This is a genomic window from Jezberella sp. (genome assembly GCF_964834465.1).
Genome location: NZ_CBAZRM010000004.1, coordinates 1 through 57,023 on the forward strand (window position 1 = coordinate 1; position 57,023 = coordinate 57,023).

General features: G+C 52.6%; 58 protein-coding genes and 1 other RNA gene (1 of these 59 running past the window's edge). 45 read left to right on the forward strand and 14 right to left on the reverse strand.

Annotation, left to right across the window (positions count from 1 at the left end):
• Positions 1–120 (forward strand): integrase core domain-containing protein (locus AC1W8Y_RS03710; RefSeq protein ID WP_482013326.1); only part of this gene is annotated, 120 nt, incomplete at its 5' end.
• A 125-nt stretch (positions 121–245) separates the two neighbouring features.
• On the opposite strand, the gene ssrA is transcribed toward AC1W8Y_RS03710, so the two are convergent.
• The 4 genes from ssrA to ompA form a co-directional block, all read right to left on the reverse strand.
• Positions 246–608: a transfer-messenger RNA gene (ssrA, locus tag AC1W8Y_RS03715) on the reverse strand.
• A 58-nt stretch (positions 609–666) separates the two neighbouring features.
• A complete protein-coding gene (locus AC1W8Y_RS03720) occupies positions 667–1,335 on the reverse strand; it encodes an HAD family hydrolase (RefSeq protein ID WP_482013127.1) in 669 nt (222 codons plus the stop codon).
• Positions 1,332–2,078, reverse strand: a complete 747-nt coding sequence (ubiG, locus tag AC1W8Y_RS03725; protein ID WP_482013128.1) for a bifunctional 2-polyprenyl-6-hydroxyphenol methylase/3-demethylubiquinol 3-O-methyltransferase UbiG — start codon at positions 2,076–2,078, stop codon at positions 1,332–1,334. The genes AC1W8Y_RS03720 and ubiG overlap by 4 nt, the downstream gene beginning before the upstream one ends.
• A gap of 217 nt (positions 2,079–2,295) precedes the next feature.
• Positions 2,296–2,880, reverse strand: a complete 585-nt coding sequence (ompA, locus tag AC1W8Y_RS03730; RefSeq protein ID WP_482013129.1) for an outer membrane protein OmpA — start codon at positions 2,878–2,880, stop codon at positions 2,296–2,298.
• A gap of 517 nt (positions 2,881–3,397) precedes the next feature.
• Between ompA and gyrA the strand changes: the two genes are divergently transcribed.
• From gyrA to cysM, 15 genes are all read left to right on the forward strand, one after another.
• A complete protein-coding gene (gyrA, locus tag AC1W8Y_RS03735; RefSeq protein WP_482013130.1) occupies positions 3,398–6,109 on the forward strand; it encodes a DNA gyrase subunit A in 2,712 nt (903 codons plus the stop codon).
• Positions 6,110–6,115: 6 nt separating this feature from the next.
• Positions 6,116–7,246, forward strand: a complete 1,131-nt coding sequence (serC, locus tag AC1W8Y_RS03740; RefSeq protein ID WP_482013131.1) for a 3-phosphoserine/phosphohydroxythreonine transaminase — start codon at positions 6,116–6,118, stop codon at positions 7,244–7,246.
• Entirely contained in the window at positions 7,239–8,324 is a 1,086-nt protein-coding gene (gene pheA, locus AC1W8Y_RS03745) for a prephenate dehydratase (protein ID WP_482013327.1), read from the forward strand. The genes serC and pheA overlap by 8 nt, the downstream gene beginning before the upstream one ends.
• A 50-nt stretch (positions 8,325–8,374) precedes the next feature.
• The gene (gene hisC, locus AC1W8Y_RS03750) at positions 8,375–9,505 is read left to right on the forward strand and encodes a histidinol-phosphate transaminase (RefSeq protein ID WP_482013132.1); all 1,131 of its coding nucleotides are present in this window, start codon (positions 8,375–8,377) and stop codon (positions 9,503–9,505) included.
• Entirely contained in the window at positions 9,502–10,404 is a 903-nt protein-coding gene (locus AC1W8Y_RS03755; protein WP_482013133.1) for a prephenate dehydrogenase, read from the forward strand. Before hisC ends, AC1W8Y_RS03755 begins: the two co-directional genes overlap by 4 nt.
• The gene (gene aroA / locus AC1W8Y_RS03760) at positions 10,401–11,726 is read left to right on the forward strand and encodes a 3-phosphoshikimate 1-carboxyvinyltransferase (RefSeq protein ID WP_482013134.1); all 1,326 of its coding nucleotides are present in this window, start codon (positions 10,401–10,403) and stop codon (positions 11,724–11,726) included. Before AC1W8Y_RS03755 ends, aroA begins: the two co-directional genes overlap by 4 nt.
• On the forward strand, positions 11,723–12,376 hold the full coding sequence (gene cmk / locus AC1W8Y_RS03765; protein WP_482013135.1) for a (d)CMP kinase: 654 nt from the start codon (positions 11,723–11,725) through the stop codon (positions 12,374–12,376). The genes aroA and cmk overlap by 4 nt, the downstream gene beginning before the upstream one ends.
• A gap of 88 nt (positions 12,377–12,464) precedes the next feature.
• Complete coding sequence (gene rpsA, locus AC1W8Y_RS03770) at positions 12,465–14,177, forward strand: 30S ribosomal protein S1 (RefSeq protein ID WP_106226619.1); 1,713 nt, start codon at positions 12,465–12,467, stop codon at positions 14,175–14,177.
• 5 nt (positions 14,178–14,182) lie between these two features.
• Positions 14,183–14,551 carry an integration host factor subunit beta gene (locus tag AC1W8Y_RS03775; protein ID WP_482013136.1) on the forward strand — a complete coding sequence of 123 codons (369 nt, stop codon included), beginning with the start codon at positions 14,183–14,185 and terminating at the stop codon, positions 14,549–14,551.
• A 138-nt stretch (positions 14,552–14,689) separates the two neighbouring features.
• Entirely contained in the window at positions 14,690–15,007 is a 318-nt protein-coding gene (locus tag AC1W8Y_RS03780) for a LapA family protein (protein WP_482013137.1), read from the forward strand.
• 26 nt (positions 15,008–15,033) lie between these two features.
• Positions 15,034–16,308, forward strand: a complete 1,275-nt coding sequence (gene lapB, locus AC1W8Y_RS03785) for a lipopolysaccharide assembly protein LapB (protein WP_482013138.1) — start codon at positions 15,034–15,036, stop codon at positions 16,306–16,308.
• A complete protein-coding gene (gene rfaE1 / locus AC1W8Y_RS03790) occupies positions 16,305–17,240 on the forward strand; it encodes a D-glycero-beta-D-manno-heptose-7-phosphate kinase (RefSeq protein ID WP_482013139.1) in 936 nt (311 codons plus the stop codon). Before lapB ends, rfaE1 begins: the two co-directional genes overlap by 4 nt.
• Entirely contained in the window at positions 17,231–18,238 is a 1,008-nt protein-coding gene (gene rfaD / locus AC1W8Y_RS03795; protein ID WP_482013140.1) for an ADP-glyceromanno-heptose 6-epimerase, read from the forward strand. The genes rfaE1 and rfaD overlap by 10 nt, the downstream gene beginning before the upstream one ends.
• Before the next feature lie 128 nt (positions 18,239–18,366).
• Complete coding sequence (locus AC1W8Y_RS03800; RefSeq protein WP_482013141.1) at positions 18,367–18,861, forward strand: ComEA family DNA-binding protein; 495 nt, start codon at positions 18,367–18,369, stop codon at positions 18,859–18,861.
• Between the two features lie 73 nt (positions 18,862–18,934).
• Positions 18,935–19,861 carry a cysteine synthase CysM gene (gene cysM / locus AC1W8Y_RS03805; RefSeq protein ID WP_482013142.1) on the forward strand — a complete coding sequence of 309 codons (927 nt, stop codon included), beginning with the start codon at positions 18,935–18,937 and terminating at the stop codon, positions 19,859–19,861.
• 26 nt (positions 19,862–19,887) lie between these two features.
• Here the strand turns inward: cysM and mltB are convergent, their stop codons facing one another.
• Both mltB and acuR read right to left on the reverse strand, forming a co-directional pair.
• A complete protein-coding gene (gene mltB / locus AC1W8Y_RS03810) occupies positions 19,888–21,036 on the reverse strand; it encodes a lytic murein transglycosylase B (protein WP_482013143.1) in 1,149 nt (382 codons plus the stop codon).
• Positions 21,037–21,073: 37 nt separating this feature from the next.
• Complete coding sequence (gene acuR / locus AC1W8Y_RS03815) at positions 21,074–21,712, reverse strand: acrylate utilization transcriptional regulator AcuR (protein WP_482013144.1); 639 nt, start codon at positions 21,710–21,712, stop codon at positions 21,074–21,076.
• A 174-nt stretch (positions 21,713–21,886) separates the two neighbouring features.
• Here acuR and AC1W8Y_RS03820 point away from each other — a divergent pair, with 174 nt between their 5' ends.
• The 16 genes from AC1W8Y_RS03820 to AC1W8Y_RS03895 all read left to right on the forward strand — a co-directional run bounded on the left by AC1W8Y_RS03820 (position 21,887) and on the right by AC1W8Y_RS03895 (position 37,403).
• Positions 21,887–22,654 carry an ABC transporter ATP-binding protein gene (locus AC1W8Y_RS03820; protein ID WP_482013145.1) on the forward strand — a complete coding sequence of 256 codons (768 nt, stop codon included), beginning with the start codon at positions 21,887–21,889 and terminating at the stop codon, positions 22,652–22,654.
• A gap of 1 nt (position 22,655) precedes the next feature.
• Positions 22,656–23,357 (forward strand): ABC transporter ATP-binding protein, encoded by a 702-nt coding sequence (locus AC1W8Y_RS03825; protein WP_482013146.1) that lies wholly within the window; start codon positions 22,656–22,658, stop codon positions 23,355–23,357.
• A 38-nt stretch (positions 23,358–23,395) separates the two neighbouring features.
• Entirely contained in the window at positions 23,396–24,622 is a 1,227-nt protein-coding gene (locus tag AC1W8Y_RS03830; RefSeq protein WP_482013147.1) for an ABC transporter substrate-binding protein, read from the forward strand.
• A gap of 46 nt (positions 24,623–24,668) precedes the next feature.
• Positions 24,669–25,526 carry a branched-chain amino acid ABC transporter permease gene (locus AC1W8Y_RS03835; protein ID WP_482013148.1) on the forward strand — a complete coding sequence of 286 codons (858 nt, stop codon included), beginning with the start codon at positions 24,669–24,671 and terminating at the stop codon, positions 25,524–25,526.
• Positions 25,523–26,512: a branched-chain amino acid ABC transporter permease gene (locus AC1W8Y_RS03840; protein WP_482013149.1), complete on the forward strand. Its 990-nt coding sequence runs from the start codon at positions 25,523–25,525 to the stop codon at positions 26,510–26,512. The genes AC1W8Y_RS03835 and AC1W8Y_RS03840 overlap by 4 nt, the downstream gene beginning before the upstream one ends.
• A 2-nt stretch (positions 26,513–26,514) precedes the next feature.
• Positions 26,515–27,681 carry an acyl-CoA dehydrogenase family protein gene (locus AC1W8Y_RS03845; RefSeq protein ID WP_482013150.1) on the forward strand — a complete coding sequence of 389 codons (1,167 nt, stop codon included), beginning with the start codon at positions 26,515–26,517 and terminating at the stop codon, positions 27,679–27,681.
• A gap of 44 nt (positions 27,682–27,725) precedes the next feature.
• Positions 27,726–28,745 (forward strand): zinc-dependent alcohol dehydrogenase family protein, encoded by a 1,020-nt coding sequence (locus tag AC1W8Y_RS03850; protein WP_482013151.1) that lies wholly within the window; start codon positions 27,726–27,728, stop codon positions 28,743–28,745.
• A gap of 7 nt (positions 28,746–28,752) precedes the next feature.
• Positions 28,753–30,297 (forward strand): acyl-CoA synthetase, encoded by a 1,545-nt coding sequence (locus tag AC1W8Y_RS03855; protein ID WP_482013152.1) that lies wholly within the window; start codon positions 28,753–28,755, stop codon positions 30,295–30,297.
• A 230-nt stretch (positions 30,298–30,527) separates the two neighbouring features.
• A complete protein-coding gene (locus tag AC1W8Y_RS03860; RefSeq protein WP_482013153.1) occupies positions 30,528–31,454 on the forward strand; it encodes a histone deacetylase family protein in 927 nt (308 codons plus the stop codon).
• Between the two features lie 69 nt (positions 31,455–31,523).
• Complete coding sequence (locus tag AC1W8Y_RS03865; RefSeq protein WP_482013154.1) at positions 31,524–32,273, forward strand: electron transfer flavoprotein subunit beta/FixA family protein; 750 nt, start codon at positions 31,524–31,526, stop codon at positions 32,271–32,273.
• Positions 32,274–32,275: 2 nt separating this feature from the next.
• A complete protein-coding gene (locus tag AC1W8Y_RS03870; protein WP_482013155.1) occupies positions 32,276–33,202 on the forward strand; it encodes an electron transfer flavoprotein subunit alpha/FixB family protein in 927 nt (308 codons plus the stop codon).
• A 24-nt stretch (positions 33,203–33,226) separates the two neighbouring features.
• The gene (locus tag AC1W8Y_RS03875) at positions 33,227–35,050 is read left to right on the forward strand and encodes an acyl-CoA dehydrogenase family protein (RefSeq protein ID WP_482013156.1); all 1,824 of its coding nucleotides are present in this window, start codon (positions 33,227–33,229) and stop codon (positions 35,048–35,050) included.
• Positions 35,051–35,125: 75 nt separating this feature from the next.
• Positions 35,126–35,764, forward strand: coding sequence for a peroxiredoxin (locus tag AC1W8Y_RS03880; RefSeq protein ID WP_482013157.1), 639 nt, complete (start codon positions 35,126–35,128; stop codon positions 35,762–35,764).
• Positions 35,765–35,861: 97 nt separating this feature from the next.
• Complete coding sequence (locus tag AC1W8Y_RS03885) at positions 35,862–36,074, forward strand: hypothetical protein (RefSeq protein WP_482013158.1); 213 nt, start codon at positions 35,862–35,864, stop codon at positions 36,072–36,074.
• A 218-nt stretch (positions 36,075–36,292) separates the two neighbouring features.
• Positions 36,293–36,679, forward strand: coding sequence for a 50S ribosomal protein L19 (rplS, locus tag AC1W8Y_RS03890; protein WP_482013159.1), 387 nt, complete (start codon positions 36,293–36,295; stop codon positions 36,677–36,679).
• On the forward strand, positions 36,660–37,403 hold the full coding sequence (locus AC1W8Y_RS03895) for a CoA pyrophosphatase (RefSeq protein ID WP_482013160.1): 744 nt from the start codon (positions 36,660–36,662) through the stop codon (positions 37,401–37,403). Before rplS ends, AC1W8Y_RS03895 begins: the two co-directional genes overlap by 20 nt.
• Positions 37,404–37,451: 48 nt before the next feature.
• On the opposite strand, the gene rsgA is transcribed toward AC1W8Y_RS03895, so the two are convergent.
• Both rsgA and AC1W8Y_RS03905 read right to left on the reverse strand, forming a co-directional pair.
• Entirely contained in the window at positions 37,452–38,357 is a 906-nt protein-coding gene (rsgA, locus tag AC1W8Y_RS03900) for a ribosome small subunit-dependent GTPase A (RefSeq protein WP_482013328.1), read from the reverse strand.
• Positions 38,354–39,598 (reverse strand): M48 family metallopeptidase, encoded by a 1,245-nt coding sequence (locus AC1W8Y_RS03905; protein ID WP_482013161.1) that lies wholly within the window; start codon positions 39,596–39,598, stop codon positions 38,354–38,356. The genes rsgA and AC1W8Y_RS03905 overlap by 4 nt, the downstream gene beginning before the upstream one ends.
• Before the next feature lie 63 nt (positions 39,599–39,661).
• Between AC1W8Y_RS03905 and orn the strand changes: the two genes are divergently transcribed.
• Entirely contained in the window at positions 39,662–40,261 is a 600-nt protein-coding gene (orn, locus tag AC1W8Y_RS03910) for an oligoribonuclease (protein WP_482013162.1), read from the forward strand.
• A gap of 55 nt (positions 40,262–40,316) precedes the next feature.
• Here orn and AC1W8Y_RS03915 read toward each other — a convergent pair whose 3' ends face one another.
• The 5 genes from AC1W8Y_RS03915 to paaX form a co-directional block, all read right to left on the reverse strand.
• Complete coding sequence (locus tag AC1W8Y_RS03915; protein WP_482013329.1) at positions 40,317–41,018, reverse strand: ABC transporter ATP-binding protein; 702 nt, start codon at positions 41,016–41,018, stop codon at positions 40,317–40,319.
• 57 nt (positions 41,019–41,075) lie between these two features.
• Positions 41,076–41,837 carry an ABC transporter ATP-binding protein gene (locus tag AC1W8Y_RS03920; protein WP_482013163.1) on the reverse strand — a complete coding sequence of 254 codons (762 nt, stop codon included), beginning with the start codon at positions 41,835–41,837 and terminating at the stop codon, positions 41,076–41,078.
• A gap of 2 nt (positions 41,838–41,839) precedes the next feature.
• Complete coding sequence (locus AC1W8Y_RS03925) at positions 41,840–42,772, reverse strand: branched-chain amino acid ABC transporter permease (RefSeq protein WP_482013164.1); 933 nt, start codon at positions 42,770–42,772, stop codon at positions 41,840–41,842.
• Positions 42,773–42,774: 2 nt separating this feature from the next.
• Positions 42,775–43,647, reverse strand: coding sequence for a branched-chain amino acid ABC transporter permease (locus AC1W8Y_RS03930; protein WP_482013330.1), 873 nt, complete (start codon positions 43,645–43,647; stop codon positions 42,775–42,777).
• A gap of 242 nt (positions 43,648–43,889) precedes the next feature.
• Complete coding sequence (paaX, locus tag AC1W8Y_RS03935; protein ID WP_482013165.1) at positions 43,890–44,855, reverse strand: phenylacetic acid degradation operon negative regulatory protein PaaX; 966 nt, start codon at positions 44,853–44,855, stop codon at positions 43,890–43,892.
• A 169-nt stretch (positions 44,856–45,024) separates the two neighbouring features.
• On the opposite strand from paaX, the gene paaN reads away from it, so the two are divergent.
• The 12 genes from paaN to AC1W8Y_RS03995 are packed head-to-tail and all read left to right on the forward strand — an operon-like array spanning position 45,025 to position 56,941.
• Positions 45,025–46,692: a phenylacetic acid degradation protein PaaN gene (gene paaN, locus AC1W8Y_RS03940; RefSeq protein WP_482013166.1), complete on the forward strand. Its 1,668-nt coding sequence runs from the start codon at positions 45,025–45,027 to the stop codon at positions 46,690–46,692.
• A 9-nt stretch (positions 46,693–46,701) separates the two neighbouring features.
• Positions 46,702–47,502 (forward strand): 2-(1,2-epoxy-1,2-dihydrophenyl)acetyl-CoA isomerase PaaG, encoded by an 801-nt coding sequence (paaG, locus tag AC1W8Y_RS03945; protein WP_482013167.1) that lies wholly within the window; start codon positions 46,702–46,704, stop codon positions 47,500–47,502.
• Positions 47,503–47,559: 57 nt separating this feature from the next.
• Positions 47,560–47,973, forward strand: coding sequence for a hydroxyphenylacetyl-CoA thioesterase PaaI (gene paaI / locus AC1W8Y_RS03950; RefSeq protein WP_482013331.1), 414 nt, complete (start codon positions 47,560–47,562; stop codon positions 47,971–47,973).
• 36 nt (positions 47,974–48,009) lie between these two features.
• Positions 48,010–49,311 carry an MFS transporter gene (locus tag AC1W8Y_RS03955; protein WP_482013168.1) on the forward strand — a complete coding sequence of 434 codons (1,302 nt, stop codon included), beginning with the start codon at positions 48,010–48,012 and terminating at the stop codon, positions 49,309–49,311.
• Positions 49,312–49,333: 22 nt separating this feature from the next.
• Positions 49,334–50,659 (forward strand): phenylacetate--CoA ligase PaaK, encoded by a 1,326-nt coding sequence (paaK, locus tag AC1W8Y_RS03960; protein ID WP_482013169.1) that lies wholly within the window; start codon positions 49,334–49,336, stop codon positions 50,657–50,659.
• A gap of 35 nt (positions 50,660–50,694) precedes the next feature.
• A complete protein-coding gene (gene pcaF / locus AC1W8Y_RS03965; protein WP_482013170.1) occupies positions 50,695–51,900 on the forward strand; it encodes a 3-oxoadipyl-CoA thiolase in 1,206 nt (401 codons plus the stop codon).
• 27 nt (positions 51,901–51,927) lie between these two features.
• Positions 51,928–53,073 (forward strand): ABC transporter substrate-binding protein, encoded by a 1,146-nt coding sequence (locus AC1W8Y_RS03970; RefSeq protein WP_482013171.1) that lies wholly within the window; start codon positions 51,928–51,930, stop codon positions 53,071–53,073.
• A gap of 50 nt (positions 53,074–53,123) precedes the next feature.
• Positions 53,124–54,137, forward strand: a complete 1,014-nt coding sequence (paaA, locus tag AC1W8Y_RS03975; protein WP_482013172.1) for a 1,2-phenylacetyl-CoA epoxidase subunit PaaA — start codon at positions 53,124–53,126, stop codon at positions 54,135–54,137.
• Positions 54,134–54,430: a 1,2-phenylacetyl-CoA epoxidase subunit PaaB gene (gene paaB / locus AC1W8Y_RS03980; RefSeq protein WP_482013173.1), complete on the forward strand. Its 297-nt coding sequence runs from the start codon at positions 54,134–54,136 to the stop codon at positions 54,428–54,430. The genes paaA and paaB overlap by 4 nt, the downstream gene beginning before the upstream one ends.
• A complete protein-coding gene (gene paaC / locus AC1W8Y_RS03985; RefSeq protein WP_482013174.1) occupies positions 54,430–55,215 on the forward strand; it encodes a 1,2-phenylacetyl-CoA epoxidase subunit PaaC in 786 nt (261 codons plus the stop codon). The genes paaB and paaC overlap by 1 nt, the downstream gene beginning before the upstream one ends.
• A 5-nt stretch (positions 55,216–55,220) precedes the next feature.
• A complete protein-coding gene (gene paaD / locus AC1W8Y_RS03990) occupies positions 55,221–55,793 on the forward strand; it encodes a 1,2-phenylacetyl-CoA epoxidase subunit PaaD (protein WP_482013175.1) in 573 nt (190 codons plus the stop codon).
• A gap of 20 nt (positions 55,794–55,813) precedes the next feature.
• Positions 55,814–56,941 (forward strand): 2Fe-2S iron-sulfur cluster-binding protein, encoded by a 1,128-nt coding sequence (locus AC1W8Y_RS03995; RefSeq protein ID WP_482013176.1) that lies wholly within the window; start codon positions 55,814–55,816, stop codon positions 56,939–56,941.
• Here AC1W8Y_RS03995 and AC1W8Y_RS04000 read toward each other — a convergent pair.
• On the reverse strand, positions 56,938–57,023 hold the 3' end of the coding sequence (locus AC1W8Y_RS04000) for an MATE family efflux transporter (protein WP_482013177.1). Its footprint extends 1,324 nt past the window's final position; 86 of the gene's 1,410 nt are visible here — the last part of the coding sequence; its start codon lies off the right edge, out of view; the stop codon is at positions 56,938–56,940. The genes AC1W8Y_RS03995 and AC1W8Y_RS04000 overlap by 4 nt on opposite strands.

The following is a 57,023-nucleotide window of genomic DNA, read 5'->3' on the forward strand; positions in this document are numbered from 1 at the left end:
CAGTGGCGGGAACATTACAATACGATCAGACCGCATTCAAGTTTGGATTATCAAACGCCGCTTGAGTACGTGTCTGAATGGAAAAGCAGTTCAACAACCGGAGCCGTCGTTTCTAAATGAAAATGGTCCGATAAAACCAGACAGGTCACCCGTCTCCACAGTCCGCAACACTCCCCACAGACCCGCATGAACCCAAACCTGTAGGCAAAAAAATACCAACCCCGAAAGGTTGGTATGTGCGGTACTGGTGGAGCCGGGGGGAATTGAACCCCCGTCCGCAAGCCCTAGGCAGGCAGTTCTACATGTGTAGTCTGTTCACTTTTTGTTTAACCTCGGACTATGCCAACAGACAGGCCTTTCCTTGGCGATTCACTTGGTTTTAAGCGTTTGACGAATGACCCGACAAACCCCGATTCTTTGTTGATGACGCTGCTGTGGTTTTACCCACCTGACCCAAAGACAAATCAGTGCAGCGGCTCACCGCTTAAGCGGCCAGAGCGAAACGCGAGTCGTTTGCGTTTGTATTGTTTCCAGTGGATTTACGAGCTTACTGGTGCTCGACATGCCCTGCACTGAGTCGTGACCCACGTCGAATCCGGATCGGCCCCAATAGCTATATTGTAGTCCAACTACCGTACCAAGAAGATACGCAGCACGTAAATGAATTTAAGGGTTTGTCAGTATTTGTTTCACGATCGGCCAGATCGCTTCAGGGGTGGCGGCGTAATGATCGGCATTCCACGTCTCGACGGGGTGTTCATCACCGCAATATCCATATCCTGCCGCAACTGACACCATCTCTGCCGCTTGTGCCGCCAAAATATCCCTTAAATCGTCACCGACATAAATACAACGATCGACGGCAAAGCCTGCCGCTTTTGCCGCATGTTGCAAGGGTAAAGGATGGGGTTTTGCATGGGCAGTCGTATCGCCACACACCAATACAGCGCAGTCCTCAGACAATCCCAGCGCGGTGACAATGGGTTGAGCGAGATAAGTGGCTTTATTGGTCACAATGCCCCAGGCAAGCCCGGCTGCACTAATTTGCGACAAAAGCTCAGGTACACCCTCAAACAACGTCGTATGCACTGTCATCGCGGCCTCATAGTCTTGCAAAAACTGCTTTCTATGCGTCTCATACGCTGGGTGATCGGGCTTCATGCCTAACGCGGCACGCAGTAGGCCTCGGGCGCCGGCAGAAGCAAAGGGTCGCAAGGCTTCAAGCGGTAAGGGCTCTTGTCCCTGGCGGATACGTTGCTGATTGGCCGCCGCCGCTAAATCAGGGGCGGTATCGGCGAGCGTGCCGTCGAAGTCAAAGAGAACGAGGCCAGTCATTTCTGTGTCGCCATCAGATAATTAACGCTGGTATCACTGCCAAGTGAGTAGACTTGGGTGAGCAAGTTGTAACTCATGCCTTTGAGATGAACAAGATTTAAACCAGCACCGCGCGCAACTTGCGCTAGTTCGCTGGGTTTAACGAAACTTTGCCAGCGATGAGTGCCTTTAGGTAACAAACCCAGTATGTATTCGGCACCAACGATCGCAAACAGAAATGATTTCGGATTGCGGTTTAGTGTCGAGAAAAATACCCAACCACCTGGTTTGACCAAGCGTGAGCAGGCACGAACGATGGAAGATGGGTCGGGTACATGCTCGATCATTTCCATGCATGTGACGATATCAAAACGCTCAGTTTGCTCGGCAGCGATGTCTTCTGCGCTGATATTTCGGTAATCAACCTGTACACCTGATTCAAGTCCGTGCAGTTTTGCTATGTTGAGTGATTTCTCAGCAAGGTCGATGCCGGTGACGTGCGCACCAGACTTCGTCATTGCTTCGGCCAGAATGCCACCACCGCAACCGACGTCCAGTATTTGTTTGCCAGATAGGTCGCCCACGATCCCTTTAATCCAATCCAGACGAAGTGGGTTGATCGCATGCAAGGGTTTGAACTCGCTATTGGGATCCCACCACTTAGCAGCCAGCGCACTGAACTTATCGAGCTCAGATTGATCGACGTTCGATGCGTATGACACAGAATGAGGGGTATCTGCAGGTGAGGGTGTTTCAGTTTGCATATTTGACGACCGCGCGAGACAGGACAGAATCAACAGAGTACAACAAAGCGTGCCCTCTCATCATCACGTGAGAAACGATGAGGCGAGGCCATTAAAACCAGATCCATCAAGCTGCGATCATCGAGAGACGGCAATCCATAAAAAAAGGCCTCGCAAGCGAGACCTTTTTTAGACCGAAGGCAAGGGCATTACCCTTGCCTGACGGACAGCGCATCAATTACTTGCGGCTGCCGACGATTTCGATCTCTACGCGACGGTTCTTGGCACGCCCAGCTGCTGTCTTGTTGTCAGCGATTGGGTTAGCTTTGCCTTTGCCTTCTGTGTAAACACGGTTAGCATCGATGCCTTTCGTGACCAGATAAGCTTTCACTGCAGCAGCACGACGCTGTGACAGTTTGACGTTGTAGGCCACTGAACCGATTGCGTCGGTGTAACCAACAGCGATGATGGTTTCAAGATTGATCGTGCCAGCTTGGGCAGCGACTTGATCCAACAGTTTTTTGCCTTCAGGCTTCAGGATTGCTTTGTCAAAGTCAAAGAAAGCATCAGCGTTGAAAACAACCTTTTTGTTGTCGATGCCTTTACCAGGACCTTTGTTCTGAGCAATTGCACCATCACAACCTGGAGCAGCAGTCGCTGGTGTCCAGTTGTTGTCACGCCAGCACAATGTGCTGTCGCCGTTTCTCCAGACGAGAGTACCGTCTGCGTTTTTCCAGTTGTCTACCGTTTGCGCGGAAGCTACGCCTGTTGCTGCGAAAGCAGCGAAGGCGAGTGCCAGAGCGAATTTGGAGGGCTTGTTCATGTTTCTCCTCGTTGAGCATAAAGCTTAAAAGTGTGACTAGCAGCGAACCCCCGCCGCATTAATTCAGGAAACGGGGCCAGTATAGCAACGCTAAGAGCAGGTTTCAAAGAATTACACACTGGGTTTCCTGCGTGCTGGTTCGAATCTTAAGGCATTTATTTATTCTTTGCTGTGCATAAAGTCACAGTTTCTACTTGTTACCCGTATTTCTAGCTCTGAATGCCACTTCTTGTTGGTTTTTGACAACAATGAGTCACGTTTGCCCTAATGAATTGAAATAAACCAGACTTATTTCGCTCTCCAACTTCTGATGTGCGTTTTGAATAAAGTGCCTGAAGTCACTGATGGATGCCTTTAGTGCCCCCATTTTTAGCGGATAACCCTAGATTTGAGGAATTAATCAGTCAGAAGTGTAGAATTCTGGGTTTACCTTCGAGCGTTAGCTTTTTGTTTGGCTGGTATTAGTGGCTGAGAATTAGTTAGTGCCTTAACCGCTGCTTTTTAGTTGTCTTCAAATATGGATTCCTTCGCCAAGGAAACGCTTCCGATCTCTCTGGAAGAAGAAATGCGCCGCAGTTACCTCGATTATGCAATGAGCGTAATCGTCGGGCGCGCCCTGCCGGATGTCCGGGATGGTTTAAAGCCAGTGCACCGCCGTGTATTGTTTGCAATGCACGAATTGAATAACGACTGGAATCGTGCCTACAAGAAGTCTGCGCGTATCGTCGGGGATGTCATTGGTAAGTACCATCCGCATGGGGATCAGGCCGTCTACGACACCATTGTCAGGATGGCACAGGATTTTTCGCTGCGCTACATGCTCGTTGACGGGCAAGGTAACTTCGGCTCAATCGACGGCGACAACGCTGCGGCGATGCGATATACCGAGATACGGTTGGCCAAGATCGCACATGAATTGCTAGCCGATATTGATCAAGAGACGGTCGACTTCGGCCCTAACTATGACGGCAGTGAGCATGAGCCTTTGCTGTTGCCCTCCCGATTACCTAACTTGCTGGTCAACGGTAGCTCGGGCATTGCGGTCGGCATGGCGACCAATATCCCACCTCACAATCTGGCAGAAGTCGTTGATGGTTGCCTTTACTGTCTGCGTAAACCAGACTGCTCAATCGACGAGTTGATTGAATTGATCCCTGCGCCTGACTTCCCCACCGGGGCCACGATTTATGGCATCGCTGGCGTGCGTGAGGGTTATCGCACAGGTCGTGGTCGGGTGATCATGCGTGCGAAGACGCATTTTGAGGATATGGATAAAGCAGGGCGACAATGCATTGTTGTCGATGAGCTGCCCTATCAAGTCAACAAGAAAACATTGCAAGAGCGGATTGCTGAGCTCGTCAATGAGAAAAAAGTCGAAGGTATTTCGGATATTCGCGATGAGTCAGACAAAGACGGGATGCGTCTCGTCATTGAGCTCAAGCGTGGTGAAGTGCCCGAGGTGGTACTGAACAACCTGTACAAGAATACCCAGTTGCAAGATACGTTTGGGATGAACTTGGTGGCCTTGGTCGATGGTCAGCCTCGTTTGTTGAACCTCAAGCAGATGGTTGAGTACTTCTTGCAGCATCGCCGTGAAGTCGTCACTCGCCGCACGGTGTTTCAGTTGCGTAAAGCCCGTGAAAGAGGTCATGTGCTTGAAGGCCTGGCCGTTGCATTGGCCAATATCGATGAATTTATCGCCATCATCAAGGCGGCGCCCACGCCACCGGTGGCTCGTCAGGATTTGATGGCTCGTGCTTGGGATTCATCGCTGGTGCGCGAAATGCTGGCGCGCGCAGATGATCAAGCCGTGGGTGGTCGGGCAGCGTATCGTCCTGATCATTTGCCAGACAGCTTTGGTTTGCAGGGCGATGGCCTCTACCGTTTGAGTGAAACTCAGGCGCAAGAGATCCTCAACATGCGTCTGCAGCGCTTGACGGGGCTTGAGCAAGACAAGATTTACAACGAATACAAAGACGTGATGGATACCATCGCCGATTTGCTCGATATCCTGTCGCGTCCAGAGCGAATCACCGCGATCATCAGTGACGAACTGCAAACCATCAAAACCGAGTTTTCAGTAAACGCGAAAGACGCGCGACGCTCTTATGTTGAGCTAAACGCAACCGAGCTCGACACAGAAGATTTAATTACCCCAGCCGATATGGTGGTGACCTTATCCCATACGGGTTACATCAAGAGTCAGCCTCTGTCTGAATACCGCGCTCAAAAACGTGGTGGGCGTGGCAAGCAGGCTACTGCCACCAAAGAGAACGACTGGGTTGACCAATTGTTCATCGCCAACACGCACGACTACCTCTTGTGTTTTTCCGATCGTGGTCGGGTGTACTGGCTCAAAGTGTGGGAAGTCCCTCAGGGCACTCGGCTGTCCCGGGGCAGGCCTATTGTTAACATGTTCCCTCTGATTGACAACGAGAAAATTACCGTCGTATTGCCAATCAAAGCCTTCAGCGAAGATCAGACCGTCTTCATGGCCACGTCGCGCGGTACGGTCAAAAAGACGCCGTTGACCGATTTTTCTAACCCGCGCAAAGCGGGCATTATTGCGGTCGATCTGGATGAGGGCGATTTCCTCATTGGTGCCGAATTAACCGATGGCACGCACGATGTCATGCTGTTTGCTGATTCAGGCAAAGCAGTGCGTTTTGATGAGAATGACGTTCGTCCAATGGGCCGTAATGCCCGTGGTGTGCGAGGCATGATGCTCGAAGAAGGGCAGAACGTCATTGCCATGTTGGTGGCGGGTGACGAGAGTCAAACGGTGCTGACGGCTTGCCAGAACGGTTACGGCAAACGCACCCCTATCGGCGAATACACACGCCATGGCCGTGGCACCAAAGGCATGATTGCCATCCAGACAACGGCTCGCAATGGCAAAGTCGTGGGCGCTGTCCTGGTGAATTCTACCGATGAAATTATGCTCATCACGACCGGTGGGGTGTTAGTGCGTACGCGTGTATCAGAGGTTCGCGAAATGGGTCGCGCGACGCAAGGTGTCACGTTGATTAGCGTCGACGATGGCAGTATGCTTTCCGGTATCCGTCGTGTTGCTGAAAGCGATGCCGACATCGATAACGAAGAGGATAGCGCAAACACGATTGCCGTGGCGAACGCCGATGCTAATTCGACACCTGATGCGACAGGTAACCCAGAATCCAACGATGGCGATACAGCGGGCAACGACGAAGACACTGGGAAAGAGGTATAGATCGGTATGGCACGTTATTGGAATTTCTCTGCTGGCCCGTCTGCCTTGCCTGAGTCAGTCTTGCAACAAGCGGCGGATGAAATGCTTGACTGGAACGGCTCAGGGATGTCGGTCATGGAGATGAGCCATCGTGGCAAGCATTTCACGCAGATCTGTGATGAAGCTGAATCCGATCTGCGTGAGCTGCTGAGCATCCCTGACGACTACGCGGTCTTGTTTATGCAAGGCGGTGCTACCGCAGAGAATGCCATTGTGCCCATGAACCTGATCGCAACGAGACCGGGTCTTGCCGCTGATTTCGTCGTCACCGGTATTTGGTCCAACAAATCCCACCTTGAATGTCAGCGTTATGGTCAGTCAAACATTGTTGCGACCAACAATCGGTCAACCATGATCGACGGTAAAGACTATGCGCCATATACTTGGATGCCCATGCCAGAGACGTGGCAGGTGAATCCAGCGGCATCCTATTTGCATCTTTGCAGCAACGAGACGATTGGCGGCATCGAATTTACTGATTGGCCGAAGATGGCTGATCTGGGGGCGGCCGAGGTGCCGCTCGTGGTCGACGCCTCTTCTCATTTTTTGTCACGACCGATTGACATCGCCAGCACCGGGATGGTTTTTGCCGGTGCGCAAAAAAACGCCGGGCCTGCCGGGGTGACCATCGTGATCGTCAAGCGTGACTTAATTGGGCACGCACTGCCCATCTGCCCCACCGCGTTCGATTACACCAATGTTGCTCGCGAGCGCTCGATGTACAACACGCCACCAACCTATGCCATTTATATTGCTGGGCTGGTGTTTAAATGGCTCAAACGTCAAGGGGGGGTGACGGCCATTGAGCAAGCCAATATCGCTAAAGCCAGTGCGTTGTATCAGCGATTGGATCGTTCTGATTTTTATCAGGCACCGGTACATGCGAAAGTTCGATCGCGAATGAATGCCCCTTTCTTTTTAAAAGATACGTCGCTGGACGAGGCGTTTCTCAAAGGGGCAGAGCAACTTGGGTTGATGGCGCTCAAGGGGCATAAAACCGTTGGGGGGATGCGAGCCTCTATCTACAACGCCATGCCGATGGCAGGGGTGCAAGCCCTGATTGATTATCTTGATGAGTTCGAGCAGGCCCATGGATGATGCGCTGTTAGCCAAGTTGATCCCTTTGCGTGAGCGAATTGATCAGATCGATTCTCAAATCCTTGATCTGTTGAACCAAAGAGCATTGACGGCTCAGCAAGTCGGTGCCGAAAAGCACAATCATCATGAACTCAGCCCAGTGCTCAGGCCAGAGCGTGAGTCTCAGGTGATCCGTGCACTTCAAGCCAAAAATGCAGGCCCCATGCCGCAAGACGCGATCTCTTGCATCTGGACTGAAATCATGTCCGCCTGTCGTGGTCTTGAACAAGCCTTAACGGTCGCCTATTTGGGGCCTGCCGGCTCTTTTTCCGAACAAGCCGCACTCGAACATTTTGGTCATTCGGTATCGAGTCTGCCGTGCCCGTCTTTCGACGAGGTTTTTCGCGCGGTGCAAGCGGGCAGTGCGCAAGTGGGCATGGTACCCGTTGAAAATTCGACCGAAGGCGCCGTGAATCGAACCCTCGACCTGTTGAGAGAGTCCAATGTCGATATTATTGGCGAGCATTCAATCCTGATTCATCATTGTTTGATGACCAGAACCGGCACAATGGATGGGGTCACCAAAATTATGGCTCATCCACAAGCCTTGGCTCAGTGCCAGGGGTGGTTGAACGCCCATTATCCCAACCTCGCTCGTGAGTCGGTTTCAAGCAACGCCGAGGCCGCCCGACTGGCATCACTCGATCCGGCAATTGCTGGCATTGCCAGCGATACCGCTGCGCAGGCCTGGGGGTTGGATGTCGTGGCGCAAGGGATTCAGGACGATCCCCATAACCGAACTCGTTTCTTGGCGATTGGTCAATTAAAGACATTGCCCAGCGGCCGTGACAAAACGAGTCTGATTCTCGCCGTATCGAATGAGGCAGGTGCTGTCTACAAGATGCTGGCGCCGTTCTCGACCAATGGCGTTTCGATGACCCGCTTCGAGTCTCGGCCCGCCAGAACAGGCGATTGGGAATACTATTTTTATGTGGATATCGAAGGTCATCAGCTTGACCCTTCTGTTAAAACAGCACTTGCAGAACTGAAAGCCCAGTGTGCTTTTTTTAAGGTGCTTGGATCTTATCCCTGCCAGTAAGGGATAGGCGCGCATCAGGCTCGATTCACTCCTCTTTTCGGCTCGCTCATATGTCGTCAGAACATTCGATTTTTGTTGCCCCATCGCATATCGCTGCGATTTCACCTTATGTCCCTGGTAAGCCCATCGAAGAGCTTGCCCGCGAGTTTGGTTTAAATCCGGACAAGATTGTTAAACTCGCTTCGAATGAAAATCCCTTGGGGATGCCTGCGTCGGCCAAGAAGGCCATCATTGCAGCGATCGATCAATTAGGCCGATACCCTGACCCTGCTGGTTTCGATCTGAAGCGGGCGGTGTCTGAACGGTTCAATATCGATCAAAATTGGCTGACCTTGGGTAATGGCTCAAACGATATCCTCGAATTGGTCGGGTTGGCCTTGCTCGAGCCAGGTAGCGCAGTTGTTTACGCCAAGCACTCTTTTGCCGTTTATCGCCTTGCGACCCAGGCTCGTGGGGCCAAGCACCTGGTGGTACCGGCCCTCGATCTGGGGCACGATCTGCCTGCGATGCTCAGCGCTATTGATGACACCACACGTTTGGTTTTCATCGCTAATCCAAACAATCCCACTGGCACCTATTTGGCCAATCAAGCAATCGAGGATTTTCTGGCAGCGGTTTGCGCGAAATTTGGCACCCGTGTCACCGTGGTATTGGATGAGGCCTATAACGAATTTCTTGAGCCTGAGCAGCGCGTGGACAGCGTTGCACTCGTCAAACGCTATTCGAATCTGATTGTGTCACGTAGTTTTTCTAAAGCCTATGGTTTGGCTGGATTGAGAGTTGGTTTTGCGATGGCGCAACCCGCGCTCACCGATCTGCTGAATCGGGTTCGTCAACCGTTCAATGTCAACTCTCTGGCGCAAGCGGCTGCGATTGCGGCCCTGAATGACGTTGAGTTTTTGCAGCAGAGTTTCGAGGTCAATCAGCAAGGTAAAGCGCAACTGCAGCAAGCCTTCGATCAACTGGGTTTGACCTATGTGCCTAGCTTTGCCAATTTCGTGTTGGTCAAAGTCGGGGATGCAGCCAGCATTAATCTTGAACTCTTGAAGCGCGGGGTGATTGTCCGTCCCGTCGCAGGTGATGGTTTACCAGAATGGCTGAGAGTTTCGATTGGGTTGCGCGAAGAAAATCAAACCTTCATTGAAGCCTTGACTGATATCTTGGCCAAAGCGCACAAATGACGGCTCAACACTTGCAGCAAGCTCAGTCTAGCGTCATGATCGACACCCTCGCCATCGTTGGGGTTGGCTTAATCGGGGGGTCTTTTGCCGCGGCCTTGCGTCAGTCGGGTATTGTCAAGCGCATCATTGCCGCTGGTCGTCGGCCTGAGACACTTGCCCGCGCACTTGAGCTCGGTTTAGTTGACGAGGTAGTTTCGTACGAAGAGATCGCTGCTCAGGCGGATGTGGTTTTTCTGGGTACGCCCGTCGGGGCGATCGCCGAAGTTCTTGCGCAGCTGGCACCAAACTTAAGAGCAGAGACTGTCTTGACGGATGGCGGTAGCACCAAGCAAGACGTCATCGATGTTGTGAGTCGCGTGCTTCAGTCAAAAGCGAGTCAGTTTGTGCCGGGCCATCCGATGGCAGGGTCCCATGAAACGGGGCCTGACGCGGCGCGCGCTGATCTCTATCAAAATCGGCGAGTCATGCTCACGCCCTTGGCGGCGAATAAAAGCAGCGACGTCGATCTGGTGGTGGCGTTGTGGCAATCGTGCGGCGCTCAAGTCGTGACGCTTGATGCTCAGGTGCATGACGAGGCACTGGCCAGCATTAGTCATCTGCCACATTGGATTGCGAGCATTTACATGGCTCACGTCACCCAAAGTGATGACCCCGACTTACGCCTCGCCCTTGCCGGTTCAGGCTTCAAAGACTTCACTCGCATCGCACAAGGGTCGCCCGAAATGTGGCGAGATGTGTTTCTGGCGAATCGAGATGCCCTGTTGCAGGACATCGCAGCTTTTCGACTCATGATGGACAGGGCTGAAGCTGCATTGATCGATAAAGACTCAGTTTTTATCGAAAACCTGCTTGATGAGGCATCGACCGCACGTGCCAACTGGACGGGGTTTGGGCAATGACCACGACGAGTCCAACCGATTCGCTTCGTTTGCCACCGGCACACGAGGCCAAAGGTGATATCACCTTGCCCGGTTCAAAAAGTATTTCTAACAGAGTGCTGCTGCTATCAGCGTTATCGGTCGGTGATACCCGCATCGATGGTTTGTTGAAGTCTGACGATACTGACGTCATGCTCACTGCCCTCAGGCAACTGGGGGTTCAGATCCGCCAGCTCTCGGCTGAGTCGGTGGTCGTCTCTGGTGTCGCTAGCTTCCCGGTGAAAGTCGCCAAGCTGTTTCTGGGCAACGCCGGGACTGCCTTTCGGCCCATTACCGCTGCGCTTGCGATGATGAGGGGTAATTATGAGCTCTCTGGTGTACCAAGGATGCACGAGCGTCCCATCGGTGATTTGGTGGACGGGCTCAACGCTTGGGGCACTCACATTACCTACGCAGGTCAGCCCGGTTTCCCGCCATTGACGATTCGCCCGGCAGGACCACTATCGGATGTGGTTCGCGTCCAGGGCTCGGTTTCCAGCCAGTTCTTAACAGCTGTCTTGATGGCAGCGCCTTTGGCCGTCGCCCAAAGCGGCAGGCCTCTGACGGTCGAGGTGGTGGGTGAGTTGATTTCGCGACCTTACATCGAATTGACCTTGAATTTGATGAAGCGTTTTGGGGTTGACGTGGTCAGGCTCAGCAGCCAGCGATTTGTGATCGAGCCAGGGATGCAATATCAGTCTCCCCAGCAATTATCGGTTGAAGGCGACGCGTCCTCGGCCTCTTACTTCTTAGCGATGGGCGCGATTGGTGGCGGACCGCTCACGGTGTTTGGCGTCGGAGATCACAGCATTCAGGGTGACGTGGCCTTTGCCGATACGCTTGAAATGATGGGGGCACAGGTGACCCGACGAGCAGCTTCCATCGAAGTCAGTGGGGTTTGTGTTGCGCGCGGGGCAAAATTGAAGGCGTTTAATGCTGATTTCAACTTGATCCCCGATGCTGCGATGACAGCGGCAACACTCGCTTTGTTCGCCGATGGTCCGTGTACCCTGAACAATATTGGTAGCTGGCGCGTCAAAGAAACGGACCGCATTTATGCCATGGAGACCGAACTATCCAAGCTCGGTGCCACGGTTGAAAGCGGCCCTGACTGGCTACGGGTTCATCCCGTTGAGTCTGGTAAGTGGCGCGATGCAGCTATCCATACCTACGATGATCACCGCATGGCCATGTGCTTGTCACTGGCTGCCTTTGGTCCGGCAAGTGTCACGATTCTGGATCCCGGCTGTGTCAGTAAGACGTTCCCAACCTATTTTGATGTTTATCGAGGCATGATCCGGTGAGCTTGGTACCCGTCATCACCATTGATGGGCCGACAGCCTCAGGCAAGGGGACTGTTGCGAGCCTGGTTGCTCAGTCGCTTGGCTGGGCCACGCTTGATAGTGGTGCGCTCTATCGGCTCACCGCGATTGCGGTCATGAAGCACCAAGTGTCCCCAGAAGATACCGGCGCCGTTGCGCAGCTCGCCGAAAGGTTGGATGTTGCCTTTCATCCACAAGGTGTCGCGCTTGAGGGCGACGATGTCAGTGAGCTGATGCGGCAAGAACCCGTCGGCAATCTGGCTTCTAAATTGGCGCCACAACCGGCGTTGCGTGCCGCGCTACTGGGGCGTCAGCGGGCGTTCAGACAATCGCCTGGGCTGGTGGCGGATGGGCGAGATATGGGCACCGTTGTGTTTCCTGATGCGAATTTAAAGATTTTTTTAGTTGCAGATGTGCTTGCTCGTGCCCAGCGACGTTATAACCAGTTGATCGATAAGGGTATTTCTGCTAATCTAGAGGACTTGCTTGCAGATATGCGAGAGCGTGACCGGCGTGATACAGATCGAGCCACCGCACCCCTCATCGCTGCACAAGATGCGCATACCATCGATTCTTCAGCATTGACGATTGATCAGACTGTGCAAGCCATCCTTGCGCTGTATCAAGCCTAGGTTTTTTAACTTTAACCTCACCTTGCTCGATGGGTATTGCGAGTAGGTGTGCTACCCGGCCCCTTGGGTCATTTGGATTTTCCTCAACATGTCAACTCAACAAACCTCTATTGAATCCGGCGAAAGTTTTGCCGCGATGTTCGCCGAAAGTATTGAAAAGCAGGATTTAAAGTCTGGCGAAGTCATTTCGGCAGAAGTCATTCGTATTGATCACAATTTCGTCGTCGTCAATGCTGGTCTGAAATCAGAAGCGCTGATTCCCTTAGAAGAATTCCTCAACGATCAGGGTGAGCTCGAAGTCAATCCTGGCGACTTTATTTCGGTTGCTATTGACTCGCTTGAAAACGGCTACGGTGATACCGTGCTGTCTCGCGATCGTGCCAAACGCCTGTCGGCTTGGCTCTCACTTGAGCAGTCGCTCGAGAAAAACGAACTGGTTACCGGTACGATTACTGGCAAGGTGAAGGGCGGTCTGACTGTCATGACTGCTGGTATCCGTGCATTCTTGCCTGGCTCATTGGTCGATTTGCGTCCTGTTAAAGACACCACGCCTTTCGAAGGCAAGACCATGGAGTTCAAGGTCATCAAGCTTGATCGCAAGCGCAACAACGTTGTTGTGTCGCGTCGCGCCGTGCTTGAGGCGAGCATGGGCGAAGAGCGTCAGAAATTGCTCGAAAACTTGCAAGAAGGCTCAATTGTCAAAGGCGTGGTCAAGAACATTACGGATTACGGCGCCTTCGTTGATCTGGGCGGCATTGATGGCTTGTTGCACATCACCGACATGGCATGGCGTCGCGTGCGTCACCCCTCAGAAGTCTTGACGGTCGGTCAAGAAGTTGAAGCTAAAGTACTGAAGTTTGATCAAGAAAAGAGCCGTGTGTCTTTGGGCGTCAAACAACTGGGCGAAGATCCCTGGGTGGGTCTGGCTCGTCGTTACCCACAAGGCACTCGTTTGTTCGGTAAAGTCACAAACCTCACCGACTACGGCTCATTCGTTGAAGTCGAAGCTGGTATTGAAGGTCTGGTACACGTTTCTGAAATGGATTGGACCAACAAAAACGTTGATCCTCGCAAAGTGGTTACCTTGGGTGACGAAGTTGAAGTCATGGTTCTTGAAATCGACGAAGATCGTCGTCGCATTTCGCTGGGCATGAAGCAGTGCCGTCAGAACCCCTGGGAAGAGTTTGCAGCTAACTCTAAGCGTGGCGACAAAGTACGTGGCGCGATCAAGTCGATCACTGACTTCGGTGTCTTTGTTGGTTTGCCAGGCGGCATTGATGGTCTGGTGCATCTATCAGATTTGTCATGGACAGAAACTGGTGAAGAAGCTGTTCGCAACCTCAAGAAGGGCGATGAGCTTGATGCCGTTGTGCTCGGTATCGATACCGATAAAGAGCGCATCTCGTTGGGCGTGAAACAGCTTGAAGGCGATCCATTCAACAACTTTGTGGCAACCAACGACAAGGGTGCCGTCGTGCCAGGTGTGGTCAAGGCCGTTGAACCGAAAGGCGCAACCATTACCCTGTCACATGAAGTCGAAGGCTACCTCCGTGCTTCAGAGATGGCATCGGGCCGCGTTGAAGATGCAACGACAGTCATGAAAGTCGGTGATAACGTCGAAACCATGATTATCAACGTCGATCGCAAAACTCGCGCGATTCAGTTGTCGATCAAGGCTCGTGATAGTCAGGACACTGCCGAAACCATGCAACGCATGACTGAAGCTAGTGCGTCGTCGGGCACAACGAACTTGGGCGCTTTGCTCAAGGCCAAGCTCGATCAGGCTCGTGACACTGAATAAATCAGGTGACCAAGTCTGAATTAATCGCCATTCTGGCGGCCCGCTATCCTCAGCTGGCCGTCAGAGATACCGATTTAGCGGTTAAGACCGTACTTGATGCGATGGTCCAGGCGTTAGCCGAGGGCCAGCGTATTGAAATACGAGGTTTTGGCAGCTTTTCGTTGTCTGAGCGCGCACCGCGTGTCGGTCGTAACCCCAAGTCGGGTGAGCAAGTGTTGGTGCCTGGTAAGCAGGTACCGCATTTCAAAGCGGGCAAAGAGTTGCGAGAGCGCGTGGATGCGACTGAGTTTGCGGATGATGATCTTGAATCAACGGCCGATCGCGAGTCAACGGGGGCAGAGCTTGAGCGGCCTCAGCGGCAAGCATCGGCCTAGCGTCAACGACCGTTACAAAGTTTTGGGTAGCAAAAACCGTCCGCAGTCAGGACGGTTTTTTTATGACCGCTCAATGGGTTGAGCGACGAGACAGCTCAGCGTGACTTACAATCGACTTTTGCGTCAGGGAGAAGCGCCATGCGATATCTAGTATGGGCCTTAAGGTTTGTGGTTTTTTTTGCAGTGCTCATGTTTGCCTTAAAGAACACCGATGAAGTGGTGGTGAAGCTTTACGGCGATATGCAGTTTGATCACATCCCGCTCATCGTTGTGATGTTAGCTGCTTTTGTTGTTGGCACACTCTTTGGCTTGTTGCTCACCGTGCCCGGTTCACTTCGAAGACGGCGCGAACTTGCTCGGCTGCGTAAAGATCTCGAGCGTATTCAAAAAGCAGTCAACACGCCTGCCGGTGAAGCGGTTTCACCAGACGTGCTCGTGCCGCTTTCACCCTTTTGATCCAACATTAAATCAGGGCTTACTCAGTGGATTTCGAATCCTGGTGGTTAATTTTCATCCCCTTGCTGTTTGGTTTAGGTTGGATGGCAGCTCGTCTGGACATCGGTCAGATTCTTTCTGAAACCAGAAATCTGCCAGACTCGTATTTCAAAGGTTTGAACTTCTTGCTCAATGAAGAGCCCGATCAAGCCATTGATGCTTTTATCGAAGTGGCTAAACTTGATCCTGAAACCACCGAACTGCACTTTGCTTTAGGTAGCTTATTTCGCCGTCGTGGTGAGATGGAGCGCGCCATTCGTGTACATCAAAGCCTGTTAGCCCGAGCAGATTTGCCCGATAGCCAACGTGAGCATGCCAAGCATGAACTGGCACAAGATTATTTGAAGGCGGGCATGCTCGACCGAGCAGAAGAGGGCTTTCTGCAACTGGATGGTTCTACCTACACCCTGCCAGCATTACGTGCACTGATCCGTATTTATGAGTCTGAGCATGATTGGTTGCGGGCGATTGAAGCCGCTAAAAAGCTACGTAAAGTTGTCGATGAACCTGTTCCTCAATTGGTTCATTACTACTGCGAAATTGCGCAAAGTGCCTTGCAAGGGAACCCAGCCAATGCAGATGCTGCACAGACGGCATTGAATGCAGCGCAACAGGCGGCCGATAATGCGGATAAAACGGGGTTCCCCTTGAGCCCTTACAGTGCGGGGGTGGCCGCATCCAAGGTTCGCATTGCGATGTTAAAGGCTGACATCGCAGCTGCCCGCCAAGACGCGAAAGCAGAGCATGAGGCGCGGCTGTCCGTGCTAAAACAAGCGCCAGAATTCGCTGGCTTGGTTGCCAAAGCGCTTCAAGCGAGTTTCGCGCGATTGGGCAAAGCAGAACAGGGTTTGGACATCCTCTCTCATCATTATCAGTCGCATCCTTCACTTGATCTCTTCAACGTAGTCTTTGGTGGTTTGCGCACACAAGACGGTGCGCAAACTGCGTGGGCATTCGCAAGAGGGGCTTTAGAATCCAATCCTTCTTTGCTGGGATTGGATCGCATGCTTGAAATAGAATTGGCTCAGATCAATCCAACGCCAAAGGCCAGTGCGACGGTTGAACAGGGCACAGTTGACACCGATCTCGTCCCAGGCCCAGACTTTGGTTTGCTGCGCAAGTTAATCAAACGTCATACGCAAAGACTAGATCGCTACGCCTGCAATATGTGCGGGTTTCAAGCCCGGCAATACTATTGGCAGTGTCCCGGTTGTAACTCGTGGGAGACCTATCGTCCCCTTCGTTTGGAGGAAGTACAGTGAACGCATTTCCCGCGGCTGCGGTTGCAGCCACGCGTATCTTGGTGGTCGGTGATGTGATGCTAGACCGTTATTGGTTTGGCAAGGTAGAGCGAATCTCTCCCGAAGCCCCTGTGCCAGTGGTTCATGTCGTCAAGCGTGAAGATAGGCTCGGGGGTGCCTCGAACGTTGCTCGCAATATTGCGTCCTTAGGTGCACGCGTCACGCTACTCGGTGTGGTTGGTCAGGACGAGGCAGGGGTGCAGTTGGGGCAGCTGCTTCGCGCTGACGGTATTCACGGTCAGCTTGTGCTGGATCCAACCATCCACACGACCATGAAAATGCGGGTCTTGGGTCAACAGCAACAAATGCTTCGGATTGACTTCGAAGAGAAACCCAGCGTGGATGCCTTGAACGAGCTCACGGCTCGCTTTGAACCGCTGCTTGAGGCTCATGATGTGGTTGTCTTGTCTGATTACGCCAAGGGTGTGTTGACGCATGTTGATGCATTGATCGCGGCGGCTCGAAAAAAGGGTTTACCGATTTTGGTGGATCCCAAGGGCAGTGATTACAATCGTTATCGTGGTGCGACACTGGTCACGCCCAATCGAAGCGAGATGCAGCAGGCGGTGGGGCAATGGGTATCAGAGGCAGACTTGGCAACACGAGCCCAAACGCTTCGAGCGCATTTACAGCTTGAGGCGCTTCTGGTGACTCGGTCCGAACAGGGAATGACTTTGTTTAATGACAAGGGCAGCGACCACGTTGATGCCCAGGCTCATGAAGTCTTTGATGTTTCGGGCGCTGGTGATACAGTATTAGCCACGTTGGCTGTGATGCGCGCCGTTGGCGTTGAGTGGTCAGAATCCATGCGTTGGGCAAATCGTGCGGGTGGCATCGTGGTTGGTAAACTAGGGACGTCCATCGTCACAGCAGAGGAGTTGTCATGTTTGTAGTCACTGGCGCTGCGGGTTTTATTGGATCCAGACTGATTGCCGCACTCAATGCTCGCGGCGTGACCGATATTCTGGCTGTTGATGATCTCACCGAAGGTGACAAGTTCGCGAATCTCGCCAGGTACACGGTGGCAGATTACATGGATAAGGCGGCTTTCCGTCGATTGGTGGCAAACGGCGGTTTGAACAAAACCAGAGCGATCTTCCACCAAGGCGCGTGCTCAGACACCACCGAGCGCAACGGCCAGTTCATGATGGATAACAATTACCGCTATACGCTCGAGTTGTTTGAGTATTGCCAGACCCACGGGACGCAGCTGATTTATGCATCGTCTGCAGCGGTCTACGGCGCTGGCCCTGAGTACATTGAAGATCCTGCCTATGAAAAGCCGCTCAACGTTTACGGTTACTCGAAACTGTTGTTCGATCAGGTCTTGCGCACACGGTTCGAAACACTGACCTCGCAAGTCGTTGGTTTGCGTTACTTCAACGTATATGGCCCGAACGAACAGCACAAAGGCCGGATGGCCTCAGTGGCCTATCACAACATGAATCAGTACTTGTCTGAAGGTTGTGTTCGACTCTTTGGCGGTTGGGACGGCTATGAAAATGGCGGTCAGATGCGTGACTTCATTCACGTCGACGACGTGGTGGCTGTCAATTTATACTTTTTCGATAACCATGAAGTCTCCGGTATCTTTAATTGCGGGACGGGGCTTGCACAGCCCTTCAATGATGTCGCTAGCGCAGTGATCAATACGATGCGCGAACTTCAAGGCAAAGAAGCCTTAACTCTGGCTCAAATGGTCGACCAGGGGTTAATCAAGTACACGGACTTTCCAGATGACTTGAAGGGACGTTACCAGAGCTACACGCAAGCAAACACTGACGCACTTCGTGCTGCAGGTTTTACAGAACCCATGCGTGACGTCTCGACGGGCGTAGCCGAGTACGTTCGCGCCCTGCACGCAAAAACGAAGGCGTTGAAACCCAATTAGTCCTTGACTGTCGTAGTGTCTCGGGTGGATTTATCTTGCACATCTTGAGTCACTATATCGCTTCATCCTTCAAGATAACACCGCGCCTCTGTCGTTTGACGATGCGCGGTTTTTTTTTTGGAGATCTGATGAATCCGTTTTTGCATGATCCTGTTGCCCAGCCTTTTGTTACCCGATCAGCCAATGGTTGGTGTCGAGTTTTTCCGCAGCACCGCACACGCGCGTTGGCGCTGGCCGCTGGGATGAGTCTCGGCTTCTCGGCGCAGGCGATAGATGTTAATTTGGCCTCGATCGATGACCTGCAACGCATCCGCGGGCTTGGGCCTCGAACCGCGGCCATTATTGTGCAAGAGCGCGATAGAGCGGGGCGATTTGAATCTTTGCAAGACTTGTCCGATCGCGTCAAAGGACTAGGGCAGCGTCGGTTGCAATCCTTGCAAGCGGCTGGCCTCGTGGTTGAGTCGACGGATGGTCCGACAGCCAGTGCAACGTCAGCCCGACCATCAACGCCTGCCGTTGCTAACGTCTCGACAGCGGCTAAAGCAAACACCCGTTCGAACAAACGTGTCACCGGCTTAAACCATGAGGTTCAGGCCACACCATCGATTGAAGTACTGCCGTGACAGGGATAGGTGTTTGAGCCGAGGGCGAGATCATCCCTATGACGCGCCGTGCGGTTTTGGGTATGATCTGAGCATGAACACGCAAACTTATCCCACCATTGAAGACACCGTCGGCAATACGCCGCTGGTACGGCTGCAACGCATCCCCGGCGCAGGCAATGATGCCCGAGGCAATGTCATCCTAGGCAAGCTTGAGGGCAACAACCCAGCGGGCTCGGTCAAAGACCGGCCGGCGTTGTCGATGATTCTGGGTGCAGAAGCGCGTGGTGATATCAAGCCAGGCGACACGCTGATTGAGGCGACCAGTGGTAACACAGGGATTGCCTTGGCCATGACGGCGGCCATGCGTGGCTACAAAATGATTTTGATCATGCCGGATAATTTATCCACCGAACGTCGAGCCTCGATGGCTGCGTATGGTGCCAGATTGATTCTGACGCCTGCCAATCAGGGTGGGATGGAGCACGCAAGAGACCTCGCCAGCAAAATGCAAGCCAATGGTGAAGGCAAGGTACTAGATCAGTTTGCTAATCCGGATAATCCGTTGGCACATTTCAAGACAACGGGGCCTGAACTTTGGGCCCAAACGGGGGGGCGCATCACTCACTTTGTGAGTGCCATGGGGACCACAGGCACCATCATGGGGGTTTCACGGTATTTGAAATCTCAAAACCCAGCAATTTGTATCGTCGGTGCTCAACCCGCTGAGGGATCACAAATCCCGGGGATCCGCAAATGGCCAGAAGCCTATTTGCCTTCGATTTATGATGCTGGACGAGTCGATCAGTTTGAGTCGATCGAGCAAAAGGATGCTGAAGCCATGGCAAGACGCCTTGCAGCAGAAGAGGGTATTTGTGCCGGTGTGTCCGCCGCGGGTGCCTTGGTTGCCGCCTTGCGCGTGGCAGAGTCAGTGAGCAACGCCACCATCGCCTTCATTGTTTGCGATCGCGGTGACCGTTACTTATCGACTGGGTTGTTTAACGAGCAACCCGCCAGCTGACGTTCGAGCCACCAGCAATGTTTTGGTTAGTGACCGGCCAGCGCTTCTGACAAGTCGGTAATAGCAGTCGCGTAGAAGTAGCTGTGGTTGTATTGCGTCAACGCAAAGAAATTCGGGGTTGCGGTTCTGAACTCAGTTGTTCCGACTGCCTCTTCTGGTAAATCAATCACGCCAAGCGCCGAACGCATCCACGCTTGATTTGCCGCTTGACCAGCGTTGAGGTGAGCACCAGCTGCCATCAATTGAGGCCAGTCTAAGTTCGGTTTAAGACCGCCATCAACGAGGCTAGCTGCATTGCCGGGCAACTGCACGGGTACAAAAATCGGTAATCCTCGTTGCCAACCGTGCTCGACCAGATAATTGGCAATCGACATGATGGCGTCGGCAGGGTTCATGTTCAAGTCAATTTTGTTTTGACCATCGGCACTGACGGCGAAGCGTTTGATGCTGCTTGGCATGAATTGAGGGATACCAACGGCACCCGCGTAAGAGCCTTTCAGCGTGCGGGCATTCACCTTGCCAGTGAGATCGAGCTCGATCAAATCAGCCAAATTGTCGCGAAACAGAGCCGCACGCTCGGGTCTGCTCGCATCGGGATAATCAAAGGCCAGTGTTGCGAGTGCATCTAATGCCCGAAAGTTACCTTGGTTTTTGCCATAAAGCGTTTCAACCCCGATCAGGGCGGCAATGACATTGCCCGGCACCCCATAGCGCTCGGTCGCACGGCTTAAAGCGGTGGCGTTCTGTTGCATAAACGCTTTGCCTTGACTAATCGTGACCGAATCGAGCCGACGTCCACGATAAACCTTCCAGCTTTTAGGGGGACGTGGTTGCCCGCTTGGCACAGGTGCGATCAGTTTGGCGACCGTGACGCTATAGCGAGCCTCGGCAAGCAACGCTAAGATGGCAGATTCAGGCAAATGACGGGTTGCCGCAAGTTGACTTGCAAACCTCTTGACCTCGTCGCGCCGAGTCGACGCAGCAAACTCATCGGCTGGGGCATTCGGTTGTTCAGCCTCAGGGGTTGGTTCGCTAGCGCCGATTCTTATAGAGGATGAGCTAGGGCCCGACGTTTTGTCGGTGGCGACGGGATCGTTCACGGTCGTACACGCAACAAGCGCAGCGGCAACACTCGCTATTAAAAAAAGTCGGATCATGCGAGCTAAATAAGTCATAACAACCCTCAAAAACGACAGTATGAATGGCCTCTGCTTACTTGCTTTTCGCCAGCGTAAAAAACAGACTTGCAAACTGATCCAGTGGCGCGGTGTTTTGCGTCAGCTTGGCTCTCAGGATTGCCCCTTCCCACCCAATCCAGAAGAAATTGGATAGGGCAGCCGTGTCAGTATCAAGAGACAGTTCCCCCAGAGAAACTGCACGATCCAGACAGGCTTTAAGCATGATCTCCCATGAGACTAAAACGGCCTCTAATTGAAGTCTGAATTCATCGTTCAAACTCGCCAGTTCTTGTCCCATGTTACCGATCAGGCAACCACGTTTAAAACCGTAGCGGATCATACCGTCTTTACCCTCATCCACAAAACGCTGAACGCGCTGCAGTGGCGTTAAAGACGCGTCGGTAAATATACGATTCATCTTTTCAGCATAAAACTCGACATAATTTTCGATCACCGCTACACCAAAGTCTTGTTTGCTTTTGAAGTAATGGTAGAAAGATCCCTTCGGTACCCCGACGCGAGAGAGTATCTCTTCGATTCCGGTACTGAGAAAACCACGTTCGGTCAGCAACTCGGTCCCGCACCAGACTAGCGCTAGGCGGGTTTCTCCGTTGGCTTTGGCTTGGAGCGATCGGGGTAGGGTCGACGACGCGACACTGTCGGTGAGTGGCATGGATTTCAGTGCTCCCTGCTGATTATTTGGTTGTGTCTGAACACACGCTAGGGTTAGTCCCGATTTGTTTACTAGACGACCAGTCTATTATATCGACAGCTCAAATGCTATCCGTAAAAACCAGATAATGACAGCAATGCTTCGCAACGCTGATTTAGGCGACAAATTAAATAGATGGCCACACCCTTACTGACACTACGAAAGCTGGACAAGCGCTTCGGCGGGGTTCATGCAGTCAAAGCGCTTTCCCTCGATATTCATGCAGGAGAGGTGGTCGGTTTGATTGGTCCCAACGGATCAGGTAAATCCACAACGGTGAACTTGATCTCTGGCACAGCTCAGCCCACGAGTGGCACGCTGACTTTTGGTGATCGTGATGTGACCTCGACATCGATTGTCGAACGCGTTCGCCTGGGATTAGCCCGAACGTTTCAAACGACCAGCGTATTTGGCGAGTTTTCCTTGTTTGATCATGTATCGCTGGCGTGTCATACCCGATACCAGCACTTGAGTTGGACAGATGTGTTGAGAAGACCGGCCGCTCGCACGGAAGTGGTCAAACAGCAACGTAAGGCAGAACAAATTCTTGAGATGGTTGGATTGACAGAGGTCATTGACCGGTATGGATCCGAGGTATCTTCAGCACAGCAACGCCTCTTGATGATCGCCACTGCACTGGCGACTGAGCCTAAATTGTTGCTGCTCGATGAGCCAGCCGCCGGGATGGTGGCGAAAGAGCGAGCAGAACTCAGCGCCGTGATTCATAAAATCCGCGAACAAGGCATCGCTGTCATGGTGATAGAACATCATATGGGTTTAATCATGGATGTGTGCGAGCGGATTGCCGTGTTGAATTTTGGGCAGAAAATTGCCGATGATCTGCCTGAGGTGATTCGCGCCGATCCTGCTGTCATTGAAGCCTATCTAGGGGCGAGTGTCTGATATGTTGACGGTCAAGAATTTGCGCGCTGGCTACGGCAAGACTGACGTGTTGCACGGGATCAGTTTTGAGGTCAAGGCAGGGCAGTGTGTCACCTTGATTGGGGCCAATGGCGCTGGAAAGTCCACCACACTGCGCTGCATTACAGGTTTGTTGCCTGCGCGCGAAGGGCAAGTCGTTTTCGAAAGCCAGGATATTAGTCGTGCCTCGGGTCATGCCATTGTTCGCGCGGGTATCACGATGTGCCCCGAGGGCCGGCAGGTGTTTGCCGAGATGTCGGTGACTGAGAATTTAAAAATGGGTGCCCATACGCGCCGCGACACAGAGCAGCGTAGTGACTTAGACAAGATGATGGACATGTTTCCCGTGTTGCGCAAACGGGCCAAGCAGATGGCAGGCACCCTGTCAGGTGGTGAACAAGAAATGCTTGCGATTGCACGCGCCCTGATGTCTCGGCCAAAACTTTGCATCTTTGACGAACCGTCTTTGGGGCTTGCCCCCAAAATCGTTCAGGAAGTGGGAGAAACAATTGCTCGAATCAAAGCAGATGGCATGACCATCTTGCTTGTTGAGCAAAATGCCAACATGGCGCTGGGCTTAGCTGATCAGGCGTATTTGGTTGAAGCGGGTGAAATTGTTTTGCAGGGAACGGGTAAAGAGTTAATGTCTAATCCAGAAGTCAGTAACGCCTATCTTGGCCACTAATCAAGAGTAAAACTCAAAAAGTTACAAGGGAGACCGCTATGCACCAATCAACTCGTCAGTTTCTTCTCAACGCGATCGCGGTAGCGACACTGGCCACCGGTGTCGGTGTCGCGGTGGCGGCAGACAAGACGCTTGATATTGGCATCTCTGATTCATTGACCGGCCCAGGCGCCGTATACGGATTGCCACAGTCGAACGCAGTGAAGATGGCCGCCGATGAAATTAATGCGCAAGGTGGCATCAAAGCTGGTGCCGATACCTATAAATTGAACGTGATTTCATATGACGACAAAGCGAATCCAACCGAAGGCACGAACGTCGTGCGCAAGTTGATCGACCGCGATAATGTGAAATACATCGTTGGCTTCTGTTGTTCGGGCCCGACCAGTGCGGTTGCCTCGTTTATCGCCAAAGAGCCAGTCGTGATGTTGGTGGGTAACGCAGCCGAACGTAGCATCACCACGCAAGGTGCCAATAACTTGTTGCGCACACGCCCCCCAGCAGACTTCACGGGTGCGGCGGCAGGTACCTTTGTTGCGCAAAAAGGCGCCAAAAAAATTGCTGTCATTGGTAATCTGGATATTTCGTTTTATACACAGTACCTGGACGCCTTCGAGAAAGAATTTACCAAAGGCGGTGGCACCATCGTTGCAAAAGAGTCTTTCGGTTTGAAAGACCGCGATATGACCCCTCAGCTAACCAAAATTCGGGCCCTGGCGCCTGATGCGCTGTTGGTGATCGGCTACGTTGAACCCGCTGCCTTCGTGTATCGACAAGCCCTTGAAATGGGGATGAATGTGCCACGCTTTGGTTTCACGAGTGGTAGCGAAGAGCAGTTTCTCAAAGTAGCGACCTCCGAGCAGATGGAAGGCGTGTGGGATTTGCGACCAATCGAGCTAACGCTCACCGCGCTCGGTCCCGTGGCACAAGCCTATGCCGTCAATTACAACAAGAAGTTTGGTCTCGCGGCGGCACCCAGCTCTCCTTATGCGTACGACCAAGTGTATGTGCTGAAACACGCGATCGAGGCAGCTGGTACGGTAACTGATGCCGCTAAGGTTGCTGAGGCAGCACATAAAATCGCCATCCCCAAAGAGGCCGTCATGAAGTATCTTGCGGTGGCTGGCAAGATGTTCGATGAGAATGGTCAAGCCTACACCGCGAACGGGGCATTCCAGTGGCAAAAGGGTAAGTGGGTTTATGTTTCCGATTTGCCTTCTGATGCGATGGTTTATTCAGCCTTCTTGAAAACCCTGCGCAAGTAAGCGTCTCGCCCTTGTTATCAACTAACCTCCTTGTCGTGAGTTGTGCGTGACAGAATTTCTACAGCAAATTTTTAATGGCTTGGCGATCGGTGCCGTCTACACACTGATTGGCATTGGTCTGACGATTGTGTTCGGGATTCTGGGGATCGCGCATTTTGCTCACGGTGTGGTGGCGATGTCGGGGGGCTACGTTGCCTTTATTCTCATCGAGAGGTTTGGCCTGCCATTTTTTGTCGCGGTATTGGTGGCGATGTTGGCTGGTGCGCTTTTTGGTGTGCTTATCGAGCGACTCGCGTATCGGCCCGTGCAAAAGGCGCCACCGATCAATGCCTTTATTATTGCTTTGGGGTTGACCATGATGCTAGACGGTTTGAATCTGGTGACCTTCGGCCCTGATCAAATCGTGGTGCGTACGCCTTACACACATGTCTATCACGTCTTAGGGATTGTGATGACCGAATTGCGGTTAGTCATCATGACGTGTACGACGGTATTACTAGCCGCGATGTGGTTCTTTGTGAGTCGCACCAAAACAGGTCGGGCGATTCGAGCAGTTGCCCAAAACAGAGCTGCGGCAACCCTGATGGGGGTAAATGCCAACGCTGTGTCCTATGTGGTGTTCGGTATTTCTTCAGCGCTGGGGGTAGCGGGTGGGGCACTCGTTGGTGCGATGCTGGCATTGGCACCAGGGCTCGGTGAAAGTCTGGTGATTAAGGGCTTTGCGGTGCTGATTTTGGGTGGCCTTGGCTCTATCCCGGGGGCAGTAGTGGGTGGCTTGATTCTGGGCGTGAGTGAGTCTTTAGCGGCTGGCTATATCTCTTCGTCCTACAAGGATGTCATTGCCTTCGCGGTGATGATTGTGGTGCTGCTGTTTAGACCCGAAGGATTATTGGGTAAAAAATGAAAACCGTCCCGAGCAACATCCCTATCAGAACGCTTGCGTTGATCGTTGTGATCACCTTGCTGTTTGCAATGCCGCTATTCCTGACCGTGCCGTATTTCCTGCATCTAATGATCCTTGGTTTGATATGGGTCGTGATTGCTCAAGGCCAGAACTTGATCCAAGGCTTTACCGGTTATGTCTCGATTGCTTCGGCGGGATTTATGGGGGTCGGTGCGTATGCCTCAACGCTGCTGGCAATGCGGCTAGGGCTACCTGTCTGGCTCTGCTTGCTCGGTGCACCACTGATCTCAGCAGTGATTGCGTTGTTTGTCGGTTATCCGAGCTTGAGAGTCAAAGGGCATTACTTTGCCATCGTGACCTTGGCCTACAACTTGGTAATCGTCATCGTTCTCAATAACTTCACCTCGCTCACGGGCGGCGAGGGGGGGATCCCCCATGTGCCAAGACCAGAAGGGTTCAGTTTTTTCGGTCATCCGATTGCTTTTGATACGCGCGAGGCCTACTACTATTTGGTCTTGCTAGCAGCTATTTTCGCGACGGTGGTCTGTGCCTTGATCTTGCATTCAAGAGTGGGGCACGTGTTGCTATCGATTCGACAGAATGAGCCGCTGGCTCAAGCGGTGGGGATCGAAACCTGGCGTTATAAATTATTTGCCTTTGTCATGAGTGGCGCTTTTGCTGGTCTGGCGGGCGCGTTGTACGCGCATTTCATCGGCTTTTTAAACCCCGAACCCTTTGGCGTCGATCAGTCGTTGAATGCGATTTTGGCGGTTATTTTGGGCGGTAGTGGTACGTTAATAGGCCCGGCGGTTGGCGCTTTTTTGGTGATTGCGTTGCCCGAATATCTGCGCATTGCAGATACGCTCAGGCTTGTCGTCTATGGGGCTTTATTGATGTTGACCACCATTTATATCCCAAGAGGGGTGGTGCCACTTTTCGCAGGCTTCATTAACAAGCTGGGTTCAATGCTCAATAAAAGAGGGTAGCGATGGTGAACTGGTCGGCAAAAGAACAGCAATTGATCAAGGGGGCAGTCGAGGTTGCCGAGGCGGTTCGTCAGTGCCCCTTGCCTGACTGGAATTCAACACCCACCGCGACTCAACAGTACCTCAAATTAGCCGCTCAACATGGTTTGACGGGTATCCAGGTGCCCATGGCTTGGGGTGGTTCGCAAGCCTCCTTTCAATGCAAAGCGGCCATTGCCGAAACACTAGCAGGCGCTGATTTTGGTTTTTCGATGTCGCTCATCAATACGCAAAATATCGCGAGTATGCTTGCGCACTGGATGTCGGTGCCGCAAGCTAGCCTAGACCAAGCAGCACTGTCGGCACCGCTCATCCGAGATTTAGTCGCCGCAGAAAAGACCGGGTGCACCGCCCTGACCGAACCACATGCCGGTTCTGACTTCGCCGCGATTAAGACACTTGCTGTCCCTCACGATCAGGGTTGGCTTATCAACGGTGAAAAATCCTGGATCATTAACGCTGAATTTACCGATGTCGTGGTGATGTACGCGCAAACGCGGGCCGGATCGGGGGCTGCGGGCATTGCGGCCTTTTTGATTGATGCACATCGAGCTGGTTTTGAACGAAACACTCATTTCGGCAGTCAAGCAGCCGCCTCGCTTGGTACCAGCAGTTTTAAACTGAATGGCTATATCGCTCAAAAGACTGAATTGATTCATCCCGCTGGCTTAGCCTTTAAACGTGCCCTTGAATCGATCAACGGCGCACGAACCTACGTGGCCGCAATGTGTTGTGGGATGGTTGCCGAATGTTTGAAAATCGCAGCGAACTATGGCGCGACACGAACCGCGTTTGGGGTGACGCTTGCAGAGCATCAAGGGTGGCGCTGGCGGATCGCAGAGGCTGCGGTTGACCTTGAGGCAGCCAGACAACTGGTGCAGGCCGCGTCGCAAGCGATTGATCAGCAGCAACCTGTGGTCGAGCTTGCCGCGAAAGCAAAAGTATTTGCGGTGAGAATGGCAGAGAAACACACGGCCGCCTTGCTCCACAGTATGGGTGCCAATGGCCTGAGGGATCACTATCCCTTTGTACGTCACATGACTGGCGCTCAGATCGCAAGTTTTACGGATGGATCCACCGAGATGATGCTCGAACGGATCTGCAAAAGTGAGTTGTCGACCAAGCCCTGAGTGACTTGGTTGGGCTCGTGGGATTGAACAAAGGGATAGACGAAATGCGTGTTTTTCAGATTGAAGGTGAGTGGGGCCTAGATAACTTAAAAGTTGGCGTGCGGCCCGATCCCAAACCCGGCCCTGGTCAAGTGCTACTGCGTATGCGCGCATCGTCCATTAACTATCGAGATCCGATCGTCCCCGAACGAGCGTATGGATCTCAATCGGGCGATTTGCCGTTGATTCCGGTGTCAGATGGGGTGGGCGATGTGATTGAGATCGGTGCCGGCGTGACACGAGTCAGCGTTGGTGATCGTGCCTGCCCTGCCTATTTTCAGAGATGGATTTCTGGTGAACCGAACGCCAACCGGCTAACGCAGTCGCTTGGGGGGCCGCTTGATGGCACCATGGCTCAATACATGTGTCTGTCTGAAGAAGGCGTGGTTAAAGTGCCGACATACTTGACGAATCTTGAGGCATCGACCTTGCCATGTGCCGCACTGACGGCGTGGAGTGCACTGGTTGAATGTGGTCACCTCAAACCTGGTGAGCAGTTATTGATTCAGGGGTCGGGTGGGGTGGCGTTGTTTGCTTTGCAATTTGCCAAGATGCTAGGCGCACGCGTCACCGTGATTTCTTCGAGTGACGCCAAAATTGAACGGCTCAAAGCGATGGGTGCTGATGCCACCATCAACTACCGTGAAACGCCAGAGTGGGGTAAAGCCGCGAGGGCGCTGACCGAGGGGCGTGGCTTTGATCACATCCTCGAAGTAGGGGGTGAAAAAACCTTGCCTCAGTCTCTGCGTTGCATTCGTCCGGGCGGTACGTTGTCCATGATCGGGATTTTGTCTGGTGGTGCGATGTCTACGTCGCTTGGCTTGATCATCACCCGGCAAGTGAAATTGCAAGGCATTACGGTGGGCCATCGCGATGGGCTCGAGGCCATGATCAACGCCATGGCTCTTCACCAAATTCGGCCTGTCGTTGATAAAGTTTTTGATTTCGAAGACCTTAAAGCGTCTTTTGACTACCTGAAGACCGGTGCCCAATTCGGTAAGATTTGTATCAATCATGATCGTTGAGCGGCGAATGCTTTATCCGATCGGGGATGTCAGGCAAGATCCTCAAGCCATTGCGTATCGCATGTGTGGATCACAAGAGCAAATTACCTTCGGTGAGCTAGACGATGTGTCTAACCGGGTGGCAAACTTGTTACGCGCTTGCGGTGTTGAGATCGGCGATCACATTGCGGTGTTGCTCAAAAATCAGAAAGAGTTTCTTGAAGTCTGTTTTGGTGCTGAACGAGCGGGTGTTTATTACACAACCATCAGCACTCGTCTGACCGAGGCTGAGATCGCGTTGATTGTCGAAGATTGCGGGGCTAAGGTTTTAATCTGCGCAGATGAACTCATCGGCTCGGCCGCACTCGCCAAAGCAAAGTTGGGCGAGTTCCTTCATTGTTTCGTGGTGGGCAAGCCTAAAGGAGACATCGCCCAAGGATGGATTCGTTGGGCCGATGCGTTGTCGACTCAGTCTACTTCTCCCATTGCCGACGAGGCACAGGGGTTGGACATGCTCTATTCGTCAGGTACCACAGGCAAACCAAAAGGGGTGAAATGGCCTCGACCAGCAGGGCCATCGGGCCAGCGAACCTTTCTTGTCGAGCTGCTCGACGGGCTTTATGGCTATGGTGACAATTGCCGGTATTTGTCGCCGGCGCCGCTCTATCATGCAGCACCGCTGCGGCACAGCATGACCACGATCAAGCTCGGTGGTGAAGTGTCAATCATGGAGCAATTCGACGCAGAGCAATCGCTCGCGCTGATTGAACGTTATCGCATTACCCACAGTCAATGGGTGCCCACCATGTTTGTGCGCATGCTAAAGCTCGCGCCAGAGGTTCGTCAACGCTATGATTTGAGCTCATTGCGAATGGTAGTTCACGCCGCTGCGCCGTGCCCTGTGGACGTGAAGTTGCAAATGATTGATTGGTGGGGCCCGATTATTTATGAATATTACGCAGGCACTGAAAACAATGGATTCTGTTCAATCACCTGCCAAGAATGGTTGAAACACCAAGGATCAGTCGGTAAGTCTGCGCTCGGCGTCATCCATATCTGCGATGACGAAGGTCATGAATTGGCAGTTGGCGAAACTGGTTTGGTTTATTTTGCTGATGGTCCGGATTTTCTGTATCACAACGACCCTGAAAAGACGGCTGAAACCCGCAATGCGCAAGGCTGGTCAACGCTGGGTGATATTGGTCGAGTTGACGATGAGGGCTACCTTTATCTGGTTGACCGCAAAGCCTTTATGATGATCTCCGGCGGGGTGAATATCTACCCGCAAGAAGTCGAAGCGGTGTTAATTGGACATCCAGCGGTCGCCGATGTCGCTGTTTTTGGGATCCCGAATGTGGATTTTGGTGAAGAGGTCAAAGCCGTTGTCCAGCTGCTCGATCACCAGCAAGCGAGCGATACGTTAGCGCTCGAACTCATTGCCTATTGCAAAGCGAATCTGGCTGACTACAAGTGTCCGCGCAGCGTTGATTTCGAAGCAGCACTGCCACGTCATCCGACGGGCAAGTTGTATAAAAAAGTATTGCGCGACAAGTACTGGCCTCAGCTGCGGTGATCGTTCAGGAATGCTCAGTCATATTAAGTTCCGTTTGATGGCATAAAAGCTCCAAAAATTCGGTCTTGCACCCCGTGCCCATTCTGCGTTTAGGAGTCAGAACGATCTTGCCATCAGGGGTGGTGTTCAGTGTCGTGTCGAATCACAAGGGAGGATACACTTGACGGGCTGATCTGCGATAACATCACCGGATAACAATGCTTGTTTAGATAAAAATATATTGCCTGGTCATGGAGACTTTATTCATCACACACCCCTCATGTCGTTTGCACGACATGGGTGAATGGCATCCCGAGTCGCCACTGCGCTTAGACGCCATCTCAGACCAGCTGTTATCAAGTGGTTTAGGTAAGTTTTTGATTGAGTGCGATGAGGTGCCAGAGGCCACTCGGATGCAACTCGAACGCGTGCATGGGGCAGCGTACTTAGATGAATTAGCGCGACAGTCGCCCAGTGAGGGTTACTTCAGGATCGATCCTGACACGTCGATGAACCCCCACACCCTTAACGCCGCCTTGCATGCTGCGGGTGCCTTGGTGTTTGCAGTAGACCAAGTGCTGCAGGGCCGGGCGCAGACTGCGTTTTGTGCAGTCCGACCCCCAGGGCATCATGCCATGCCCAATCAGGCGATGGGTTTCTGTTTTTTGAATAATGTGGCGATTGGGGCGGCTCATGCCTTATCGCAACATGCGCTTGATCGCATTGCTATCATCGATTTTGATGTGCATCACGGTAATGGCACAGAAGCGATGTTTGCAGGTGACGATCGCGTCTTGATGTGCAGTTTTTTCCAACATCCGTTTTATCCGCACAGGGGCGACGAGCCCTCATCCCCGAATATGCTCAATATCCCCGTGCCCGCTTACACCAAGGGCATGGATATTCGTGAGATCATCTCAACGTATTGGTTGCCTGCGCTAGAGGCGCATCGGCCTCAAATGATTTTTATATCGGCCGGGTTTGACGCACATCGCGAGGATGATCTTGGACAACTAGGCTTGGTTGAGGCCGACTATGTCTGGATCACTGAACAAATCCTTAGGGTCGCAGACCGGCATGCTCAAGGGCGAGTTGTCAGTACGCTTGAGGGAGGCTACAACCTCTCTGCGCTGGGGCGCAGTGTCGTGGCACATATCAAGGCGTTGGCAAAGTTGTAGAATAAGCTGATGTTTATCAATTAGCCTGCTTCCTCAAGAGCTAGGCATATATTTTCTGGAGACTGCGGGATGAAGGTGCTTGTGCCTGTTAAGCGTGTCGTTGACTATAACGTCAAGGTGCGCGTCAAGTCAGATCAATCAGGCGTGGATATTGCGAACGTCAAAATGTCGATGAACCCTTTCGACGAAATTGCGGTTGAGGAGGCGACTCGCTTGAAAGAGAGCGGTGCTGCGTCAGAAGTCATTGCCGTCTCTTGCGGCGTTGCTCAATGCCAAGAAACCCTTCGCACGGCGATGGCAATTGGCGCTGACCGTGGCATTTTGGTGCAGACCGACGTTGAATTGCAGCCCTTGGCCGTCGCCAAATTGCTGAAAGAGATCGCACAAAAAGAGCAACCTCAACTGATTATTCTTGGTAAGCAAGCCATTGACGATGACGCTAACCAGACTGGTCAGATGCTTGCGTCTTTGCTGGGCTGGTCACAGGCGACCTTTGCGAGCAAGGTTGAAATCGGCGCAGGCATTGCGCGCGTCACACGTGAAGTGGATGGTGGTCTTGAAACGATTGAGCTCAAATTGCCCGCCATTGTCACGACCGATTTGCGTCTCAACGAGCCGCGCTATGTGACCTTACCCAACATCATGAAGGCGAAGAAAAAGCAGTTGGATACGTTTACCCCTGCTGACTTAGGGGTTGATGTTACGCCGCGACTCAAGACCGTTAAAGTGTCCGAGCCACCTGCACGATCGGCCGGTATTAAGGTGCCTGATGTGGCAGCGCTTGTCGATAAACTCAAGAACGAAGCAAAGGTGATTTGATCATGTCTATTTTGGTGATTGCTGAGCATGATAATGTTCAATTGAAAGGCGCGACACTCAACGTGGTTGCTGCTGCTGCAAAAATTGGCGGTGATATCCATGTGCTCGTCGCAGGGTCTGACGCTGCGGGCGTTGCAGCTGAGGCCGCTAAGATTGCGGGTGTGTCGAAAGTACTGGTGGCCGATTCGCCCGTGTTGGCCGATGGGCTCGCCGAAAACGTGGCCGAGCAAGTGTTAGCTTTGGCCAACAACTACAGCCACATCTTGTTTGCGGCGACCGCTTCAGGCAAAAACGTATCGCCACGCGTGGCTGCACGCCTGGATGTTGCCCAAATCTCTGAAATTCAGGCGGTTGATTCAGCCGACACATTTCAGCGGCCAATCTATGCGGGCAACGCGATTGCGACGGTGCAATCCACTGATTCCGTCAAAGTTATCACCGTTCGCACCACTGGGTTTGATGCTGCGGCCTTGGGTGGCAATGCGGCCATTGAGTCGATTCCTGCTGTGGCGTCGGCTGGCCTATCCACTTTCGTTGGCCGAGAGGTCGCTAAGAGTGATCGCCCTGAATTGGCAGGTGCACGGGTGGTGGTGTCCGGTGGTCGCGGGATGGGCAGTTCAGAGAATTTCAAAATTCTTGATCCGCTCGCTGATAAATTTGGTGCCGCGCTGGGTGCCTCTCGCGCAGCAGTCGATGCAGGTTATGCACCGAACGACTGGCAGGTCGGTCAGACGGGCAAAATTGTTGCCCCTCAGTTGTATGTTGCGGTCGGCATCTCGGGCGCGATTCAGCATTTGGCGGGGATGAAAGACTCGAAGGTCATCGTCGCTGTCAATAAAGATGCTGAGGCACCTATTTTCGGGGTGTCCGACTACGGTCTCGTTGCAGATTTGTTCACGGCTGTGCCGGAGATCGTTGCTGCCCTGTAATTCATTCTTTATCCAAGAGGCATTATGACCTTCCGCGCCCCGCTGCAAGATTTCAAGTTTGTTTTTGACCATTTGGCGGGGCTCGACAAGTTGTTACAAATGCCAGCATTCGCGGGCGTCGAACCTGATTTGATCGATGCTGTCCTCGCTGAGAATGCACGATTTACAGAAGAGGTGGTCGCACCCACCAATTGGGACGGTGACCAAAGGCCACCGTCGCTTAAAGATGGTGTGGTGACCGTTACCCCTTCTTTCCACAAAGTCTTCAAATCTTTCGCCGACGGGGGTTGGCAGGGGTTGCGGCATCCCGAGGGTTGGGGTGGGCAAGGCTTGCCGAATTTGCTCGCAACGGCAACGAATGAGAACCTCTTTGCCGCTAATATGGCTTTCTCCTTGTGTCCCTTGTTGACCGATGGCGTCATTGAGGCGCTTCTGCTAGCAGGCGACGATCAGCAGAAAAAACGGTACGTACCCGCATTGATTGAGGGCCGTTGGACGGGCACCATGAATCTCACTGAACCGCAAGCTGGTTCAGATTTATCATTGGTTTCTGCGAAAGCTGTCCCGCAGGATGACGGTACTTATCGCGTCTTTGGCCAGAAGATTTACATCACCTTTGGTGAGCATGACCTCGCTGAAAACATCGTTCATCTGGTCCTGGCTCGCACGGTTGATGCGCCAAGCGGTGTGAAGGGTTTGTCATTGTTTATCGTACCTAAATATCTGGTCAACGATGACGGTTCGACAGGCCTGCGCAACGACGTCTGGTGTGCCTCAATCGAACACAAGCTTGGTATTCATGGCAGCCCAACAGCAGTGCTGCTGTACGGTGATGAGAAAGGTGAAGTAGGTAAGGGTGCCGTGGCCACGTTGGTGGGTGAAGAAAATCGTGGTCTTGAGTACATGTTTATCATGATGAATGCTGCGCGGTTTGCCGTTGGTGTCCAAGGGATTGGCATCAGTGAGCGGGCAACGCAACAAGCGCTTGCCTACGCACGTGACCGTGTTCAGAGCCGAGCAATCGAAGGGTCTGCAGCAGCTGTACCCATTATTCAGCATCCGGATGTGCAACGCATGCTCAGCACGATGCGCGGCTTGACCGAAGCGGCGCGTGCCATTGCTTGCTGTGCGGCTGCGGCGCATGATCTGGGCAGCCTCCATCAGGATGAGACGGTTCGCCAGTTCAATGAATCGGTTTACGATTATCTGGTACCTATCGTCAAAGGTTTCTCGACGGAGTGTTCTCTTGAAGTGACTTCGCTTGGCGTTCAAATCCATGGTGGGATGGGCTTCATCGAGGAAACTGGCGCGGCGCAATACTACCGAGATGCGCGAATTCTGACCATTTACGAAGGGACGACTGCGATCCAGGCGAATGATCTGGTCGGTCGTAAGACGCTTCGCAACGGCGGGGTAATTGCATTGGGCTTAGTCCAGTCGATGCGAGCCACACTCGCTGAATTGTCGGATGCACTCGCATCAGCAAAAGCGGCTCAGCAACCGGGGCTGGCGATGCTGGTGCATCAATTTGCCTTGGCGATTGATGCCTATGAAGGTTCAATACAGTACGTGCTGAGCCACGCCAAAGACGATACCCGAGCGGTCTACACGGGCAGTGTCCCGTATCTCATGCTGGCCGGTTATGCATTGGGTGGCTGGCAAATGGTGAGATCTGCTCTGGTGTGCGCACGTGAATTGTCAGTCAGTGACGATCAGTTTCTCGTCAATAAATTCGCGACAGCGGTCTTTTACGGCGCTTACCTTTTGCCAAGGACGGGCACGCTCTACACCAGCATGCGCAACGGCGAGGTGGTGAGCCAAGCACTCGCACAAAGTCGTGTTGATTGAGTTGAGCATTTAATGTTTGGTAGGCTTGCTGTTACGATGCACATTAACGAGTGAAACTGTTTAAGGGGAGATGACATGACGTTACGTTTAGGCGATATTGCACCTGATTTCGAGCAGGATTCGTCACAGGGCAAGATTAGTTTCCACCAATGGTTGGGCAATAGCTGGGGGGTATTGTTTTCCCATCCTGCCGACTTTACGCCTGTTTGTACGACCGAGCTTGGTTACACAGCAAAGTTATCCAATGAGTTTGCTCAGCGTGATGTCAAAGTGCTGGCGCTTTCGGTGGACAGTGCCGCATCGCACAACCAATGGATCCCGGATATCAACGATACCCAAGACGTGACCGTTGGTTTTCCAATCCTGGCAGATGAGGATCGTAAAGTCTCAACGCTCTACGACATGATTCATCCCAATGCCAATGCGACGTTAACGGTTCGTTCAGTGTTCATCATCGATCCCGCTAAAAAGATCCGTCTGACGCTAACTTATCCAGCAAGTTGCGGGCGCAACTTTGATGAGTTGTTGCGCGTCATTGACTCGCTGCAGTTGACCGACAGTCATTCCGTCGCGACACCAGTCAATTGGGAAGACGGTGACGATGTCATCATCGTACCGTCCTTAAAGGATGAGGCTGAGATTGCCAAGAAATTCCCGAAGGGCTACAAGGCGCTACGACCCTACTTGCGGATGACCCCACAGCCCAATAAGTAAGGCCTTCTTAGCTGAGTTGTTGTATCGGCGCATACTGTTGTTGCAAACAGTGCTGTATTCATGTACAGTACTGTTATGGTAAACAAAGGGGATTAACATGCGCCACACTCAGACACTTTCTGCATCACACTCATCTAGCCAGTACCGCACATTACCGGGTCAATCGGTTTCTGCGTACTCGGTTAAAGCACGATATCAAGATTTACTTCAACCTAGCCCGGGCAGAATGTTTGCCGATATTTGTATGGTGGTGGTCTTTGCCGCGATGGTGCCCACTTGCCTTTGGCTAGGTAACGCGGCTGGGTTTTAATCCTTGGCCACTGGTTTCTACTTGTCTTTTCCCTCAAAAGCGTTGTAGAATCAAAGGCTTTGTTGCACATCCTCTGCCCGGCGGCGTGGTTCGAATTGGTCGAATCAGGCAAAAAGAAATGAGAGATAAGGTCTGAGTGTATGCTCAAGAGACTTTTCTCACCAATGCGGTGACGCTTTACGTGTCCCGGCCGAGAGCAAGATGTAATTGGAGTTGTTATGAACCTGATTGCCCAAATCGAGCAAGAAGAAATTGCCCGCCTCACCGGCGGAAAACCAATGCCAGTGTTCGCACCAGGCGATACGCTGATTGTTAGTGTCAATGTGGTTGAAGGTACACGTAAGCGTACTCAGGCATTTGAGGGCGTTGTTATTGCTCGCCGTAACCGCGGTTTAAATTCGTCGTTCATCGTTCGCAAGATTTCGTCTGGCGAAGCGGTTGAGCGTACTTTCCAGTTGTATTCACCCCAGATTGCATCGATCGAAGTCAAGCGTCGTGGTGATGTACGTCGCGCAAAACTTTACTACTTGCGTAGCCGTTCAGGTAAGTCTGCTCGTATTAAAGAAAAGCTGACTCGCAAGAGCGATGTCGTCAAGGCATCCTGATCAGACCTTAGGTACTGGCCCACGCAACGTGCGTGGGCCCATGCTTGCAACCTTTGATGCAAAAGCCCAAGCCTGGGTGAGTCCTGCCATACCATTCCCCTCAGTGCCCGCTCGCGGATTAACGCCAGAAAGTTTGCGTCGTGTGCTTGGTGCACGTATTGAGCGGTCCCTGCATATCCCTGACGAGTCTCAACGACGACTTCCAGGTCGTGAAGGGCCCCCGCTTGATGCGGCAGTCCTGGTCCCTTTAGTCATGCACGACAGCGGTGCAACTGTGTTGTTGACGAAACGCACGGCACATCTCAAGGATCACGCTGGTCAAATCAGTTTTCCGGGGGGGCGAGTCGAGCACCATGACGTCGACGCGATTGACACCGCATTACGTGAGACTGAAGAAGAAACGGGCCTGAACCGCGGGTATGTTGAGGTATTGGGCACGTTGCCCCGCTATTTGACGTCATCGGCTTTTTCGGTCACGCCGGTGACTGCGTTGGTTACACCGGGGTTTAGTCTATCGCCACAGGTCGATGAAGTAGCCGAAGTATTTGAAGTGCCTTTATCCCATCTAACGAATCCAGCAAACTATCGTTATCACACGGCTCAGCTCCCCGACGGTGGTACACGCCATTTTTACTCTGTGCCCTGGCAAGATTATTTTATTTGGGGCGCGACCGCTGCGATGTTGCTCGGGCTCACGCAAATCCTTTCAGAAGCTCACGCCTGAGCGAGTCAAGCCGCGCGTTGAGGCAAAGGCGTGTGGGGTGACTGACGCTTAATAGCGATGATCATTGGCTGACTTAGCGTCGGTTAACCTGACGTAAAGCGCATGACGTGCCGGGTGAATCTCACCACTCGCCAGTGCAGCCAGAACCCCGCAACCAGGTTCATGCTGATGCGTGCAGTTATAAAAACGACAGGCACTAACGTGTTTTGCGAACTCAGGAAAACCTCGCTCAATATCCTCGCGGTCGAGGTGCAAGAGCCCAAACGCTTGAAATCCAGGTGAGTCGATTAAATCCCCTCCATCCTCAGGTAGATGGTACAGACGGGTACTCGTTGTCGTGTGTTTGCCCGCATCGAGCGCAATAGAGTGAGTTTGTGTGGCAGCCAGTGCATCAGGCACCAGTGTATTGAGCAAGGTCGATTTGCCCATGGCACTTTGACCGATCAGGATGGAGGTTTTATCTTTCAGCAGAGGCAATATCTTTTCATTGACGCTTTGGCGCTGATGAGCACACACCTCAATGATCTGAACCCCCAATTGAGTAAACGGCTGCAACTTCTCGAGCGCCGCCTGCAAACCGTCGGTTAAATCCACTTTATTCAACAAAATAATCGGAGTAATGTCAGCAGACCAAGCACCTGCCAGGGCTCGACCTAACAGATCGTCAGAAAACGTTGGTTTGACTGCCACCACAATCAGCAATTGGTCGACATTTGCAGCAAATTGTTTGCTGCGCGACTCATCAGATCGGTAAAGCAAGTTTTTTCGGTCTCGGATGGATTCAAGCGCTGCCTCGTCAGCCCCTTGCATGGTCAGATTGACATAATCACCCACGGCAGCACTGTTTCGCTTACCACGGGGAAAGCACTTAATCAGTTGGCCGTTCGGCAACTCCACCGAGTAATGCCGCCCGTGGGCAGCGATGACTCGACCGTGGTTTTGCTCTGTCATCAGGCGGTTAGGAGGTGACGAATACGAACTGAGGCGGGCGGATGACTATCGTAGAACGCCGAATGGATGGGATCGGGCGTGAGCGTTGACGCATTGTCATCATAGAGTTTGACTAGCGCTGATACCAAATCCTGAGCATCGCTTTGTTGGGTAGCGAAACGATCCGCTTCAAATTCGTCTTTGCGTGAAAACCAGCTAAACAGTGGGGTTAGCGCAAACGTAAAGACGGGCATGACTAAAAAGAATAGAATCAGCGCCATGGCGTCGTTGCGGCCGCTCAACCGAGGTAAAACGCCAAGATCGGTGTAAAACCAAGGCTGCTGCGCTAACCAACCCAGCAGCGCGAAGAATGCCAAGGCGCCAGCAAAACCTTTAATCAAGCGCTTGGTGACGTGCCGATATTTGAAATGACCGAGTTCATGTGCCAGGACAGCAATGATTTCTGAGGCGCTGAGCTTGGCCAGTAAGGTATCGAAAAAGACAATCCGACGAGATCGGCCGAAACCGGTAAAGTAGGCATTGCCATGCGCAGAGCGTTTTGATCCGTCCATGACGAATAAGCCACTCAAACCAAACCCAGCGCGTTCGGCTAAGGCTCGAATACGCGTTTCGAGAGATTCGTCAGCAAGCGGACTGAATTTGTTGAAAAGTGGTGCAATCCAGGTTGGGAAGATCAGTAGCGCCAACAGATTGAAGGCGGCCCAAAGGGCCCAGGCCCAAACCCACCAGAAACTGCCCGCTTGTGCCATCAACCACAGCACGGCGGCGATCAGCGGCAGGCCCAACACGGCACCAACGAGCGTGCCTTTGATCATGTCCATCACGAATAGACGTAAAGTCATCCGGTTAAAGCCGAATTTCTCTTCAAGGTGAAACTGCCTGTATAAACTGAACGGTAAGCCGACCATCGAGACGACGACCGATAAAGTCACCATCAACAGTATCTGTCGAGGTAAATCCTGAGTCGTGACGCTCGACACCCACGTGTCGATCAGTTGCAGACCACCTAACAACGTTAGGCAAACCAGCACGGCAGCATCGACCAACCGTTCGAACATCCCCACTCGTGCTCTCGCCACGGTGTAATCGGCAGCCCGTTGATGGCTAGTGAGAGATATTTTTTCGCTGAATTCTGCCGGCACCGTTGCACGGTGTCGCGTAACGTGACGAATCTGACGACTAGACAGCCAGAAGCGGACGCAGACGTCGATGATAAGGAAAGCAACGAAAAGGAGGGTGAGCATAAAGACCGGTTAAGCTGACAGCAACGTGTGAGAAAATCTCGCTTTGAATCGTGAGTCCATTATATGTCGAGCAAGTCAGCAAAGAATCAAGCCCCAACGCCTATCCCAAACGAATTTCGTCTCGTTTGGCTAGATATGGAGATGACGGGATTGAATCCTGAGATCGAACGCATCATTGAGGTGGCAGTCGTCGTTACCGAGCCTGATCTGACCATCGTGGCAGAAGGGCCAGTGCTTGTCATTCATCAGCATGATGATATTTTAAATGCGATGGATAAATGGAACAAAGGCACCCACGGCAAGAGCGGCCTCATCGACAAAGTTAAGGCGTCAACGATGACCGAGAGTCAGGCCGAAGACGAACTGATCTCGTTTCTGAAGCAACACGTTCCTGCGGGTAAATCACCTTTGTGCGGTAATACGGTGAGCCAGGACAGGCGCTTCATGTACAAGTACATGCCTAAGCTTGAGCAGTTTTTTCATTACCGGACGATCGATGTCAGCACCATGAAAGAACTGGCGCGACGCTGGCGACCAGAGCTGCTCAAAGGTTTCGAGAAACACAGCAAACACGAAGCGCTGGCTGATATCCATGAGTCGATCGATGAACTCAAGTATTACCGTGAACACTTCATCAATCTTCCAGATACGTTAGTGAGCTAATTCCTAATACCGAATCTCTAATACCGAACGCCAACAGATCAGCCCTGTTTCCGGATCAAATCCCCAAATAGGCGGATCTCACCTGCGCATTGTGTATCAAATCCTGACCCGATCCTGTGATGGTGACGCGACCCGTCTCAAGGACATAGCCTCGATCCGCAATGGCAAGGGCAGCAACTGCGTTTTGCTCGACCAGCAGAATGGTCATGCCTTGCGCTTTGAGGGATTGGATGACAGCAAAGACTTCTTGGACAAGCAGAGGGGCTAGGCCCATTGATGGCTCATCCAAAAGTAATAATTTAGGCCTGCCCATCAGTGCGCGACCAATCGCCAGCATCTGCTGCTGACCGCCAGACAACGTACCCGCAGCCAATTTGCGCTTCTCTTTGAGCACCGGAAACATCTGATAAATTTTCGCGAGATCTTCTGTCAGTTGATGGATGGGTTGCGTGTATGCCCCGAGTTTTAAATTGTCCTCAACTGAAAGCGGTCCGAATACTTGTCTGCCCTCAGGGCTCTGACAGATCCCCAAGCGCATTCGTTTGTCTGACCTGACGTGAACGATGTTTTGTCCCTCAAAGAGGATGCTTCCTGCAGAAATCGGTTGTACGCCAGACAACGCTCGAAGCAAAGTGGTTTTGCCCGCCCCATTCGCGCCGATCAACGCAACAGTTTCACCTTGATTGACTTCGAGCTCGATGCCTTTTAGCGCTTTGATACGGCCATAGCTACTTTCCAACCCTGTGACACGGAGCACAGGGGCGTTGGCGGGAAGTCCGTTGATCAAGGTTTGCATGATGAGTTTCGCGTTCGGCTAGGGTTGAGCACCAAGGTAAGCGGCGATGACATCCGGGTGATGACTGATGTCAGCTGCATTGCCTTCGGCCAAACGCTGTCCATCGTTCAAGACAAGGATACGATCGGATAGCGTCATCACCATTTTCATGTCATGCTCGACCAGCACGACGGTGATTCCCGCTTGTGCAATGGTGCGTATAAGAGCCATGATTTCAAGGGTCTCTTTCGGATTCAGGCCAGCAGCAGGCTCATCCAGGAAGAGAATGCGTGGCTTTAGGGCCAATGCCCGTGCGATTTCCAAGCGTTTGAGGGCGCCGTAGGGCATGCTACTGGCCGTCGAACCAACATAGTCACTCAGCCCGACAAAACGCATCAACTCAGTCGATTCGATTTTTAGATCGGCATCGCCTCTGACAATTGACGGCAGTCGCAGCGCCGCTTTCAGAGGGTTACGATCCAACCTGAGATGTGCGCCCACCATCACGTTTTCGAGCGCTGACATGTTCATGCAGATTTGCAAGTTTTGAAAGGTGCGTGCGACGCCACGTCGCGCAAATTCGTCTGGGGCTTTACCTGCGATGGGTTCGCCGTCGAGCAGAATGCTGCCGCTCGTGGGTTGATAGACACCCGTGATCAGGTTAAAGAGGGTGGTCTTACCCGCACCATTGGGGCCGATGACGGCATAAATGCTGCCTGCCTTCACGCTAAAGCTGACATGCTGCAAGGCTTTGACGCCACCAAATTGCACAGATAGATCGTGTACGGCGAGAAGATCCACGATTAATGACCTCTCGCAAATTTGGCGCTGAGTGTCGGGACCAGACCTCGAGGCATAAAAATCATGAAGCCCATCAAGACACAGCCAAAGACAATGGTCTCCCATCCTTCGAAGGTTGAAAGGGCTTGTGGCAATGCGGTGAGAAAAATCGCACCCACCAGCGAGCCATAGACCGAGGCCATGCCGCCCATGACCACCATCGTCACTAGCTCAATCGAGTGAAAGAAATCTGCGATGTTTGGGGTAACAAAGCCCACGTATTGAGCGGTCAGGCTACCCATGATGCTAGCAAAACCAGCCGAGATAGCAAAAATGGATACTTTGTAACGAACAACATTCACGCCTGCGACTTGAGCTGCCACCTCTGATCCATGCAAGGCGCGCAATGCTCTGCCAAAAGGGGAGTTAATCAGATTCAATGAGGCCCACAGGCTAAACGATAGAAGGAAAGCAAACAGCCAATACCATTGCTTTTCGCTCGAGAGTTCGAATCCCGCCACGGATAAGTTCGGCACTGGCATGCCATCAGGGCCACCGGTGTAGCCCGACTCATTACGCGTGATGATATTAATGATGATGCCTAAGCCCAAGGTGGCCATCGCCAGATAATGCCCCTTTAGCTTGAAAATCATTTTACCCATGAACGCGGCAAGCCCAGCCGTCACGATCGCCGCACATACGAGCGCGGCCAGCGGATGCCAGCCAAAATGCGTAGGGAGAATAGCGCTCGCATAGGCGCCCATTCCGATGAAACCTGCATGCCCGAGACTAATTTGCCCAGCAAAACCGATGAGCAGATTCAATCCCAGCGCCACGACGGCATTGATAAAAATCCTGATCGCCAGATCAAAATAAAAGTTATTGGGCAGGATCAGTGGCAGACTGACCAAAATCAGCATGACAATCATGAGACCGGTGTGTGATGGTTTTGTCATGGTTAGACTCGATCTGTCGATTTGCCGCCAAATAGCCCTCTGGGCAGGAAGAAAAGTACGAGCAAAATGAGCACAAACGGGATGGCATCTTTGTAGGCCGATGAGAGGTAGCCAGCGCCCAGCGCTTCCAATATGCCGACCAGCAAACCGCCCACCACGGCACCCACACCACTGCCAAGCCCGCCGACGACAGCAGCAACAAAACCTTTGAGGCCGAACATGATACCGACGTCATAAGAGGTCAGGGTAATCGGGGTGATGAGGATGCCGCCAATCGCGCCTAAGCCCGCTGACATGGCAAAACTCAGGAGAAGGACGCGATTGGTATTGATCCCGACCAACTGCGCGGCAACACGGTTAAAAGACGTGGCGAGCATGGCTTTGCCTTCACGAGTGCGGTTAAAAAAATACCAGAGCAGAGCAACCACCAGGGCTGTGATGCCAAACACCCAAAGGCTCTGCGGCATGAGCACCGCCCCGAATAGTTCAATGGGTTTGTCTCCCGAGAGTGGCTTCAGGGCGAACACCCCCTTGCCTAACCAGCGTTGGATGATGCCTCGAATAACGAGTGCCGCGCCGATCGTGATGATGATCAAGGTAATTGTGTCAGCGTTTTTGACAGGTTCGATGGCAATTTTTTCAAGCAACAATCCGATCACTGCGGGGATTAGCGTGGCCAGTAGCAAAGCGAGGGGCAAGGGGAGGCCAGCGTGGGTGAAATAAACTGCCAACATGCCACCGAGCATGATGAATTCGCCCTGGGCAAAATTGATGACGTTGCTGGCGTTATAAATGAGTGAAAAGCCAACCGCTGCCAACGCATAAGTCGCACCGACCGTGAGACCCGAGAAGAGAAACTGCAGAAACTGAGCGATCACCACAGACCACTCAGCGCAGATGCAGTCGAAAGTTTGTCGCTGGACAGAGTCAGCATATTCAGCCCTTTGTTGAGGCTTGATGGTTAAGTGGGAGGCGTTATCATTTAATCAGTCATTGCTTGTTCGCGGTGAAAAATTGACAAACGACCCGTGACTTTTTAATGATACATAAAAAATTATAAAAATAATATTATGTATCATTAAAAATCATCAAAACACGGGATAACCCTCGGGAAAGACTAGTTGCCGGTTAAGGGATCGTCGTTTTGAAACCGCTGGGCAAGCATCGGTTGGGGCTTGGGTGTGGTGCCATTAGCCAGCTTGAGATGCTGCTCAAGATGACGTTCGGATGCCGTGAGCAGACGCAGATAAATCTCTCTGCAGATATGTCTAGCCTGTTGCCCTGACCACTGCTGCGGTAGTAAAACATCGGGTAGTTCTGGATCCCTGAGCAATAAGCGACGATAGTCGTGTATCAGCAGCAGTCTCGCCAGAAATGCGTGCTCATCGCTCATGTCGTTATTGTTCGGGTGTCTTAGCGCATCCAGCATGGGGCGATATTGCTCGCAGAACGCTCGATACGCATCACTCAGTTGATCTAGATTCCAGGCGCTTTTAATTAAATCTTCGTCGCTTGCCGAATCTTCGGATCCGGCGTCAGCCGCAATCATGGGCATGAGGTGTTTCAATAGATCGCCCATTCCATCCGTCCGAATGGCATCGAAGGCGCTCGTTAAATCCGCGCTGGGGTGAATAAAACAGTCTGGGCCAGTCATCCCAAAGCCTTGCCAAAACAGCGCTCTCCTTAATTGATCTCGCGGTTTGCTGCCCAGATCGTTGACAACCAATATCAGCCGCCAGCGCCTATCCCAAACGGGCGTATTGCTCGAGTAAATATGACGGGATGTTTCTTCGACTCTTTTCTGCCCAGCAAGGGTCAACGAGTAATCGGCTTTGCGTCCAACTGTTTCAGCGCTTAACCATTCGTCTTTGACGAGCCGGAAAATCGTGGTGCGAACGAGACGGTCGCTGACCCCTAAAGGTTCAAGCAGGCGTATCAGGCTGCCTAGCCAGATACGGCCTCCGCGAGGCAGGACCGCATCCCCAAAACAGGAAATGATCAATGAGCCTGCATTGATTCGGCTTAACTGGTGCAGAGCGTCGAGCCGGTGTTTGATGTGCTCTGAGGCGGTCTGTCGAATCATCTGGTAAGGGTAAATCCTAATCAAAAGCGATACAAAATAATCTATTTATTTAAAATAATTGAATCGTATGATGATAGTATTCTAAAAATTACAAAATCCACATCAATGGCGGTTTGTGTGAACTCAGACAAACTGCACCTCACAAGTTTACTGAATCAGGGATTTCATCATGTCTTCAACGTTGTTTGAAAAACACCGCGCCAAGCTCGACCAAGCGCTTGAGGCCATTCATGCCCGTGGATACTGGTCTGCCTACGCCGAGATGCCAAGCCCTAAAGTGTATGGCGAGTTGGCGGCAGAGTCAGGCAAAGCCGCGTTCGAGGCGCAACTCGGACAACGTTTTGAACTGAATCAGCCTGGGCAGACAGATTGGTCTGGTGCAGAACAATCCCCCTACGGGGTCGAGTTGAAGGTGTCCTACCCGGTGTGCGACCACGAAGCCCTCGTTCAAGCAGGTTTGTTGGCGATGCCTGCGTGGCAGGCCTTGGGTCACGAAGCCAGAACTGGTCTATGTATCGAAATCGTCGACAGGCTGAACCAGCAGAGCTTCGAACTGGCCCATGCCGTCATGATGACCACGGGACAAGGTTGGATGATGTCATTTCAGGCGGGTGGCCCTCATGCGCAGGATCGTGCCCTGGAGGCGATCGCGTATGCCCACCGTGAGCAAAGTTTCGTGCCGGCGGTGTCGCATTGGGAGAAGCCTCAGGGCAAGAACCCGCCATTGGTCATGAAGAAGTATTTTGAAATCGTGGGTCGTGGGGTCGCCGTGGTGATTGGATGCGGCACCTTCCCGACCTGGAATACTTATCCAGGCTTGTTTGCAGCACTCGCCACCGGTAACGCGGTGGTTGTGAAGCCGCACAGCAATGCCATTTTGCCAGCGGCATTGACCGTTAAAACTATTCGCAACGTGCTGACCGAAAACGGCATAGATCCTAATTTGGTGACCTTGTGTGTAACAGACAATCGTACGACTACCCAGAACCTGTGTACTCATCCCTCCGTGAAATCGATTGACTTCACGGGGGGGAATGTCTTCGGTCAATGGCTCATCGAGCACTGTAAACAAGCGCAAGTCTATGCTGAGCTTGCTGGGGTGAACCACATCGTCGTTGATTCTACCGACGCCTACCAAACGATGTTGAAGAACGTTGCGCAAACCTTGGCGCTCTATTCAGGGCAGATGTGCACCACCTCGCAAGCCTTGTTTGTGCCGGCTGGTGGTATTCAGACAGATGAAGGACACAAAACATTTCAACAGGTCGGGGTTGATTTGGCTGCGTCTATCCAGGCGGTCTTAGCAAAACCAGAGGTTGCCTTCGCGATTCTGGGGGCGATTCAGTCAGATGACACGGTTAGTCGCATTGATGAGGCCAACAGTGGTGCGTTGGGTGAAGTTATTTTGGCCTCTCAGGCGCTTGAAAACCCAAGCTTTCCCAAGGCGAAGGTCTACACGCCTGTCTTATTGAGTTGCGATGCGAGTGATGAAGCCGCCTACATGCAAGAGCGCTTCGGCCCCATCGCGCTGATGGTAAAGGTCGCCGATACTGCGGCAGCTGTGGCGCTATCCGAGCGAGTGGTGTCAACCCACGGGGCACTGACAGTAGGGGTTTACTCGGTCAATGAAGCCGTGATTGACGCGATGACGCAGGCGACGTGGCGATCCAAGGTTGCGCTATCCATCAACTTGACGAGTGGTGTGTTGGTGAACCAATCAGCTGCTTATTCTGATTATCACGGGACGGGTGCAAACCCCGCTGCGAATGCGTCTTATACTGACTCGGCATTCGTCGCGAATCGGTTTCGGGTCGTGCAGCGGCGCCATCACCCCTAGGAGCCCTCTATGTCAGAGACCGATACCATTTTGTTTGACTCACGCGACGGCATTGCCCGCATCGTCTTGAATCGTCCAGACAAAATGAATAGTTTTAATGCAACGATGCATGCGCAGTTACGTGACGCACTTGATCGAGTGCAAAGCGACCACACGATTCGCGTGCTCATACTCACCGGCTCTGGTCGCGGTTTCTGTGCAGGTCAGGATCTTGCCGATCCCAGTATCAAGCTTGGTCCGGATCATCCGCCCGTTGATCTGGGCGATCTGGTAGAGCAAAACTACAAGCCCATGGTCATGCGGTTGCAGAATCTTCGGGTGCCGACGATTGCTGCGGTCAATGGCATTGCTGCGGGTGCCGGCGCGAGTCTTGCGTTGGCCTGCGATCTTGTTGTTGCGAAAAAATCGGCTTCTTTTGTGCAAGCCTTTTCGAAGATTGGCCTGGTTCCAGACACGGGTAGCACTACCTTTTTGCTGCAACGCGTAGGCATGGCCAGAGCAATGGGTTTGGCCATGCTCGCTGAAAAATTGCCTGCTGAGAAGGCCGCTGAGTGGGGTCTCATCTGGGCCGCCGTTGGTGATGACGACTTTGATACCCACGTCGCTACATTGGCAGCGCAACTGGCTGCGGCCCCCACCAAGGCTTTGGTGCGTACGCGGCAAGCGTTGCAAGCCGCATCGACACACACCCTCGAGCAGCAATTGTCGTTTGAAGGCGGATTGATGCGTGAGTTGGGGCGCAGTGTCGATTTTCTTGAAGGCGTCAAGGCTTTCGCCGAAAAACGTGCACCGATCTTTAAAGGGGAATAGCGCTTGACACCTGCCACTGACAATCCACAAGCGTTGGCCTCACAGGTTGGAGAAGCCATGTGGGCTCGCGATCTGGCGACGCAACATCTCAAGATGACGCTGGTGAGTATCGCCCCAGGAAAAGCCGTGGTGACGATGCCGGTGAGTCGTCTCATGTTGAATGGTCACCAAACCTGCCACGGTGGTTATATTTTTACCCTCGCCGACAGCGCCTTTGCCTATGCGTGTAATAGCCATAATCAAAATACAGTTGCGTCAGCGTGCAATATTGATTTTTTAGCCCCAGCCTTCGAAGGGCAAATCCTTGAGGCAGAGGCTGTCGAGCGTTCTCTGGCCGGCCGAACGGGTGTGTATGACGTCACCGTACGAATTCAAGGTGGTCACACGTGTGCCTTGTTTCGCGGTAAAAGTCATCGCATTTCGGGTGAAGTGCTTGATCAAACGCTGCTGAAGACTGTTGATAAAAACTAAAGATATATCGATAAAAAAAAGGGAGGGGTAGTCGTCATGCAACCAAGTACCCAGATGTTTGACCAACATCCCACGACGCGCGGCAGATCGACGGCTAGTTCGGCGAAACTCATCGCGGCGACGGTCTCTGGCAATGCCTTAGAGTTTTACGATTTCCTGGTTTATGCATTTTTTGCTGTTTACATCGGAGAGACATTCTTTCCCGCGAGCACCCCTTTGGCATCATTGCTGTTATCGCTTGCCGTATTTGGCGTAGGTTTTGTTGCGCGGCCGCTCGGTGGTTTGTTGATAGGCGCATACGCCGATCGGGCCGGACGTAAGCCAGCCATGCTGCTTACGATCATGTTAATTACCATCGGTACACTAGGGTTAGCTGTCACCCCGTCTTATCAATCGATTGGTATTGCGGCGCCAATTATTGTGATTATCTGCAGAGTGTTGCAAGGTTTCGCGCTGGGTGGCGAAGTGGGCCCGTCGACGGCGTTTCTCATTGAAATTGCCCCGGCCGGTAAGCGTGGCTTATACGGTGGTTGGCAACTGGCGAGTCAAGGATTGGCCGCCTTGATTGCAGGATTGTTGGGCATGCTTGTATCCAGTCTGTTAGCGCCTGAAGCGTTGCGGGTCTGGGGTTGGCGGCTTCCTTTCGCTTTTGGGTTATTGCTGATCCCTGTGGCAGTTTATATGCGTCGATCCATGCCTGAAACCATGCATGTATCAGTCGAACAAAAAGAGGCACCGACGCCTGTTAGTTTGCGTGGCTATTCGCGCATCATCGTTCTAGCGGTATTGATGCTCACCGGTGGTACGGTTGCCACCTATGTTGGCACTTACATGACGACGTATGCCATCACGACGCTGCACTTTTCACCCACCGTGTCCTTGTCGGCGACGGCCGTCTTCGGTGCCTCCATTTTCGTGTTTGCGCTTTTGGGGGGGTGGTTAAGCGATGTATTTGGACGCCGTCCTGTCGTGATTATTCCTCGCCTCTTGTCTGCGTTGTTCACCTACCCAGCATTTCTGTTTTTAAACGCGTATCCAAGCACTGCGTCCCTCTTGGGAGTGGCTGCTTTTCTTGCCGCCTTGACCGGTATCAGCGGGGCAGCATCCATCGCCGCCATTCCTGAACTTATTCCTCGACCAGTTCGGGCACTCGGGTTGTCGATTGCGTATGCCTTGGCGGTCTCGATTTTTGGTGGGACCACTCAATTTGTTGTTGCTTGGCTCATTGGTATAACCGGAGACCCGACTTCGCCCGCCTGGTACGTCGTATTTTTTAGCGTGGTGACCTCGATTGCGATGTATCTCATGCCGGAAGGCCGGCATCAAGAATCAGTGTAAAAAAACAAAGGAGACAACCAAGATGCCTGTTAAGTTTTCGACCTCTGGTGAGTTGGATGCCATTGAAAAGGCGAGTCGTGATGAAATTTCAGCGTTGCAACTGCAACGTCTGCAATGGACCCTTCGACATGTCTATGAGAACGTGCCGCATTACCGACAAGCATTTGATCAAAAGGGCGTGCATCCCAGTGACATGAAGTCTCTGGCGGACCTGGCGAAATTTCCGTTCACCACCAAAACCGAACTGAGAGACAACTATCCTTTTGGGTTGTTTGCCGTGCCGCGAGAGAAGGTGGTTCGTTTGCATGCTTCGTCAGGGACAACCGGCAAACCCATCGTGGTCGGTTACACCGCCGCCGATATTGATCAATGGGCAGATTTGGTGGCTCGATCGATTCGTGCCGCTGGAGGGCGCGCTGGCGACATGCTTCATGTGGCTTACGGTTACGGCTTATTTACAGGGGGGCTGGGGGCGCACTATGGTGCTGAACGACTCGGTTGCACCGTGGTGCCGATGTCTGGTGGGCAAACTGAAAAGCAGGTGCAGTTGATTCGGGATTTTAAACCCGACATTATCATGGTGACGCCCTCTTATTCGCTGGTCATCGCAGAGGAGTTTGAGCGTCAGGGCATTGCCCCCGAAGACATTTCACTCAAAGTCGGCATTTTTGGTGCCGAACCTTGGGGTGAGGGCATGCGTACCGAGATTGAACGCAAACTGGGCATCGATGCGGTTGATATCTATGGTCTGACCGAGGTAATGGGGCCAGGGGTGGCCAGTGAATGCATTGAAACCAAAGACGGTCCGGTCATCTGGGAGGATCATTTCTACCCAGAAATTATCAATCCGGATACTGGCGAAGTACTGGAAGATGGTCAAGAGGGAGAGCTCGTCTTCACGTCTTTAACCAAAGAGGCAATGCCGGTCATTCGCTATCGGACGCGAGACTTAACCCGCCTGTTAGCACCGTCGTCGCGCAGCTTTAGAAGGATCGCCAAGATCACCGGCCGTAGCGACGATATGCTAATTGTCAGAGGGGTGAATGTTTTTCCGAGTGTGATCGAAGAGCAGATCCTGAGAAATCAGCATTTATCTGGTAACTACCAGATCAAACTGACGCGCGACGGGTTGTTGGACAAGGTGGAAGTGCTGTGTGAGTTGCAAAGAAACTTTTCTGACACCCTGTCAGCCGCTGAAATCCTGACGATTAAAAAAGACGTCGAGCATCACATTAAGACGATCGCAGGTATCTCAACACAGGTGTCGGTACTAAATCATGAGACGATTACACGGACGCTGACGGGCAAAGCCCGCCGTGTGATCGACGAAAGACCTAAACAAGTTTAATCGTACTTAAATCAACAATAAGACAAGGACAAAAAATGACGGAAGCCTATATTTGTGATGCAGTTCGAACGCCCATTGGCCGCTACGCCGGCGCATTGTCTAGTGTGCGAACCGACGATTTGGGGGCTATCCCTTTAAAGGCGTTGATGCAGCGCAACCCCAGTGTTGATTGGACGCAATTGGATGATGTGCTCTACGGTTGTGCAAACCAGGCGGGTGAGGACAACAGAAACGTGGCGCGCATGTCCAGCTTATTAGCGGGATTGCCGATTGAAGTCGCTGGCGGTACGCTCAATCGATTGTGCGGCTCTGGTATGGATGCTGTTGGATCGGCCGCCCGTGCGATTAAAGCAGGTGATACCGATTTGATGATTGCGGGTGGGGTTGAGAGCATGTCGCGTGCGCCTTTTGTGATGGGTAAAGCTGAGACTGCTTTTTCTCGCAGTGCGAACATCTTCGACACCACCATTGGCTGGCGATTCGTTAATCCCCTGATGAAAAAGATGTACGAAACGCATTCGATGCCCGAGACCGCAGATAACGTCGCGGCAGATTTCAACATCGAGCGCGAGGCGCAAGACGCCTTTGCGTTACGTTCTCAACAACGTTGGGCTGCGGCCAGCGCGGCTGGCAGATTCAAGGATGAAATTGTGCCAGTCGTCATCCCTCGCAAGAAAGGGGAGCCGATCGTGGTCGATACCGACGAGCATCCCCGGCCTGAGACCACCATCGAGATGCTCGCGAAACTGAAAGGCGTCAATGGACCAGAGCTCACGGTCACGGCTGGTAATGCTTCCGGGGTGAACGATGGTGCGTGCGCGCTGTTGTTAGCATCTGATGGTGCTGTTGCGAAGTATGCCCTGCAACCAAAAGCTCGCGTGGTGGCGATGGTGACAGCGGGGGTGGCGCCTCGCATCATGGGGTTTGGTCCTGCACCTGCCGTGCGTAAGATTTTGGCCAAAACGGGGTTGACCTTGGCACAGATGGATGTCATAGAACTCAATGAGGCGTTTGCCGCGCAAGGGTTGGCGGTGCTGCGCGATTTGGGGATTGCAGATGATGACGAGCGCGTTAATCCCAATGGTGGTGCAGTCGCACTGGGTCATCCGTTGGGTATGAGTGGCGCACGATTGGTCGCCACGGCAAGCTATGAGTTAGCTCGTCGAGGCGGACGCTACGCCTTGTGCACGATGTGTATCGGTGTTGGTCAGGGCATCGCTCTGATCATTGAACGTGTTTGATCGCACAAAATAACCAGGAGAGACAACATGAAAAAAATGGCAATTCGTCTGATGGCACTTACGTCGATATTGGCACTATCGTTCGCGGCGCACGCGGCCGACCCGATTAAAATTGGGTCAGTACTTTCGGTGAGTGGTCCAGCTGCGTCGCTGGGTGATCCTGAATTGAAAACGCTCGAGTTGTACGTCGAGAGCATGAATAAAAGCGGTGGCATATTAGGTCGTCCCGTGCAATTAGTGCATTACGACGACGGCAGCGACGCCACCAAGGCGAACGGGTTTGCAAAACGCTTGATTGATGATGACAAGGTTGATTTGATTATCGGTGGCACAACCACCGGTGCAACGATGGCGATGGTGCCTTTGGTTGAAAAATCAAATACGCCTTTTATTTCTCTGGCAGGCGCGGTTGTCGTGATTGAACCTGTCAAAAAATGGGTGTTCAAGACCCCTCACACCGATCGTATGGCAGCCGAGAAGGTGTTTGAAGATATGAAAAAGCGAGGCATCAGCAAAGTCGCATTGCTGTCTGAGACCAGCGGGTTTGGACAATCCGGCAAAAAGGAAGTCGAGGCGGTCGTCGCGAAATACGGTATTACCCTGGTAGCGAATGAAACCTACGGCCCCAAAGATACAGATATCACGCCCCAGTTGACCAAAATTAAAAATACAGAGGGCGTGCAAGCCCTATTTGTGTTTGGCTTGGGACAAGGCCCAGCCATCGTGACCAAGAATTACAAACAGCTTGGGATGAGCCTGCCGCTCTATCAGTCACACGGTGTTGCTTCGGATGAATTTTTGAAAATTGCGGGTGACGCTGCTGAAGGTGTGCGCTTGCCGTCGCCCGCTCAATTGATCGCCAACAAGCTGGCAGACACGGATCCTCAAAAAGCCGTGGTTGTTGCCTATGAGAAAGCTTACAAAGAACGCTACAAACAAGAGGTATCAACCTTTGGTGGATACGCCTACGATGGTTTGATGATTGCCGCAGCGGCGATTAAGCAAGCCGGTGTGACTGATCACGCCAAGGTACGAGATGCGATCGAAGCCACAAAGGCATATGTTGGATCGAGTGGCAATGTCACCATGTCACCTACCGATCATATGGGTCTGGATTTGACATCCTTTCGTATGCTTGAAATCAAGCAAGGCGATTGGACATTGGTTCAATAGTTAGTATTGCGTTCTGCGCTAAGTCTCGTTTTCAGAGGGAGTCACACTATATGTATACCCAATCATTCAACGTGCCGGATGCTCCGGGTTTGAAAACCGTTTCGGTTGATCCCTCTGCAGAAAACGCAACTGCTCAAAGGCGCTTTGATGACGTCATTGATGCGGATGGCAAGATCGAACCGCAAGACTGGATGCCAGACGCCTATCGTAAAACCCTGGTCCGGCAGATTAGTCAGCATGCGCATAGCGAAATTGTCGGCATGTTGCCCGAAGGAAACTGGATCAGTCGCGCCCCCAGTCTGAAGCGCAAAGCGATTTTGCTGGCGAAAGTGCAAGACGAGTGTGGACACGGCCTTTATCTCTATAGTGCTGCTGAAACGCTGGGGACCAGTCGTGACCAAATGCTGGACGGCCTGCACTCAGGCAAATCCAAATACAGCTCTATCTTCAATTACCCAACGCTCACCTGGGCCGATGTCGGCGTCATTGGTTGGTTGGTGGATGGGGCTGCGATCATGAACCAGATCCCTTTGTGTCGTTGTAGTTATGGTCCCTATGCCCGGGCGATGATTCGGGTGTGTAAAGAAGAGTCCTTTCATCAGCGACAGGGCTACGAGGCGTTGCTCGTCATGATGCAAGGTACGGCAGAACAGCGGGCGATGGTTCAAGATGCGGTCAATCGCTTTTGGTGGAAGTGTTTGGCGATGTTTGGCCCTCCGGATAGCGCCAGTGCTCACAGTGAGCAGGCGATGCGTTGGGGCATCAAACGCCTGTCTAATGATGAGTTACGCCAGCGGTTTATCGACGCCACGGTGCCTCAAGCGAAGGTGCTTGGGGTAACGCTTCCCGATACCGAGTTGAAATGGAACGAATCACGCCAGCATCATGATTACGGCCAAATTGATTGGAATGAGTTTTGGTCAACCGTCAACGGCAACGGCCCCTGTAATAAAGAGAGACTTGCCACCCGAGTCAAAGCCCACAACGATGGCGAGTGGGTTCGTGACGCGGCTTTAGCTCACGCAAGAAAGCAACAACGTAAACACGAACGGGAGGCCGCATGACAACGCCTGCTTTGAAAGAATGGCCGCTCTGGGAGGTCTTCGTGCGCAGTAAGCAAGGGCTAGAGCATAAGCATTGTGGCAGTCTTCATGCCGCTGACGCTGAACAAGCCCTGATGATGGCTCGTGATGTATATACGCGCAGACAAGAGGGCGTCAGCATCTGGGTCGTGCCCTCTGCAAGTATTACTGCGAGCGCGCCGCAAGATAAGGATTCGCTATTCGATCCTGCTGCCGATAAGATTTATCGTCATCCCACTTTCTACGACATTCCCGATGAAGTGGGGCATATGTGATGGCTGTCAACACCGATTATTTGCTTCATCTGGCAGATAACGCACTCGTTTTGAGTCAGCGCAATTCAGAGTGGTGCGGACACGGACCCGCGCTTGAAGAAGATATGGCCATGGCGAACCAGAGTCTTGATTTGATCGGACAAGCTCGTTTGCTCTATCAACATGTCTCGGCGTTACGCAAGGACGGCCGTACCAGCGAAGATTTACTGGCGTATTTTCGCGATCCTCATGAATTTCGAAATTACACTTTGCTCGAGTTACCACATGGTGTTGCGCTCCTGCCGACAGCCCGTGGCGATCGAGATTATGCCGTGACGATTGTGCGTAATTTTTTTTATAGCGCGCTGATGGTTCTTGTTTGGCAGGCGCTTAAAGTGTCATCCGATGGACATCTCTCGGCCATTGCGGCGAAGTCGCTTAAAGAAGCTGAATATCACCTACGCCATGCACGCGACTGGTTAATTCGACTGGGTGATGGGACCGAGCTATCCCATCAAAAGACACAAGCCGCGTTGGACTATCTGATGCCCTATACACAAGAGTTCTGGATAGATAGTCCCATGGAGATCTTGGCCGCGGAGTCTGGTCAGGGGGTGCTTGTGTCGACACTGAAAGAGCGTTGGGAACAAGTGGTTCTCGACGCAGTCGACCAAGCAACGCTTGCACCACCGAGTTCGGCGGGATTTGTCACCGCCGGTAAACAGGGAACGCACTCTGAGCATCTTGGCTTTTTGTTGGCAGAGATGCAGAGCCTCGCGCGAGCCCATCCCACGGCCGTTTGGTGACGACCGTGCAAACGTTCTGTCTGCCGACTGGGCCCATCGAGAGCATTCCGCGAGATGATCCGCATAGCGAGGTTTGGCGATTACTAGAGTCGGTCACTGACCCTGAAATTCCGGTCGTTTCGTTAAGGGAAATGGGTGTGTTGCGCGCCATTAGAACCAACGGCTCGCAGCTTGAAGTCATCATTACGCCCACGTATAGCGGCTGTCCCGCGATCGAGCAGATGAAAGACGATATCGTTCAAACGCTCGCTCAAGCAAAGCGCACGGTAAACGTCATGACAGAGATATTTCCCGTGTGGTCAAGTGATTGGCTGACACAGACGGCACGAGAAAAATTGCAGCGGTATGGGATTGCGCCACCACACAGCGTGCCAACGATTGAGGCAAGCTGCGCGACTGAGGTTGTCATCAACTTTGCTCGAAACCGTTCAACACACCCAAAGCAGGATGGCGTGGCGTGCCCGCAGTGCAAATCCATGAACACCACCGAGACATCGCATTTTGGTTCAACGGCATGCAAGGCGCTATATCGTTGCCTGGACTGCATGGAACCGTTCGATTATTTCAAACCCTATTAAACCCAAGGCACGTTACGACTATGTCAGGTGTTCCACGCTTTCATACGCTCACCGTCTCACACATCGCAGCTGAGGCAGAAGATGCCGTTTCGGTGGCGTTTGCCATTCCAGCTGAACTGGAACAAGCCTATCAGTTCTCGGCGGGCCAGTATTTGACACTGAGAACCACTATTGAAGGGCAAGATATTCGTCGTAGTTATTCGATTTGTAGTTCGCCAAACCATTTGGCCTTGCATCATGAACTGGTGGTTGGTATTCGACGTGTTGAAGATGGTGTTTTTTCAACCTGGGCAACGACGCAACTCAAGGTCGGGGATCTTGTGCAAGTGATGACCCCTCAGGGTCGATTTGTGTCGAACAAGCCTCGTGCGCTTCACCGGGTGGGTTTCGTCGCGGGATCGGGTATTACGCCAGTGCTGTCAATCATGGCACACGTGCTCGAAGATCAACCCGGGTCGAAATTCACGCTCGTTTATGGCAATCGAAGCATGTCGACCGTCATGTTCAATGAGACGCTTCAAGATCTCAAAGATCGCTACATGGATCGACTGACGTTAGTGCATATTCTCTCGCGACAGTCGCAAGAAACTGACTTGCTACAGGGGCGTATCGATGAGGCAAAAGTCAACGCGCTCATAGAAAAGCTGTTGCCTGTTGAGAGTATGGATGAGGTATTTATCTGCGGTCCCGTGCCGATGCTTGAGGCCGTCGCAAGCGCGCTGGCAAAAGCCGGGGTAGCTGAGAGACGGATTCATGCAGAACGTTTTACGTCAACGACGCTCGAAACCGTATCTGCTCAAGCGCCACTCAAGGCGATTCGGCCAAGCACTGCAGAGCGCACTGAAGCAAAGACTCAGTCAACCCCCGACGCGGTGAAACTGTCTGTGGTTCTTGATGGAAAGCGACATGAACTCACCATGGAGAAGCACCAGAAGGTGCTGGATGTCGCGCTGCTTGCTGGTCTGGATCTACCCTATTCGTGCAAAGGAGGCGTGTGTTCGACCTGTCGAGTTAAGGTGATGGACGGGTCGGTTGATATGGAGAAAAATTTCGGTCTTGAAAAGTGGGAGACCGATCAAGGGTTTGTATTATCCTGTCAGGCGATGCCAACGAGCGCGCAGGTGGCGGTCAGTTTTGATGAACGCTAAATGTGTAAACCGTCGTCACGTCTGACGATATAGCGATAAAACCCTTGTAGCAGCGAGGCCGAGATGGCAAGCCCAAGCGCTG

What these genes read in the sequence shown, in the direction of transcription:
- cysM (WP_482013142.1), top strand. Translation starts at nt 18,935, where the DNA reads ATGAACACGCAAACTTATCCCACCATTGAAGACACCGTCGGCAATACG.
- AC1W8Y_RS03955 (WP_482013168.1), top strand. Translation starts at nt 48,010, where the DNA reads ATGCAACCAAGTACCCAGATGTTTGACCAACATCCCACGACGCGCGGC.
- paaX (WP_482013165.1), bottom strand. Translation starts at nt 44,855, where the DNA reads ATGATTCGACAGACCGCCTCAGAGCACATCAAACACCGGCTCGACGCT.
- paaI (WP_482013331.1), top strand. Translation starts at nt 47,560, where the DNA reads ATGTGGGCTCGCGATCTGGCGACGCAACATCTCAAGATGACGCTGGTG.
- AC1W8Y_RS03845 (WP_482013150.1), top strand. Translation starts at nt 26,515, where the DNA reads ATGGTGAACTGGTCGGCAAAAGAACAGCAATTGATCAAGGGGGCAGTC.
- paaB (WP_482013173.1), top strand. Translation starts at nt 54,134, where the DNA reads ATGACAACGCCTGCTTTGAAAGAATGGCCGCTCTGGGAGGTCTTCGTG.
- paaC (WP_482013174.1), top strand. Translation starts at nt 54,430, where the DNA reads ATGGCTGTCAACACCGATTATTTGCTTCATCTGGCAGATAACGCACTC.
- rpsA (WP_106226619.1), top strand. Translation starts at nt 12,465, where the DNA reads ATGTCAACTCAACAAACCTCTATTGAATCCGGCGAAAGTTTTGCCGCG.
- rfaD (WP_482013140.1), top strand. Translation starts at nt 17,231, where the DNA reads ATGTTTGTAGTCACTGGCGCTGCGGGTTTTATTGGATCCAGACTGATT.
- paaG (WP_482013167.1), top strand. Translation starts at nt 46,702, where the DNA reads ATGTCAGAGACCGATACCATTTTGTTTGACTCACGCGACGGCATTGCC.
- ompA (WP_482013129.1), bottom strand. Translation starts at nt 2,880, where the DNA reads ATGAACAAGCCCTCCAAATTCGCTCTGGCACTCGCCTTCGCTGCTTTC.
- AC1W8Y_RS03895 (WP_482013160.1), top strand. Translation starts at nt 36,660, where the DNA reads ATGTCGTCAAGGCATCCTGATCAGACCTTAGGTACTGGCCCACGCAAC.
- AC1W8Y_RS03720 (WP_482013127.1), bottom strand. Translation starts at nt 1,335, where the DNA reads ATGACTGGCCTCGTTCTCTTTGACTTCGACGGCACGCTCGCCGATACC.
- AC1W8Y_RS03800 (WP_482013141.1), top strand. Translation starts at nt 18,367, where the DNA reads ATGAATCCGTTTTTGCATGATCCTGTTGCCCAGCCTTTTGTTACCCGA.
- AC1W8Y_RS03855 (WP_482013152.1), top strand. Translation starts at nt 28,753, where the DNA reads ATGCTTTATCCGATCGGGGATGTCAGGCAAGATCCTCAAGCCATTGCG.
- AC1W8Y_RS03780 (WP_482013137.1), top strand. Translation starts at nt 14,690, where the DNA reads ATGCGATATCTAGTATGGGCCTTAAGGTTTGTGGTTTTTTTTGCAGTG.
- AC1W8Y_RS03925 (WP_482013164.1), bottom strand. Translation starts at nt 42,772, where the DNA reads ATGACAAAACCATCACACACCGGTCTCATGATTGTCATGCTGATTTTG.
- AC1W8Y_RS03755 (WP_482013133.1), top strand. Translation starts at nt 9,502, where the DNA reads ATGACGGCTCAACACTTGCAGCAAGCTCAGTCTAGCGTCATGATCGAC.
- AC1W8Y_RS03970 (WP_482013171.1), top strand. Translation starts at nt 51,928, where the DNA reads ATGAAAAAAATGGCAATTCGTCTGATGGCACTTACGTCGATATTGGCA.
- AC1W8Y_RS03880 (WP_482013157.1), top strand. Translation starts at nt 35,126, where the DNA reads ATGACGTTACGTTTAGGCGATATTGCACCTGATTTCGAGCAGGATTCG.
- AC1W8Y_RS03850 (WP_482013151.1), top strand. Translation starts at nt 27,726, where the DNA reads ATGCGTGTTTTTCAGATTGAAGGTGAGTGGGGCCTAGATAACTTAAAA.
- orn (WP_482013162.1), top strand. Translation starts at nt 39,662, where the DNA reads ATGTCGAGCAAGTCAGCAAAGAATCAAGCCCCAACGCCTATCCCAAAC.
- hisC (WP_482013132.1), top strand. Translation starts at nt 8,375, where the DNA reads ATGTCGTCAGAACATTCGATTTTTGTTGCCCCATCGCATATCGCTGCG.
- AC1W8Y_RS03875 (WP_482013156.1), top strand. Translation starts at nt 33,227, where the DNA reads ATGACCTTCCGCGCCCCGCTGCAAGATTTCAAGTTTGTTTTTGACCAT.
- serC (WP_482013131.1), top strand. Translation starts at nt 6,116, where the DNA reads ATGGCACGTTATTGGAATTTCTCTGCTGGCCCGTCTGCCTTGCCTGAG.
- pheA (WP_482013327.1), top strand. Translation starts at nt 7,239, where the DNA reads ATGGATGATGCGCTGTTAGCCAAGTTGATCCCTTTGCGTGAGCGAATT.
- AC1W8Y_RS03865 (WP_482013154.1), top strand. Translation starts at nt 31,524, where the DNA reads ATGAAGGTGCTTGTGCCTGTTAAGCGTGTCGTTGACTATAACGTCAAG.
- AC1W8Y_RS03860 (WP_482013153.1), top strand. Translation starts at nt 30,528, where the DNA reads ATGGAGACTTTATTCATCACACACCCCTCATGTCGTTTGCACGACATG.
- AC1W8Y_RS03840 (WP_482013149.1), top strand. Translation starts at nt 25,523, where the DNA reads ATGAAAACCGTCCCGAGCAACATCCCTATCAGAACGCTTGCGTTGATC.
- ubiG (WP_482013128.1), bottom strand. Translation starts at nt 2,078, where the DNA reads ATGCAAACTGAAACACCCTCACCTGCAGATACCCCTCATTCTGTGTCA.
- paaN (WP_482013166.1), top strand. Translation starts at nt 45,025, where the DNA reads ATGTCTTCAACGTTGTTTGAAAAACACCGCGCCAAGCTCGACCAAGCG.
- mltB (WP_482013143.1), bottom strand. Translation starts at nt 21,036, where the DNA reads ATGACTTATTTAGCTCGCATGATCCGACTTTTTTTAATAGCGAGTGTT.
- AC1W8Y_RS03885 (WP_482013158.1), top strand. Translation starts at nt 35,862, where the DNA reads ATGCGCCACACTCAGACACTTTCTGCATCACACTCATCTAGCCAGTAC.
- rplS (WP_482013159.1), top strand. Translation starts at nt 36,293, where the DNA reads ATGAACCTGATTGCCCAAATCGAGCAAGAAGAAATTGCCCGCCTCACC.
- pcaF (WP_482013170.1), top strand. Translation starts at nt 50,695, where the DNA reads ATGACGGAAGCCTATATTTGTGATGCAGTTCGAACGCCCATTGGCCGC.
- AC1W8Y_RS03825 (WP_482013146.1), top strand. Translation starts at nt 22,656, where the DNA reads ATGTTGACGGTCAAGAATTTGCGCGCTGGCTACGGCAAGACTGACGTG.
- AC1W8Y_RS03870 (WP_482013155.1), top strand. Translation starts at nt 32,276, where the DNA reads ATGTCTATTTTGGTGATTGCTGAGCATGATAATGTTCAATTGAAAGGC.
- AC1W8Y_RS03830 (WP_482013147.1), top strand. Translation starts at nt 23,396, where the DNA reads ATGCACCAATCAACTCGTCAGTTTCTTCTCAACGCGATCGCGGTAGCG.
- aroA (WP_482013134.1), top strand. Translation starts at nt 10,401, where the DNA reads ATGACCACGACGAGTCCAACCGATTCGCTTCGTTTGCCACCGGCACAC.
- AC1W8Y_RS03820 (WP_482013145.1), top strand. Translation starts at nt 21,887, where the DNA reads ATGGCCACACCCTTACTGACACTACGAAAGCTGGACAAGCGCTTCGGC.
- AC1W8Y_RS03995 (WP_482013176.1), top strand. Translation starts at nt 55,814, where the DNA reads ATGTCAGGTGTTCCACGCTTTCATACGCTCACCGTCTCACACATCGCA.
- gyrA (WP_482013130.1), top strand. Translation starts at nt 3,398, where the DNA reads ATGGATTCCTTCGCCAAGGAAACGCTTCCGATCTCTCTGGAAGAAGAA.
- paaK (WP_482013169.1), top strand. Translation starts at nt 49,334, where the DNA reads ATGCCTGTTAAGTTTTCGACCTCTGGTGAGTTGGATGCCATTGAAAAG.
- paaA (WP_482013172.1), top strand. Translation starts at nt 53,124, where the DNA reads ATGTATACCCAATCATTCAACGTGCCGGATGCTCCGGGTTTGAAAACC.
- acuR (WP_482013144.1), bottom strand. Translation starts at nt 21,712, where the DNA reads ATGCCACTCACCGACAGTGTCGCGTCGTCGACCCTACCCCGATCGCTC.
- AC1W8Y_RS03905 (WP_482013161.1), bottom strand. Translation starts at nt 39,598, where the DNA reads ATGCTCACCCTCCTTTTCGTTGCTTTCCTTATCATCGACGTCTGCGTC.